This is a genomic window from Nonomuraea sp. ATR24, assembly GCF_041950485.1.
Lineage (GTDB): Bacteria > Actinomycetota > Actinomycetes > Streptosporangiales > Streptosporangiaceae > Nonomuraea > Nonomuraea ceibae.
The window spans coordinates 182,387-237,624 of record NZ_JBGNUU010000011.1; the positions used below are offsets into that span (position 1 = coordinate 182,387).

Annotated in this window: 57 protein-coding genes and 1 pseudogene (1 of these 58 cut by a window edge); 25 read left to right on the forward strand and 33 right to left on the reverse strand. The window is 72.7% G+C overall.

The window, feature by feature from the left end:
• Positions 1–433, forward strand: a 433-nt coding sequence (locus ACBI99_RS26085) for a helix-hairpin-helix domain-containing protein (RefSeq protein WP_375073714.1), incomplete at its 5' end; no start/stop codon positions are given.
• A gap of 298 nt (positions 434–731) precedes the next feature.
• Here the strand turns inward: ACBI99_RS26085 and ACBI99_RS26090 are convergent.
• Positions 732–1,340, reverse strand: a complete 609-nt coding sequence (locus ACBI99_RS26090) for a hypothetical protein (RefSeq protein ID WP_375073763.1) — start codon at positions 1,338–1,340, stop codon at positions 732–734.
• Here ACBI99_RS26090 and ACBI99_RS26095 point away from each other — a divergent pair.
• A pseudogene (locus tag ACBI99_RS26095) lies at positions 1,275–1,634 on the forward strand (ComEC/Rec2 family competence protein); the annotation flags it as partial. The gene ACBI99_RS26090 and the pseudogene ACBI99_RS26095 sit on opposite strands and share 66 nt — an antisense overlap.
• Here ACBI99_RS26095 and ACBI99_RS26100 read toward each other — a convergent pair.
• Positions 1,622–1,822 (reverse strand): hypothetical protein, encoded by a 201-nt coding sequence (locus ACBI99_RS26100; RefSeq protein ID WP_375073764.1) that lies wholly within the window; start codon positions 1,820–1,822, stop codon positions 1,622–1,624. The pseudogene ACBI99_RS26095 and the gene ACBI99_RS26100 overlap by 13 nt on opposite strands.
• A gap of 256 nt (positions 1,823–2,078) precedes the next feature.
• Here ACBI99_RS26100 and ACBI99_RS26105 point away from each other — a divergent pair, with 256 nt between their 5' ends.
• The gene (locus tag ACBI99_RS26105; protein WP_375073759.1) at positions 2,079–3,302 is read left to right on the forward strand and encodes a ComEC/Rec2 family competence protein; all 1,224 of its coding nucleotides are present in this window, start codon (positions 2,079–2,081) and stop codon (positions 3,300–3,302) included.
• 49 nt (positions 3,303–3,351) lie between these two features.
• Here the strand turns inward: ACBI99_RS26105 and ACBI99_RS26110 are convergent, their stop codons facing one another.
• Positions 3,352–3,816 carry a hypothetical protein gene (locus ACBI99_RS26110; RefSeq protein WP_375073715.1) on the reverse strand — a complete coding sequence of 155 codons (465 nt, stop codon included), beginning with the start codon at positions 3,814–3,816 and terminating at the stop codon, positions 3,352–3,354.
• Between the two features lie 171 nt (positions 3,817–3,987).
• Here ACBI99_RS26110 and holA point away from each other — a divergent pair, with 171 nt between their 5' ends.
• Complete coding sequence (gene holA, locus ACBI99_RS26115; RefSeq protein WP_246647146.1) at positions 3,988–4,968, forward strand: DNA polymerase III subunit delta; 981 nt, start codon at positions 3,988–3,990, stop codon at positions 4,966–4,968.
• Positions 4,969–5,162: 194 nt separating this feature from the next.
• On the opposite strand, the gene ACBI99_RS26120 is transcribed toward holA, so the two are convergent.
• Positions 5,163–5,651: a MarR family transcriptional regulator gene (locus ACBI99_RS26120; protein ID WP_357585165.1), complete on the reverse strand. Its 489-nt coding sequence runs from the start codon at positions 5,649–5,651 to the stop codon at positions 5,163–5,165.
• Between the two features lie 68 nt (positions 5,652–5,719).
• On the opposite strand from ACBI99_RS26120, the gene ACBI99_RS26125 reads away from it, so the two are divergent.
• Positions 5,720–7,090 carry an MFS transporter gene (locus tag ACBI99_RS26125; RefSeq protein ID WP_375073716.1) on the forward strand — a complete coding sequence of 457 codons (1,371 nt, stop codon included), beginning with the start codon at positions 5,720–5,722 and terminating at the stop codon, positions 7,088–7,090.
• Here ACBI99_RS26125 and ACBI99_RS26130 read toward each other — a convergent pair.
• From ACBI99_RS26130 to ACBI99_RS26155, 6 genes are all read right to left on the reverse strand, one after another.
• Positions 7,047–7,745, reverse strand: a complete 699-nt coding sequence (locus tag ACBI99_RS26130) for an ABC transporter ATP-binding protein (RefSeq protein WP_375073717.1) — start codon at positions 7,743–7,745, stop codon at positions 7,047–7,049. The genes ACBI99_RS26125 and ACBI99_RS26130 overlap by 44 nt on opposite strands.
• A complete protein-coding gene (locus tag ACBI99_RS26135; protein WP_219507487.1) occupies positions 7,735–8,658 on the reverse strand; it encodes an ABC transporter ATP-binding protein in 924 nt (307 codons plus the stop codon). Before ACBI99_RS26135 ends, ACBI99_RS26130 begins: the two co-directional genes overlap by 11 nt.
• Positions 8,655–11,270, reverse strand: coding sequence for an FtsX-like permease family protein (locus ACBI99_RS26140; protein WP_375073718.1), 2,616 nt, complete (start codon positions 11,268–11,270; stop codon positions 8,655–8,657). The genes ACBI99_RS26135 and ACBI99_RS26140 overlap by 4 nt, the downstream gene beginning before the upstream one ends.
• Positions 11,267–14,356 carry an ABC transporter permease gene (locus ACBI99_RS26145; protein ID WP_357585159.1) on the reverse strand — a complete coding sequence of 1,030 codons (3,090 nt, stop codon included), beginning with the start codon at positions 14,354–14,356 and terminating at the stop codon, positions 11,267–11,269. The genes ACBI99_RS26140 and ACBI99_RS26145 overlap by 4 nt, the downstream gene beginning before the upstream one ends.
• 228 nt (positions 14,357–14,584) lie before the next feature.
• Entirely contained in the window at positions 14,585–14,851 is a 267-nt protein-coding gene (gene rpsT / locus ACBI99_RS26150; RefSeq protein WP_049574879.1) for a 30S ribosomal protein S20, read from the reverse strand.
• 120 nt (positions 14,852–14,971) lie between these two features.
• Positions 14,972–15,961 (reverse strand): hypothetical protein, encoded by a 990-nt coding sequence (locus tag ACBI99_RS26155; protein ID WP_375073719.1) that lies wholly within the window; start codon positions 15,959–15,961, stop codon positions 14,972–14,974.
• Between the two features lie 14 nt (positions 15,962–15,975).
• On the opposite strand from ACBI99_RS26155, the gene lepA reads away from it, so the two are divergent.
• The gene (gene lepA / locus ACBI99_RS26160; protein WP_219507494.1) at positions 15,976–17,847 is read left to right on the forward strand and encodes a translation elongation factor 4; all 1,872 of its coding nucleotides are present in this window, start codon (positions 15,976–15,978) and stop codon (positions 17,845–17,847) included.
• 30 nt (positions 17,848–17,877) lie between these two features.
• On the opposite strand, the gene ACBI99_RS26165 is transcribed toward lepA, so the two are convergent.
• Both ACBI99_RS26165 and ACBI99_RS26170 read right to left on the reverse strand, forming a co-directional pair.
• Complete coding sequence (locus tag ACBI99_RS26165) at positions 17,878–19,434, reverse strand: DUF6297 family protein (RefSeq protein ID WP_375073720.1); 1,557 nt, start codon at positions 19,432–19,434, stop codon at positions 17,878–17,880.
• Entirely contained in the window at positions 19,431–20,141 is a 711-nt protein-coding gene (locus ACBI99_RS26170; protein ID WP_375073721.1) for an ATP-binding cassette domain-containing protein, read from the reverse strand. Before ACBI99_RS26170 ends, ACBI99_RS26165 begins: the two co-directional genes overlap by 4 nt.
• A 148-nt stretch (positions 20,142–20,289) precedes the next feature.
• Here ACBI99_RS26170 and ACBI99_RS26175 point away from each other — a divergent pair, with 148 nt between their 5' ends.
• Both ACBI99_RS26175 and ACBI99_RS26180 read left to right on the forward strand, forming a co-directional pair.
• Entirely contained in the window at positions 20,290–20,583 is a 294-nt protein-coding gene (locus ACBI99_RS26175; protein WP_219507499.1) for a hypothetical protein, read from the forward strand.
• 39 nt (positions 20,584–20,622) lie between these two features.
• Complete coding sequence (locus tag ACBI99_RS26180; RefSeq protein WP_219507500.1) at positions 20,623–21,255, forward strand: MOSC domain-containing protein; 633 nt, start codon at positions 20,623–20,625, stop codon at positions 21,253–21,255.
• A gap of 231 nt (positions 21,256–21,486) precedes the next feature.
• Here ACBI99_RS26180 and ACBI99_RS26185 read toward each other — a convergent pair whose 3' ends face one another.
• Positions 21,487–22,737: a glycoside hydrolase family 18 protein gene (locus ACBI99_RS26185; protein WP_219507501.1), complete on the reverse strand. Its 1,251-nt coding sequence runs from the start codon at positions 22,735–22,737 to the stop codon at positions 21,487–21,489.
• A gap of 108 nt (positions 22,738–22,845) precedes the next feature.
• On the opposite strand from ACBI99_RS26185, the gene hemW reads away from it, so the two are divergent.
• Positions 22,846–24,066, forward strand: a complete 1,221-nt coding sequence (hemW, locus tag ACBI99_RS26190; RefSeq protein ID WP_375073722.1) for a radical SAM family heme chaperone HemW — start codon at positions 22,846–22,848, stop codon at positions 24,064–24,066.
• A 14-nt stretch (positions 24,067–24,080) separates the two neighbouring features.
• Here the strand turns inward: hemW and ACBI99_RS26195 are convergent, their stop codons facing one another.
• Positions 24,081–24,893 carry a DUF3097 domain-containing protein gene (locus ACBI99_RS26195; protein WP_219507503.1) on the reverse strand — a complete coding sequence of 271 codons (813 nt, stop codon included), beginning with the start codon at positions 24,891–24,893 and terminating at the stop codon, positions 24,081–24,083.
• An 18-nt stretch (positions 24,894–24,911) separates the two neighbouring features.
• Positions 24,912–25,619, reverse strand: a complete 708-nt coding sequence (locus ACBI99_RS26200) for a hypothetical protein (protein ID WP_219507504.1) — start codon at positions 25,617–25,619, stop codon at positions 24,912–24,914.
• Between the two features lie 148 nt (positions 25,620–25,767).
• Between ACBI99_RS26200 and hrcA the strand changes: the two genes are divergently transcribed.
• Complete coding sequence (hrcA, locus tag ACBI99_RS26205) at positions 25,768–26,787, forward strand: heat-inducible transcriptional repressor HrcA (protein WP_219507505.1); 1,020 nt, start codon at positions 25,768–25,770, stop codon at positions 26,785–26,787.
• Positions 26,788–26,798: 11 nt separating this feature from the next.
• Positions 26,799–27,938, forward strand: coding sequence for a molecular chaperone DnaJ (dnaJ, locus tag ACBI99_RS26210; RefSeq protein WP_219507506.1), 1,140 nt, complete (start codon positions 26,799–26,801; stop codon positions 27,936–27,938).
• On the opposite strand, the gene ACBI99_RS26215 is transcribed toward dnaJ, so the two are convergent.
• Positions 27,906–29,936, reverse strand: a complete 2,031-nt coding sequence (locus ACBI99_RS26215; RefSeq protein WP_375073723.1) for a nitrate- and nitrite sensing domain-containing protein — start codon at positions 29,934–29,936, stop codon at positions 27,906–27,908. The two genes, dnaJ and ACBI99_RS26215, sit on opposite strands and share 33 nt — an antisense overlap.
• Positions 29,937–30,046: 110 nt before the next feature.
• On the opposite strand from ACBI99_RS26215, the gene ACBI99_RS26220 reads away from it, so the two are divergent.
• Entirely contained in the window at positions 30,047–30,772 is a 726-nt protein-coding gene (locus tag ACBI99_RS26220) for a 16S rRNA (uracil(1498)-N(3))-methyltransferase (protein ID WP_375073760.1), read from the forward strand.
• A 29-nt stretch (positions 30,773–30,801) separates the two neighbouring features.
• Here the strand turns inward: ACBI99_RS26220 and ACBI99_RS26225 are convergent, their stop codons facing one another.
• Together ACBI99_RS26225 and ACBI99_RS26230 are read right to left on the reverse strand one after the other, a co-directional pair.
• On the reverse strand, positions 30,802–31,458 hold the full coding sequence (locus ACBI99_RS26225) for a hypothetical protein (protein WP_219507509.1): 657 nt from the start codon (positions 31,456–31,458) through the stop codon (positions 30,802–30,804).
• A complete protein-coding gene (locus tag ACBI99_RS26230; protein ID WP_049573205.1) occupies positions 31,455–31,967 on the reverse strand; it encodes a SigE family RNA polymerase sigma factor in 513 nt (170 codons plus the stop codon). The genes ACBI99_RS26225 and ACBI99_RS26230 overlap by 4 nt, the downstream gene beginning before the upstream one ends.
• A gap of 261 nt (positions 31,968–32,228) precedes the next feature.
• Between ACBI99_RS26230 and ACBI99_RS26235 the strand changes: the two genes are divergently transcribed.
• The 8 genes from ACBI99_RS26235 to era all read left to right on the forward strand — a co-directional run bounded on the left by ACBI99_RS26235 (position 32,229) and on the right by era (position 38,161).
• Positions 32,229–32,573 carry a histidine triad nucleotide-binding protein gene (locus ACBI99_RS26235; protein ID WP_219507510.1) on the forward strand — a complete coding sequence of 115 codons (345 nt, stop codon included), beginning with the start codon at positions 32,229–32,231 and terminating at the stop codon, positions 32,571–32,573.
• 91 nt (positions 32,574–32,664) lie between these two features.
• Complete coding sequence (locus ACBI99_RS26240) at positions 32,665–33,696, forward strand: PhoH family protein (RefSeq protein WP_219507511.1); 1,032 nt, start codon at positions 32,665–32,667, stop codon at positions 33,694–33,696.
• Positions 33,693–34,169, forward strand: a complete 477-nt coding sequence (ybeY, locus tag ACBI99_RS26245; RefSeq protein WP_219507512.1) for an rRNA maturation RNase YbeY — start codon at positions 33,693–33,695, stop codon at positions 34,167–34,169. Before ACBI99_RS26240 ends, ybeY begins: the two co-directional genes overlap by 4 nt.
• Complete coding sequence (locus ACBI99_RS26250) at positions 34,166–35,461, forward strand: hemolysin family protein (protein ID WP_357585144.1); 1,296 nt, start codon at positions 34,166–34,168, stop codon at positions 35,459–35,461. Before ybeY ends, ACBI99_RS26250 begins: the two co-directional genes overlap by 4 nt.
• Before the next feature lie 313 nt (positions 35,462–35,774).
• A complete protein-coding gene (locus tag ACBI99_RS26255; protein WP_219507514.1) occupies positions 35,775–36,407 on the forward strand; it encodes a hypothetical protein in 633 nt (210 codons plus the stop codon).
• A gap of 10 nt (positions 36,408–36,417) precedes the next feature.
• Entirely contained in the window at positions 36,418–36,756 is a 339-nt protein-coding gene (locus ACBI99_RS26260) for a cytidine deaminase (RefSeq protein WP_219507516.1), read from the forward strand.
• A gap of 1 nt (position 36,757) precedes the next feature.
• Entirely contained in the window at positions 36,758–37,237 is a 480-nt protein-coding gene (locus ACBI99_RS26265; protein ID WP_357585142.1) for an NUDIX domain-containing protein, read from the forward strand.
• Between the two features lie 15 nt (positions 37,238–37,252).
• Positions 37,253–38,161, forward strand: a complete 909-nt coding sequence (gene era, locus ACBI99_RS26270) for a GTPase Era (RefSeq protein ID WP_375073724.1) — start codon at positions 37,253–37,255, stop codon at positions 38,159–38,161.
• On the opposite strand, the gene ACBI99_RS26275 is transcribed toward era, so the two are convergent.
• The 6 genes from ACBI99_RS26275 to ACBI99_RS26300 all read right to left on the reverse strand — a co-directional run bounded on the left by ACBI99_RS26275 (position 38,152) and on the right by ACBI99_RS26300 (position 43,642).
• Entirely contained in the window at positions 38,152–38,628 is a 477-nt protein-coding gene (locus ACBI99_RS26275) for a hypothetical protein (protein WP_219507520.1), read from the reverse strand. The genes era and ACBI99_RS26275 overlap by 10 nt on opposite strands.
• 91 nt (positions 38,629–38,719) lie before the next feature.
• Positions 38,720–39,376 carry an urease accessory protein UreG gene (gene ureG / locus ACBI99_RS26280; RefSeq protein WP_219507522.1) on the reverse strand — a complete coding sequence of 219 codons (657 nt, stop codon included), beginning with the start codon at positions 39,374–39,376 and terminating at the stop codon, positions 38,720–38,722.
• Between the two features lie 269 nt (positions 39,377–39,645).
• The gene (locus ACBI99_RS26285; RefSeq protein WP_219507524.1) at positions 39,646–40,356 is read right to left on the reverse strand and encodes a Mut7-C ubiquitin/RNAse domain-containing protein; all 711 of its coding nucleotides are present in this window, start codon (positions 40,354–40,356) and stop codon (positions 39,646–39,648) included.
• An 18-nt stretch (positions 40,357–40,374) separates the two neighbouring features.
• Positions 40,375–42,366, reverse strand: coding sequence for a glycoside hydrolase family 6 protein (locus tag ACBI99_RS26290; RefSeq protein WP_375073725.1), 1,992 nt, complete (start codon positions 42,364–42,366; stop codon positions 40,375–40,377).
• 10 nt (positions 42,367–42,376) lie between these two features.
• Positions 42,377–43,351, reverse strand: a complete 975-nt coding sequence (locus ACBI99_RS26295) for a GNAT family N-acetyltransferase (protein ID WP_357585138.1) — start codon at positions 43,349–43,351, stop codon at positions 42,377–42,379.
• Positions 43,352–43,396: 45 nt separating this feature from the next.
• Complete coding sequence (locus ACBI99_RS26300) at positions 43,397–43,642, reverse strand: DUF2630 family protein (protein ID WP_375073726.1); 246 nt, start codon at positions 43,640–43,642, stop codon at positions 43,397–43,399.
• A 38-nt stretch (positions 43,643–43,680) separates the two neighbouring features.
• Between ACBI99_RS26300 and ACBI99_RS26305 the strand changes: the two genes are divergently transcribed.
• A complete protein-coding gene (locus tag ACBI99_RS26305; RefSeq protein ID WP_375073727.1) occupies positions 43,681–43,992 on the forward strand; it encodes a hypothetical protein in 312 nt (103 codons plus the stop codon).
• Between the two features lie 182 nt (positions 43,993–44,174).
• Positions 44,175–45,881 (forward strand): 2-isopropylmalate synthase, encoded by a 1,707-nt coding sequence (gene leuA, locus ACBI99_RS26310; RefSeq protein ID WP_375073728.1) that lies wholly within the window; start codon positions 44,175–44,177, stop codon positions 45,879–45,881.
• A gap of 46 nt (positions 45,882–45,927) precedes the next feature.
• On the opposite strand, the gene ACBI99_RS26315 is transcribed toward leuA, so the two are convergent.
• From ACBI99_RS26315 to ACBI99_RS26325, 3 genes are read right to left on the reverse strand one after another with little or no spacing between them, the layout of a single operon-like run.
• A complete protein-coding gene (locus tag ACBI99_RS26315) occupies positions 45,928–46,530 on the reverse strand; it encodes a hypothetical protein (protein ID WP_375073729.1) in 603 nt (200 codons plus the stop codon).
• Positions 46,531–46,565: 35 nt separating this feature from the next.
• The gene (locus ACBI99_RS26320; protein ID WP_375073730.1) at positions 46,566–48,761 is read right to left on the reverse strand and encodes a hypothetical protein; all 2,196 of its coding nucleotides are present in this window, start codon (positions 48,759–48,761) and stop codon (positions 46,566–46,568) included.
• Positions 48,758–49,000, reverse strand: coding sequence for a hypothetical protein (locus tag ACBI99_RS26325; RefSeq protein WP_375073731.1), 243 nt, complete (start codon positions 48,998–49,000; stop codon positions 48,758–48,760). The genes ACBI99_RS26320 and ACBI99_RS26325 overlap by 4 nt, the downstream gene beginning before the upstream one ends.
• A gap of 218 nt (positions 49,001–49,218) precedes the next feature.
• Here ACBI99_RS26325 and ACBI99_RS26330 point away from each other — a divergent pair, with 218 nt between their 5' ends.
• Together ACBI99_RS26330 and ACBI99_RS26335 are read left to right on the forward strand one after the other, a co-directional pair.
• A complete protein-coding gene (locus tag ACBI99_RS26330; protein ID WP_375073732.1) occupies positions 49,219–50,064 on the forward strand; it encodes an SDR family oxidoreductase in 846 nt (281 codons plus the stop codon).
• 137 nt (positions 50,065–50,201) lie between these two features.
• Positions 50,202–50,945, forward strand: a complete 744-nt coding sequence (locus tag ACBI99_RS26335) for a BTAD domain-containing putative transcriptional regulator (RefSeq protein WP_375073733.1) — start codon at positions 50,202–50,204, stop codon at positions 50,943–50,945.
• Positions 50,946–50,995: 50 nt separating this feature from the next.
• Here the strand turns inward: ACBI99_RS26335 and ACBI99_RS26340 are convergent, their stop codons facing one another.
• From ACBI99_RS26340 to ACBI99_RS26365, 6 genes are read right to left on the reverse strand one after another with little or no spacing between them, the layout of a single operon-like run.
• Positions 50,996–51,169 (reverse strand): hypothetical protein, encoded by a 174-nt coding sequence (locus tag ACBI99_RS26340; protein WP_219507538.1) that lies wholly within the window; start codon positions 51,167–51,169, stop codon positions 50,996–50,998.
• Between the two features lie 37 nt (positions 51,170–51,206).
• Positions 51,207–51,350, reverse strand: a complete 144-nt coding sequence (locus ACBI99_RS26345) for a hypothetical protein (RefSeq protein ID WP_219507539.1) — start codon at positions 51,348–51,350, stop codon at positions 51,207–51,209.
• 19 nt (positions 51,351–51,369) lie between these two features.
• A complete protein-coding gene (lepB, locus tag ACBI99_RS26350; RefSeq protein WP_375073734.1) occupies positions 51,370–51,786 on the reverse strand; it encodes a signal peptidase I in 417 nt (138 codons plus the stop codon).
• Positions 51,783–53,597 (reverse strand): ABC transporter ATP-binding protein, encoded by a 1,815-nt coding sequence (locus ACBI99_RS26355; protein WP_375073735.1) that lies wholly within the window; start codon positions 53,595–53,597, stop codon positions 51,783–51,785. Before ACBI99_RS26355 ends, lepB begins: the two co-directional genes overlap by 4 nt.
• Positions 53,594–54,085, reverse strand: coding sequence for a TlpA disulfide reductase family protein (locus ACBI99_RS26360; RefSeq protein ID WP_357585125.1), 492 nt, complete (start codon positions 54,083–54,085; stop codon positions 53,594–53,596). Before ACBI99_RS26360 ends, ACBI99_RS26355 begins: the two co-directional genes overlap by 4 nt.
• Complete coding sequence (locus ACBI99_RS26365; RefSeq protein WP_375073736.1) at positions 54,085–54,600, reverse strand: MauE/DoxX family redox-associated membrane protein; 516 nt, start codon at positions 54,598–54,600, stop codon at positions 54,085–54,087. The genes ACBI99_RS26360 and ACBI99_RS26365 overlap by 1 nt, the downstream gene beginning before the upstream one ends.
• Before the next feature lie 132 nt (positions 54,601–54,732).
• Between ACBI99_RS26365 and ACBI99_RS26370 the strand changes: the two genes are divergently transcribed.
• Positions 54,733–55,238, forward strand: the 5' portion of a protein-coding gene (locus ACBI99_RS26370) for an MFS transporter (protein WP_375073737.1). Its footprint extends 868 nt past the window's final position; only the first 506 of its 1,374 coding nucleotides appear in the window; the start codon lies at positions 54,733–54,735; its stop codon lies beyond the right edge, outside the window.

Genomic DNA, 55,238 nt, shown 5'->3' on the forward strand with positions numbered 1-55,238 from the left:
GGCGACCACCACCCCCACCACCGGCAAGGTCACTGTCCACGTCGCCGGCAAGGTTCGCGACCCCGGCGTCTACACCCTGCCCATCGGAGCCCGGGTGACCGACGCCATCACAGCCGCCGGGGGAGTCCGCCGTGGAGCCCCGCTGGGCCCGGTCAACCTCGCCAGACGCCTCCTGGACGGCGAACAGATCATGGTCGGCGCCCCCACCGCAGCCAGCGCTGCTGCGCCCGCCCCTGAAGCCTCCGTCCTGGACCTCAACTCCGCCACCCAGGACCAACTGGAGCAACTCCCAGGCGTAGGCGAGGTCCTCGCCGCCCGCATAGCCGAATACCGCACCGCCCACGGCGGCTTCACCAGCATCGACCAACTCCGCAACGTGACCGGCATAGGCCCTCGAACGTTCGAGGAAATCAAGCCCAAGGTCCGCGTCTGACATGCCCCACCGCAGCCCCCAACCCGCCGACCGCCCCCAGCCTGGGCACAACCCCCAGCCGCAGCGCCCTCCTCAGCCCAAGCCCGAGCCCCAGCCCGTGGCTCACCCCCACGCTCCAAGCCAGCCCCAACCCGGGACCCCGTCCCCGTCCCAGCCTGATCCCGACTTCGAAGGCGTCGTCCAGCGCGCCTGGCCACTCCTCCTCCCCGCCCTGGCCTCCTGGACGACCGCCCTGACCCTCCTGACCACCTCGACTCCCGCCGCCACAGCCACCGCCGCCCTCGCAACGGCGTCGGCCCTAGCGGCATGCGCCCTCATCCCCACCTCCGCACGCCGCAACGTGGTGATCGCCATCCTCGTCTGCGTCGCCGCCACCGCAGCCTCGATCGCCCTGCGCCTCCACGCCGTCACCACAGGCCCTGTGGCAGCCCTTGCCGGCCAGGACACCAAGGTGACCGCCGAGATCACCCTCACGAACGACCCCAAGATCAGACGCCCCAAGCCTGGCCACTTCGGCCGCGACAGCGTGGTAGCCGAAGCCACCCTCGATTCCGTCCGCACCCCACGCCACCACCTCACCGTCCACACCCCCATCACGGTCTTCGCCGACGGCCCTCAATGGCGCCACCTGCTCCCCAGCCAGCGCGTCGAGGTCACCGGCCGCCTCGTCAAGCCCACCTCCGCGCCCCTGACCGCCGCGACTCTCCTGGTCCGCACCCCGCCCCGCATCCTCACGTCCCCGTCCAACCTCCAGTCGGCAGCGGGAATCTTCCGCAAGGGCCTCCGCGATGCCGCCGACGTCCTCCCGCCGGACCAGCGCGGCCTCCTCCCGGCCCTGGTCGTGGGCGACGTCTCCCGCATCGATTCCCAACTCAACTCCGACCTCCAGGAAGCCGGCCTCAGCCACCTCAACGCTGTCAGCGGAGCAAACCTGGCCATAGTCGCAGGCGCCGCACTGGCCCTCTCCCGCCTCGTCGGCCTCCCCTTGGCCCCCAGAGCCGCCTTCGCCGCACTGGCCATGCTCGCCTTCGCCGTGGTGGCCAGACCGTCCCCGAGCGTCCTGAGGGCCCTCCTGATGGGCCTCGTCGCAGTGCTCGCCCTGGGCACCGGCCGCGCCAAGGACGGTCTGGCAGCGCTCTCGGTGACGGTCCTCCTGTTGATCCTCTTCGCTCCCGCCCTGGCCCACTCCTACGGCTTCGCCCTGTCGGTAACGGCAACGGCCGGCATCCTCCTCCTGGCCCCCCGCTGGCGCGCCCACCTCACCAACACCCCCACAACAGCCCAGAGCCCAACGTCGCCAGGCTCGACGTCGCCGGGCTCGACGTCGCCGGGCTCGACGTCGCCGGGCACAGCCTCCACGGGCTCGACGCCCAAGGGTCCGATATCCACGAGCCCGACGTTCCTGGACCCAACGCCCCCGCGCCCGCCGCACCCGCGCCCGACGCCCCAGGGTCCAAGCTCCCCGCGCCCAACGCCCTCGCACCCACCGCACCCGAATCCGACGCCCCAGGGTCCGAGCTCCCCGTGCCCAACGCCCTCGGACCCGCCACCCCTGCCTCCCACCTGGGAGCCGGCGTCACCCCTCGCCCCGTACCGATCGGACGAGCACCCCGGAGCCCGTACGACGAAGAGGCGGCGGTGGCGGATGCCTCGGTGGGTGGCGGAGGCGATCGCCGTGCCGGCCGCAGCTCAGGCTGCCGTGACCCCGGTGCTGGTGCTCATGTCCGGCCAGATCAGCCTCATCGCGGTCCCCGCCAACCTGCTGGCCGGTCCGGCTGTCGCGCCCGCGACCCTGCTGGGGTTCGCCGCCGCGCTGATCGCCCCGGTGTGGCCCGAGGCCGCGCAGTGGCTCGTGGTCCCGGCGGGCTACGCCGTCGGCTGGATCATCCTGGTCTCCCAATGGGCCGTGAACGTCCCGATGGCCAACATCCCCTGGCCGGGAGGCGCGGCAGGACTGGCTCTGCTTGCCCTGGTAGCAGCCGTGGCGGTGCTGCTGCTGAGACGCCGCGCCTGGCGGACGATCACGCTGGCCGTCGTAGCGGGCACCCTGTTCACGATGATCGCGCTACGGCCCATCATCGCCCCCTGGCCGCCCAAGGGCTGGCTCATGGTGATGTGCGACGTGGGCCAGGGCGACGGTCTGGTGCTGGCGGCCGGTCCGGGCCGTGCGGTGGTCGTCGACACCGGCCCCGACCCCTCCGTGATGGACGCGTGCCTGCGCCGCCTGTCCGTCCGCGACGTCCCGCTCGTAATCCTCACCCACCCGCACGCCGACCACGTGAACGGCCTCCCCGGCGTCTACCGCAACCGTCGCGTCGGCGCCGTCGTCACCACCCCGCATCGCCACCCGACGCCCCAGACCGCCCGCCTCACCGAGGAGCTCGCCCATCACCGCACACCCGAATGGACCCCGCCCCCAGGCACCCGCTGGGACCTGGGCCCGGCCTCCCTGACCGTCCTGGCACCCAGCGCGGACGAAGCCACGGCGGAAGGCCCCGGCGAAGGCAGCGTCCTCAACAACGCCAGCATCGTGATCCACGTACGCTGGCGCTCCGGCACGGCACTCCTCAGCGGCGACATCGAGTCCGAAGCCCAGGAGAGCCTGCTGCGCGCCGCCGTCCCGCAGGCGGACATCCTCAAGGTTCCCCACCACGGCTCGCCCCGGCAGGTCCCCGCGTTCTTCGCCGCCGTACGCCCGCGCGCCGCCCTGGTCAGCGTCGGCGAGGACAACACGTACGGGCATCCGGCCCCGCCGACCCTCGCCCACCTACGCCACCTCGGCGCCCGCATCTACCGCACGGACAAATCCGGCGACCTCGCAGTCATCGCCCACAACGGCACCCTGGCGGTGGTAGCTCGTGGCCGCTGACCGCACCCCGCCGAAACCACGTCGCCGCGGAGGATGCGGCTCGGTGTGGTCAGGCGGGTTCGCCGAGTTGGGCGGCCAGCCGCTCCAGGCCGCCCCTGATGAGCCGCCCGTAGTCGTCGTCGCCCAGCGCGCCGATCTCTGCCCGTGCTCGCCGGAGGTGGTCACGGGCGCGGTCGAGGTCGCCGAGCTTGCGGTAACACTCGCTCACGTTGAGGTGCAACGACGGGTACAGGCCGGCCACCGAGAGCGGCACGCCGGCCTCGGCCACCCGCTCGTCGGTGACGAGGTCGGCGGCGGCGAGCGCCCGCAGGTCCCACATCAGCTCCTGGCCCACGTCGTCCTGGACGTCGGCCATCGAGTGGGCGAGGACGCAGACGTGCAGCGGGTCGCCCTGTTCGCCGCCGATGTCGTCCCAGATCTGCGCGAACAGGTCACGAGCGGCGTCACGACGGCCCTGCTGGTGATTGAGCTCCACCGCCTGGCCGATCCGGGTCATCGTCGGGTCGGTGGTCATGAGCCGCTCCTTCACCGCCGGGGGCGGTCGCGTTCGGACTGCTGGCCTGACGTGCTTCGACGACATGCCTACCAGCGATCACTCGAACGCGCCAAGCGGGCAGGTGAGGGCAGCGCCGGTGGACGGCGCGATCGGCGGGGATCCGGTTTCGGGTTGTCGGTGGGGCATGGCATGCTGCTCGACATGGCGGGAACCGATCCAGCACCTGTGACCTTGGTGGTCGGCGACGAGGAGTTGCTGGCCGAACGGGCCGTCAGCGCCGTGGTGGCCGCGGCGCGCGCCGCGGAGGCGGCCGAGGTGCACGATCTGGTGGGGTCGAAGGTGACCGCCGGTGAGCTGAGGCACCTGACGTCGCCGTCGCTGTTCGGCGACCGGACCGTGGTGGTGATCCGGTCGGCGCAGGACCTGGTCAAGGACGTCATCGCCGAGGTCGTGGCCTATGCGAAGCAGCCGTCGGACGAGGTCGTGCTCGTGCTGTCGCATCCCGGCGGCGTCAAGGGCAAGGCGCTCGTCGACGGGGTGAAGAAGGCCGGGGCGTCGGTGGTCACGGTCAACAAGGTGACCAAGGCGGGGGAGCGGCTCGACTTCATCAAGCAGGAGGTCAAGCGGGCGGGCCGCGGCATCGCCGCCGACGCCGCTCAGGCGCTGCTCGACGCCGTCGGCAACGACCTGCGGGAGCTCGCGGCGGCGTGCAGCCAGCTGGCGTTCGACACGCAGGACAAGACCATCAACCTCAACGCCGTGGCCCGCTATCACAAGGGCCGGGCCGAGGTCACGGGCTTCAACGTGGCCGATTCGGCCGTCGAGGGCCGGCTGGCCGAGGCGCTGGAGCAGTTGCGCTGGGCGCTCGGCACGGGGGTCGCGCCGGTGCTGCTGGTGAGTGCGCTGGCCGGTGGCCTGCGGTCCATCGCCAAGGTGGGCGGCGCACCGCGTAACCTGCGCGGCGGGCAACTGGCCAGCCACCTGGGCATGCCGCCGTGGAAGATCGACCGGGTCAAGCGCCAGCTGAACGGGTGGGGGCCGGAGGGGCTGTCGCGGGCCATGCAGGCGGTGGCCGACGCCGACGAGCAGGTCAAGGGCGGCGGCGCCGACCCGGCCTACGCCTTGGAGCACACGGTCCAGGTCATCGTGGCGAGCCGCACCGGCCGCTGACCCGGCGCAGGCGTTCGGCTTTCCGCGCGGGGGAGCTTCTCGGCGCGTCACGTGTGAGGGCTGGCTACCGACCGGCCGGTGTTCGAGGGTGTCCAATCCCTGGGGCTGGGGCTGGGGCTGGGGCTGGGGCTGGGGCTGAGGCTGAGGCCGGGCAGGCAGGTCGAGGGCCGGGCCTGGGTTAGGGGCGGGTGCGGTTAGGAGGGGCGGGACTCGACGCTGGTCAGGAGGGTCTTGAGGAGGCCGTCCAGGGTCTGGCGTTCGGCGGGGGTGAGGGCGGCGATGAGGGCGGTCTCGACCTCGGCGCGCAGGAGCATCGCCTCCATCCACAGGTCGTGCCCGCGGGTGGTGAGCTCGACGTCGACGCGCCGCCGGTCGGAGGTGCCGCGTACGCGACGGACGAGGCCGGACTTCTCCAGCGTGTCGAGGCGGCCCGTCATGCCCGCGGGTGACAGGAGGAGCTCGGCGGCCAGTTGGGAGGGGGTGGCGGTGCCTCCGGCGGCTACGAGGCGGTGCAGGGTCTCGTACTCGAAGTCCTGCATCCCGACCTGCGCCAGGGCTGTCTCCTTGCTGTGGGCCAGGTGTTTCACCAGGACCTGCATGCGGGTGACGATGCCCTCCACGCGCTCGTCGTAGGGGGCCTTGCCGCGCCAGCGGGCGAGATGACGGTCGACGGAGTCCTCCACGCGACGCACTATACGGCAGCAAGTATTTTGTTGACGAAATATTAGCTGACGAATTAACGTGGTGGCCCATGACGAGACGGTTGCTGATCGGGCGTGCGCTGTCCGCGCTGGCCACGGCGTTGATCCCGACCACGCTCACCCTGGCGGTGCTGCGGGCCACGGGGAGTGCCGAGGACCTGGGTCTGGTCCTGGCGTGCGAGCTGCTGCCGCTGCTGCTGTGCCTGCCGGTGGCGGGGGTGGCCGCCGACCGGCTGCCGCCCGCGCGGGTCGTGCTGGTCGCCGACCTGGTGCGTTGTCTGGCTCAGGCGGGGATCGGGATCGAGCTGCTGGCGGGGGTGGGGCGGATCGCTGACCTAGCGGTGTTGTCCGCCGTGACCGGGGTGGCGATCGCGTTCGGGATGCCGGCGGTGCCCCGGCTGGTGGTCGCCGTCGTTCCGCCGGACGCGCGGCTGCGGGTGAACGCGCGCATCGGCGTGGCCACCAGCCTGTCGAGCGTGCTCGCGCCCGCTCTGGCGGGCGGCGTCGTGCTGGCCGCCGGTCCGGGCTGGTCGGCGCTGCTCACCGCCGCCGTGTTCGCCTGCTCGGCCCTGACCCTCGGCGGCATCCGTACGAGCTCCGACTTGAAGGCGGGTGGCGTCGGGTCGGTCCCCGTGCCGGGTGGCGGAGGATCGGTTCCTGCGCCGGGTGGCATGGTGTCGAGCCCCGCGCCGGATGACGCCCGTACAGGGTCCACCTCGGCGACTGATGGCGTCCGTACGGGGTCGGCTCCGGCGGCGGGTGGCGTTCGTGCGGGGTCCGGTTCCAGGGCGGGAGGGCGGGCAGGCAGGGGGGCGTTCGGGCGGGAGCTGGCCGAGGGGTGGCGGGAGGTGCGGGCGCGGCGCTGGTTCGTGGCGGCGGTGCTGGGGCACGGGGTGTGGCACTTCGTGGCCGGGCTGTTCCTGACGCTGGGCCCGCTCACGGCGGTGAACGCGCGGGGCGGCGAGGCGAGCTGGGTGCTGATCGTGCAGTGCGGCACGGTGGGCCTGGTGCTGGGCGTGCTGGTGGCGCCGAGGCTGCCGGTGCGCAGGCCGCTGGTGGCGGCGCAGGCCGGGGCGGCGCTGTACGTGCTGCCGCTGGTCGCGCTGGCCGTGCCGTTGCCCGCGTGGGGGATCGCGGGGGCGTACCTGGTGGCGATGTTCGGGCTCGGCGTGCTGAGCCCGCTGTGGGAGACGCTGCTGGCGGAGGAGGTCCCGGAGGCGGCGCTGGGCCGGGTGCGGTCGTTCGACGGGCTGATCTCGTTCGCGTCGCGGCCGCTCGGGCTGGCGGTGGCGGCGCCGCTCGCGGGGGTGACGGGGATGCCGGGGCTGCTGGTGGCCGGGGCGGTGCTGGTGGCCGTGGCGAACCTGGCGGCGGTGGTCAGGTTTCCTGCAGCGCGGCCTCTCGCAGCACGCCGTCGCTGATCTCCAGGACCCGGTCGGCGAGCGTGATCAGGCCCGGGTCGTGGGTGGCGACCAGGGCGGTGACGCCTTCGCTGCGGACGAGGGCGCGCAGCAGTTGCATGATCTGCCGGCCGGTCTGGGAGTCGAGCTGACCGGTCGGCTCGTCGGCGACGAGCAGGCGGGGCCGGTTGGCGAGCGATCGGGCGATGGCGACGCGCTGCCGCTGGCCGCCGGACAGCTCGTAGGGGCGCTGGTTGGCGTGCTGTTCGAGGCCGACGAGGGCGAGCAGCATGCGGATGCGCTTCTCGCGCTCCTCGACGGAGGTGCGGGCCAGGCGCATGGGCACGCCGACGTTCTCGGCCGCCGACAGCACGGGGATCAGCCCGAACGACTGGAACACGAACCCGACGACGTCGCGGCGCAGCGCGAGCAGGTTGTCCTCGGACAGCGAGGTGACCTCGTGCCCGGCGACGACCACGCGGCCGGCGTCGGGCCTGTCGAGGCCGCCGATCTGGTTGAGCAGCGTCGTCTTGCCCGATCCGGACCGGCCTCGGATGGCGACGAGCTCGCCGGGGTACGCCTCGAACGACACCTCCCGGAGCGCGACGACCTCCTTGGGCCCGCTGCGGTAGACCTTGCGGACGCCTTCGACGACGACGAGCGGCTCACTGCTCACCGGACGGCTCCTCTCTCGCCGGCCATACACCGATATGGTCGGATTCCAGCTCCAGGCGCACGCGGCGCTCCATCTCCAGCGCGTTCATGAAGTCGCGCGGCAGCTGCAGGCGGCCCACGCGGTCGAGCACCGCGTACTCCTCGGCGATGATCTGGCCCTCGGCGTCCTCACGGCGCAGCGTCTCGCTGCTGGTGCGGCCGTCGCGGATGCCGACCGTGCGGTCCACCTGCTCCGACACCAGCGGGTCGTGCGTCACCACGACCACGGTCACGCCCAGCTCCCTGTTGGCCTTGCGCAGCGCGTCGAACACCTGCTCCGAGGTGTCGCTGTCGAGCTCGCCGGTGGGCTCGTCGGCGAGCACGAGCTGCGGGCCGTTGGCGAGCGCGACCGCGATGGCCACCCGCTGCTGCTCGCCGCCCGACATCTCTGGCGTGGTCCGGTCGGCGCAGTAGCCGACGCCCAGGAGCTCCAGCAGCTCCGTCGCCCGGCCCCGCCTGGCCTTGCCGGCCAGCTTCATCGGCAGCTCGACGTTCTCCCGCGCCGACAGGTACGGCAGCAGGTTGCGCGCCGTCTGCTGCCAGATGAACCCGACCACCTCGCGCCGGTAGCGCAGCCGGTCCTTGGCCGTCATCGACAGCAGGTCCATGCCGCCCACCTTGGCGACGCCCGCGGTGGGCACGTCCAGCCCGGACAGCACGTTGAGCAGCGTCGACTTGCCGGAGCCGGACGCGCCGACGATGGCCAGCAGCTCGCCCTTCTGCACGAGCAGGTCGAGCCCCTGGAGGGCGACCACCTCGACGCCCTCGGTCTTGTAGATGCGCACCAGGTTGTCGCAGACGATGTGCGCGTCGCCGCCGAAGGCGGCCTTTCCCTTGCTGGCCTGCGCCTCCAGCTCGGACAGGGTCGGGTTCAAGACAGATCACCCACTCGGAGTACGGCGCCGAGGCTGCGGCGGCGGCTGATGGCGGTGTGCGCGTAGGCGCCGAGCACGGCCACGAGGGTGAGCCCGGCGGCCAGCGCCGTCGGCGTGACCAGGTCGAGCTCGTAGTCGCCGACGGGCAGCCCGCCGGCGTAGGCGGACAGGTCGACGCCGGGCCCGAGCGCGGCGGGCAGGACGAGCCCGAGGGCCAGGCCCACCAGGGCGGTGACGAGGATCATGGGCATGACCTCCAGCACGGTCAGGCGTTGTGCCTGCCGGTCGGACAGGCCCAGCGTACGCAGGAACGACAGCGCCCTGGCCCGGTCGGCGGCGCCGATCACCAGCGCGATGATCACCGCGACGAGTGCGTACGCGGACAGCGCGATCGTCACCACGAGCAGCGTGGTGCGGACGGTGCCGGTCAGCGGGTCGTCCTGGATGTCGGCGAGCGCGGCGGCCTGCGTCCGCACGATCGTGTCGGGTACGGCGGCGCGCAGCGCCTCGGCGGACGCGGTGCCGCCGACGATCAGCGTGTTGACCACCGGCCGCTGCCCGACGTCGAACGGCACCACGATGAACTTGCCCTCGGTGAAGAAGCCGGGCAGCGTCGGGGCGACGCCGGTCTCGGTGATCTTCAGCCGCGAGTTCCAGCCGATCTCGAACGTGCCGCGCCCCGCCAGCGCGGGCGAGACCACCGCCGGGATGCCGGACGGCGCGGTCCCCGCGGTGGGCAGCGTGATCGGGGAGCCGCCGAGCAGCCCCTGCCAGCTCGGCAGGTCGACCGCGAGCAGCTCGGCCCGTTCCGGCGTGTGGCCGACCTGGACCGAGGCGTACTGCGCGGGCACCACGGCGGTCACGCCGGGCACCTGACGCACGCGCTCGATCGCCTCGGCGGGCAGCTCCATCCTGGAGGTGACGGTGGCGGGCGCGCCCACGCTCTGCCAGGAGGCCAGCCGCTGCGTGTCGCCGACGCCGCCGGAGACCACCGAGGCGAACACCGACACGCCCAGCGCCGGCAGCAGGATCAGCACCGGCAGCATGCTGAACGAGCGCGCCCGGGCCGCCCGCGTCAGCCCGAGGAACGGCACGGCCGGCCGCATCCGGGCCGCGAGCCGTACCAGCAGGCGCAGCGGATAGGGGTAGCAGCGCATGGTGATCAGCCCCGCGGCGAGCGCGAGCGCGAGCGGGACCAGCAGCAGGAACGGGTCCTGCCCCTCGGTCCGCACGTCGGTCGTCAGCCCGCGCGTGCGCAGCAGGTAGGCCCCGGCCAGCGCCAGGCCGACGACCAGCACCTCCAGCGTGATCCGCTTGGCGGACGGCCGGGCGGTGGCCACGTCGTCGCGCCGCTCGTTCAGCGGGGTCCGGTGGGCGACGGCGATCCGCGCCGCCGCGAACGCCACCGCCACGACGACCACGAGCAGCGGGCCCGCGTGCACGAGCGGCAGCACCGGCCCGGGGAAGAGGTACGAGAGCGCGTACCCGGCCAGGGCGGCGGGCACGACGGCCAGCGCGACCAGCCCGGCGCCCGTCCCGGCGAGCTGCCGCAGCGCCCCGCCGCGCGCCCGCATCAGCCCGAGCGCGGTGTCCATCCGGTCGGCCAGGAGCTGCACGGCGAGCAGGATCACGCCGAGCGCGACCAGCAGCAGCCCGCCGAGCACCAGGTACATGACGGTCTGCGCGGTCGCCAGCCGGGCCTGGAACGAGCCGAGCATCTCCGGCAGCCCGGTCCGCAGGATCTGGCGCGGCAGCATCCCGTCGGCGACCTTCATCCGCCGCTCGAACTCTTTGATCGCCGGGAGCAGTTCGGGCACGTCGAGCGCGGTGGCCGCCTGCGTGCGCAGCGGCAGGATCCAGAAGTAGGTGAGGTTGCGGTCGCGCCCGCTGAGCTTGCTCAGGCCCTGGTCGGAGATCAGCGCGGTGGCGTGCACCTCCTCGTCGAGGCTGCCCGCCGGGCGGTTGAGCTGGAGGTTGATGACGTCCTGGTTGTGGCTCCAGTAGCGGTCGGCCGGGTCCTTGGCCTCGAAGGCGCCGACGACCTTGACGGCGGCGTAGTTGTTCTCGCCGATGACCCGCGTGTCGCCGATCTTGATGCCGAGCGCCGACATGGCCTCGCGGGCCATGCCCGCTTCGAAGAGCGTGAGCTCCTGGTTGTTCCAGGTGGTCGTGGCCGGCTCGCCGGGGGCCCGGCCCTCGACCCAGGTGACGCGGCGTTCCTGGTCGGACAGCCAGGCGAGGTTGAGGTACTGCTTGCCGCCCGTGCCGGAGATCGGCGTCCCGTACGTCTTCGCGCCGGAGTGGCCGGTGCCCGTGCCGGCGGGGGCGATCAGCCGGTCGAGCGGCGCGGGCAGCACCGCGCGCATGTCCTGCTCGAGCTCGTCGAAGGACTGGGCCCGGGTCAGGTCCTGGCCGGGGGAGTCGGTCGTCATCATCGTCGTCAGGTCGACCCGCTCGGCGGGCGCCTTCAGCAGCGCCTCGCGCAGCGCGGCGTCGAACGCCGCCTGCGTCACGCGCGGCAGCCCCGCCACGAGCAGGCACGCGCTCAGCGTCAGCGCGAGCAGCACGGCCACCGCGCCCAGGTGTACCCGGGCCAGGTGCAGGAGCTTCACTGGTCCTCCCCGATCCGCAGGACCCGGCCGAGCCCTTGCCTGCGCAGGTTGCGCGCGAGTCCCGCGACGATGGCGAACAGCACCAGCGCCACCAGCGCGAGCATGCCCGCGGTCGCGAGCCACGGAATGTCGAGCAGCACCGACGGCGTGACCGCCGCCGCCTGCCCGGTCAGCACGATGTGCGGCACGACGAGGTTGCCCACGACCACGGCGAGCGCGGTGCCGGCCACCAGCGACAGCCCGACGACGAACGCCTGCTCGACGGCCAGCAGCCCGAACACCTGCCGGAAGCTCACGCCGAGCGCCCGCAGGATCGTGAACTCCGACATCCGCTCGCGCGCCGCGACGGTCGCGTTCACCAGGAAGCCGAGGGCGGCGAACACGAGCGCGGCCAGGAAGCCGAGGATGAGCGCGCCCTGGAGCCCGCTGGCCAGCGGGTCGTCCTGCAGCTCGGCGGCCAGCCGCCGCTGGTCGGTCACGGTGACGTTCCACTGCGGGTTGACGCGCAGCGCCGCCGTCGCCGCGCTCGTCTCGCCGTCCTCGGTGGCCAGCCACCACTCCGTCGCCGGTCGCGGCAGCAGTGCCGCGGACAGGCCGTGCTCCTGGAGCGTCGTCCAGTCGGCCAGCAGCGCCGGCTGGGCGGGGTCCGTCGTGGGCATCCGGTCGACGACGCCGGCGAGCGTGACGTCGATGACGCGGCGGTCCAGGTTGATCCGCCCGGTCTGCCCGGCGGTCAGCTTGCTGGCGGCGGCCAGGTCGGCGGTCATGACGACGGGCAGCGGGCCCGGCTTCGGCAGCGGAGCGAACGTCCGCAGGACGGGCAGGTCGCCGACCACCTCCATGCTGACCTGGGGCGCGCCGAGGTCACGGCCGTCGGCGGCCAGGCCGGACACGGTGACGGTCACGGCCGCCTCCTCGACGGGCGGCGGCGTGGCGACGAACCCGCGGACCGTCAGCGGGTAGGCGATCTTCCCGGTCTTCCCGCCCAGCCACTTGAGGTCCACCCGGCCGGTGTTCTGCTGGTCGACGGTGACGGGCAGGTCGTGCCAGACGCCGAGCGCGTCGGAGATCCGCGCCCGCAGCGGCCAGACGCGGTTCGTGCGCACCTCCGCGGTGAGCGTGGTGGGCTGTCCCGGCAGTTCGAGGCCGGTGGCCTCGGCCCGGCCGGCGACCAGGCCGCGCGACATCGCCCCGACCGACTGCGCCGACAGGTCGGGCCGAAGCTGGAAGAGCCGCTCCAGCTTGCCGCCGTCCAGGGCGAGCAGGGTGACGGTCTGGCCGCTGAGGTCGACCTGGCCGCGGAAGGCGGGCGAGGCCGCGGTGACGCCGGGCAGGGCGGTGAACGCGGTGCCGCGCCCGGACACGCCCAGCTCGGGCGATTCGGGCGGCCCGGACAGCCGCAGGTCGGCGCCCGCCTGGTGGCGGGCCTGGTCGAGCTGGGAGGCCCGCCAGGTGGAGGCCGTGGCCATCGACACGATGCCGATCGCGATCGCCATGGTCAGCAGCAGCGCGGGCCCGGAGTAGCGCAGCGGCCGCCTGCTGACCTGCCACGCGCCGAGCGCGGGGGCCAGGCTGGGCCGCTTGGCCGTGAGCCGTTCGGCCAGCCGGGAGATGCGCGGCACCAGCCGCAGGCCGAGCATGCCGCCGGTGAGCAGCGCCAGCGCCGGGCCGGAGATGATCAGCGGGTCGATGCCCAGGCCGCCGCCGGCGGTCGTGGTGACGGGCGCGCCGTAGTGCTGGAGCTGCCAGATCGCCAGCGCCGCCACCACCAGCAGCGCCAGGTCGGCGCCCGCGCGCTGGATCAGCCCGCGCCCGCCGCCGCGGCCCCGCGACGCCTGCTCCTCGACGTACGTGCGCCGCGCCCCGGCCAGGGCGGGCAGCATGAGCAGCACGGCCGAGGCCAGCGCCACGCCCGCGGAGACGAGGAACGTGCCCAGGTCGGCGACGGGCGCCAGCCGGACGCCGGAGGCGGCGATCCACGGCAGCATGTTGATGAGCGCGAGCAGCGGCGGCGCGAGGAACGGCGCGGCGACCGCGCACGGCACCGCCACCAGCAGCGCCTCACCGCCCGCCAGCCCGGCCAGGCGCAGCGTCCCGGCGCCGCGCGAGCGCAGCAGCGCCACCTCCATCCGCCGGTGGTCGGCCAGCAGGCGGGCGGTCAGCATGAGCGCGTACGCGGCGAGCAGCAGCAGTTGCAGCACCGGGATGAGCATCGTGGAGCGGGCGACCAGCGAGGCGGTGTCGAGCTGGGTCAGCACCTCGGCCAGCCGCGTGGTCGTCTGGCAGGACGGGCAGCCGCCGGACTTGAGCGCCTCGGGCAGCTCGTCCACGGCGGCGGCGAGCGGGCGAAGCTGCTCGGGCGTCAGGTCGCGCACGGCGGGGACGAGCGTCCACGTGGTCGTGACGTGGGTGGCGAACTTGGACAGGAACGTCTCGCGCGGCACCATCAGCGGCCCGTACGTGGTGAACTGCCCGCTCTCCACGCCCCGGCTGAGCAGCTGCTCGCCGGTCCAGCGGTCGCCGAACGGGTCGTCGAGCTGGAAGACGCCGGTGATGCGCACCTTGACGGTCTTGCCGTCGAGCCGGCCCTCGGTGCTGATCTCCTGACCGGCCGTCAGCCCTGACGCCGAGGACGCCGACAGCGGGATCGCCGCCTGCACCACGTCGCCGCCTGGCTCGGGCCAGGTGCCGGAGACCAGCTTGGCGTGCTTGTCGAGCCCGTCGTAGGCGCCGAACCTGAGCAGCTCGGGGACCTTGCGGTCCTGCTGGCCGGGCATCGCGTACGAGTCGGAGCGGAAGCTGGTGGAGATCTCGGCCGGCACGCCCCCGAAGGCCTCGGCGGCGGCGTCGCGTACGGTCTTGTCCTGCCTGCCGAAGTCCTCGGCCGTCACCGGGGCGTTCACGGTGACGGCGATCTGCCGCAGCGGCGCGGTCTCCATCGTCCGGAGCACGCCCGCCTCGGCGATCGAGGAGGCGTACATGGTGAGCGCGACCAGCGTGGTGGTGGCGAGCAGGATCGAGCCGAACGCCGCCAGCAGGAGCAACGGCTCGCTGAACGCACGCTTGACGACTAACGGCCCCCGCATGCGACCCCCATTCACCCGGTTAGGTGAACCTTTGAGCAGTGTCCGCTCCGGCCGCAAGGTCGTCTTTTCAACGGTGACACAGCCGATACGCTGCGGCGATGCGTATGTGATATTGAAACTGTGACACATTCCGCATGGACATACTTCACTCAGCGGAGTATGGGGAGAGTGGGGGCGCAACACAAAACGCCGCACCCCCGTCAGAGGGTGCGGCGTCGCGCTGAAGCGTTACTTGGCCAGGGCCGCGGCCTGCTTGGCGATCGCGGACTTGCGGTTGGCGGCCTGGTTCTTGTGGATGACGCCCTTGCTGACGGCCTTGTCGAGCTGACGGGCGGCGACCCGCTGGAGCGCCGCGGCCTGCTCGACGTCACCCTGCTCGGCAGCCTCGCGGAACTTGCGGACCGCCGTCTTCAGGGAGGACTTGACCGCCTTGTTGCGCAGGCGGGCCTTCTCGTTCTGCCTGTTGCGCTTGATCTGGGACTTGATGTTCGCCACGAAGAAGCCTCGGTGAAAGTCTTAGGTGATGGATGAAGCGCGCGGGCTCGAGAGAGGGCGCGCCACACGCAGTTGCCCAGGCTACCAATAACCCAGCTGGCAGCTCAAATCAACGGCGTTCTACGACAGCCAGCGTGTCCGGTATTCCGCCCAGTCCTCCGCCGTCGCCGCGAAGTCCACGTACAGGGCGAGGCCGAACCGCTCGCGCGGGCCGTGGCCGGACAGCGCCAGCTTGGCGCCCTCGGCCGCGAGCGCGACGCTCTCGGCCGCGTCGCTCCACGGGACGTCGTGGTCATGATAGGCGGGCGCGCCGACGAACACGTGCTTGGTCTCGGGCACCAGCTCCAGCGCCAGCTCCGCCTGCCTGGCCACGTGACCGCCGTAGAGCGACTGCAGGGGCAGGCCCGAGTCGTACGTCATCACGGCGACCTGGTCGACCCGGGCGACGACCTCCTGGAAGAAGCCCCGCGACCAGTACTTGTCGTGGGTGAGGACGGCCCTGGTGGCCAGGCACATGCCCGGGTACGGCTCGATCTGGGGCGTGGAGGTCGACAGCAGGCGCGTGTGCTTGCGCGTCTCCTCCAGCAGGACCAGGAAGTCGGTGTCGCCGTCGCCGATCGGCTCGAAGTTGTAGTGGATGCCGTCGTAGCCGGTCCGCATGACGGCGGCGACGCCGGCCAGGACGTTCCGGCGGGAGGTGGGGTCGTCGAGGTCGAGCGCGTCCTCGACGGACTGGCCGAGCCAGGCGGAGACGCGGACCCCGGGGAGGTACTTCTTCATCCATTGGACGAAATTTTGGGCATTGGGGTATTTGGCAGGATCTAGTCGGCCATCCATCTCGAACGGCCCGGAATGCACGTACACATCCTTGATGCCGGTGGCGCGCAGCCGCACGGCCAGCTCCCGCACGTCCGCCTCCGTGCGGCGGCCGTCCACCCACATGTGGCCCAGCCACATGGCGTCGTTACCGGTGCTCTTCGCCCAGCCCGCGGGCTCGCCGGTAAACTGGAGGCGGAACGCTGCGGCTACGACGCCGGTCAGCACCACCACGACGGCCACGACCAGCGCGACCAGGCGCAGGCCGCGGCGGATGACGGCTCGGGAAGTCACCCGGGCATGTCACCATGAAAGACTGCTTGTCCTCAACCCTGTCGAAACGGACTTCGGTGCGCACTCAGCCTGGCCAGACCGACCCCGCGTTGATCCGCAACTTCTGCATCATCGCGCACATCGACCATGGCAAGTCGACCCTTGCCGACCGGATGCTGCAGATCACCGGTGTGGTCGACGACCGCTCCATGCGCGCCCAATACCTCGACCGGATGGACATCGAACGCGAGCGCGGCATCACCATCAAGTCCCAGGCGGTCCGCCTGCCCTGGGACGGCCACGTGCTCAACATGATCGACACGCCCGGCCACGTCGACTTCACCTACGAGGTGTCGCGCTCGCTCCAGGCGTGCGAGGGCGCGATCCTCCTGGTCGACGCCGCCCAGGGCATCGAGGCGCAGACGCTGGCCAACCTCTACCTGGCCATGAACGCCGACCTGCACATCATCCCGGTGCTCAACAAGATCGACCTGCCGGCGGCCCAGCCGGAGAAGTTCGCCGAGGAGCTGGCCGGCCTCATCGGCTGCGACCCCTCCGACGTGCTGCGCGTCTCCGGCAAGACCGGCGTGGGCGTGCGCGAGCTGCTCGACCACGTCGTCGCCACCGTGCCCGCCCCGGTCGGCGACGCCGACGCGGCCGCGCGGGCGCTGATCTTCGACTCGGTCTACGACACCTACCGGGGCGTCGTCACGTACGTCCGCGTCATCGACGGCCACCTGGGCAAGCGCGAGCGCATCCTCATGATGTCCACCGGCGCCACCCACGAGACGCTGGAGATCGGCGTCATCTCGCCCGAGCCCAAGCCGTCCGAGCCCGGCCTCGGCGTCGGCGAGGTGGGCTACCTGATCACCGGCGTGAAGGACGTACGCCAGTCCCGCGTCGGCGACACCGTCACCACCGCCGTCAAGTCCGCCCGCGAGATGCTCGAAGGCTACGAGCACCCCAAGCCGATGGTGTTCTCCGGCCTCTACCCGATCGACGGCGACGAGTACCCGGAGCTGCGCGAGGCGCTCGACAAGCTCCAGCTCAACGACGCCGCGCTCGTCTACGAGCCGGAGACGTCGGCCGCGCTCGGCTTCGGCTTCCGCGTCGGCTTCCTCGGCCTGCTCCACATGGAGATCGTCCGCGAGCGGCTGGAGCGGGAGTTCGGCCTGTCGCTGATCTCCACCGCGCCCAACGTCGTCTACCGCGTCGTCATGGAGGACGGCACGGAGCTGACCGTCACCAACCCCTCGGAGTTCCCCACCGGCGGCAAGATCGCCCAGGTCTTCGAGCCGGTCACCAAGTCCACCATTCTGGCCCCCGCCGAGTTCATCGGCGCGATCATGGAGATCTGCCAGGGGCGGCGCGGGCAGCTCCAGGGCATGGACTACCTGTCGGAGGACCGCGTCGAGATCCGCTACACGCTGCCGCTCGGCGAGATCATCTTCGACTTCTTCGACCAGCTCAAGTCGCGCACCCGCGGCTACGCCTCGCTCGACTACGAGCCCGCCGGCGAGCAGGAGGCCGAGCTCGTCAAGGTCGACATCCTGCTCCAGGGCGAGGCGGTCGACGCCTTCAGCGCCATCGTGCACAAGGACAAGGCCTACGCCTACGGGGTCGACATGGCCAAGAAGCTGCGCGAGCTCATCCCCAGGCAGCAGTTCGAGGTGCCGATCCAGGCCGCCATCGGCGCCCGCGTCATCGCCCGTGAAAACATCCGCGCCATCCGCAAGGACGTCCTGGCCAAGTGCTACGGCGGCGACATCTCCCGTAAGCGCAAGCTGCTGGAGAAGCAGAAGGAAGGCAAGAAGCGGATGAAGATGGTGGGCCGCGTCGAGGTGCCCCAGGAGGCGTTCGTCGCCGCGCTGTCCACCGACTCCGGCGGCGACAAGACCAAGAAGTGACGCCCGGCTCCCGCTGAGGAGCCGGGCGGTTCAGCGGGCCCGCAGCACGTACGCGGCCAGCACCGCCGCGCCCGTCACCGCCTGCGCCACCAGCGTGGCCGTGAGTGTGGCAGGCGTGAACATCAGCGCGTTCACCAGCGGCAGCGCGCCGATCAGCGCCAGGTCCGGCCCGGTCGCCGCCCAGAACACCGGGCCCAGCGGGATCGCCCCCGACCCCGTGTCGAGGATGGGCAGCGAGTGGTCGACCGGCCGCCTCCTGGCCATGCGCAGCGCCGCCGCCGCCAGCGCGGGCGCCAACAGCGGGCCCATCAGCCACCACGCGCCCACCGGCGGCAGCGCGCCCGCCAGCGCCAGGCCCGCCAGGGCCAGCGCCGCCCACACGCCGCTCGTCAGCGCGGGCAGCAGCGCCCTCGCCAGCAGCGCCGGGCGGCGGCCCACGCCGAGCAGCCGGGCCAGGGCCGGATTGTCGCCGTCCCTGCGCGCCCCCGACACGCCCGCCGCCGCCACCGCGAGCGCCCCGCCGAGCACCGCCGCGCCCGCCACCGCACCGGCCCCCGCCAGCGCCAGCAGCGCCGGGAGCGCCGCCGCCGCGAACGTCGCGGCCAGCCGCCACGGCCGCCTGGCCGTCCGCAGCCAGTCCTGCCACGCCAGCGCGAGCGGCGCCGGCAGCGACGGCCAGCGGACCGAGCGCAGCCGCCTGGCGCGCCAGTGGTTGTCCTCCGCCATCCAGGTCAGCGCCCCGGTGTCGAGGCTCACGGCCGCCGTCGCCAGGTGCCCGGCGCGGGCCGACGAGGTCAGCAGCGCCGCCGCCGGGATCCGGTCCGCCCGCGCCCACGCGCGCCCCACCAGGAGCGCCGAGGCCAGCGCCGCCACGGCCGCCGCCGCGGCGACCGCCCCCAGCGGCGCCCCCGCCACCGCCTCGACCACCCCGCGGAACGGCGCCTCCGCACCGTTCCCAACAGCCGCGGCTGCGCCTGCGGTCGTGCCGGTTACGGCGGCGGTGGTGAGGGAGGCGCGGGCCGTGCCCACGGCGGCGACCGCCGCCGTCACGAGGAGCGCCACCACGACGGCCGTCAGCCAGAGGTGCCACGTGTGAGAGGTCTGAGCCAGTACGGCGAGCGCCATCCCGCCCGCCGTCGCCGAGACCCCGACGACCATCGCCGCCACGAGCCGCCACACCAGGTGGTCCGGCGCGCCCACGAGCGCCAGCAGCGCCAGCCCCAGCACCCCGCCCGTCACCAGCGCCACCACGCCCAGCACCCGCAGGGGACGCCCGAGCACCGCGCGCCGGTCCAGCGGCGACATCACCAGCCAGCCCGCGTCGGACCCGCTCAACGCCACCGGCCCCACCGCCCGGGCCAGCGCCAGCCCGCCGGCCAGCGCCACCAGGGTGACCGCCACGCCCGGCGCCACCCCGGCGAGGTCCGCCGGGCCCCGCAGCCCCGCCACGGCATCGGCGACCGGCCTGCCGAGCACGGCCACGGCGATCGCCGTCATGATCAGGCCCGCGTACCGGTCCAGCGCGCCGACCGGCGCACGGCGGCGGCGCGTGCGCACGAACGCCCGCACCTCACGCACGGCCGTCACCGGGCCACCTCGCCAGCGGGAGAGGCGGTGGGTGAGGCGGTGGACGAGGCGGCGGGAGGGACGGCGGGAGAGGCGGTGGGAGAGACGGTGGACGAGGCGGTGGGCCTGACGGCGCGGCCACGGGCGGCGAGGGCCGCGTCGTGGGTCGCCATCACCACCGTGCCGCCCTCGCCCGCGTACGCCTCCAGGAGCCCGGCCAGCCGCTCGCGGAAGGCCGCGTCCAGGCCGCGCTCGGGCTCGTCCAGCAGGAGCAGGTCGCTGGGCCTGAGCAGCGCGGCGGCCAGGGAGAGGCGCTGGCGCTGCCCGGTGGACAGGTTCAGCGGCGGCGCGTCGGCGCGCACCTCCAGCCCGAACACCGAAAGCGCCTCCGCCACCGTCATGCGCGGCCCGGCGTGCACGGTCAGCATCAGCTCCAGGTGCTCGCGGGCGGTCAGCCCCGGGTACCAGGCGGGCTCGTCGGCCGCCAGCGCCACGCGGCGCCAGAAGGCGGGCTCGTCGGCCGGTGGCGCGCCGAAGACCTCCACGGTCCCTTCGGTGGCGGGTTGCAGCCCCGCCAGGCAGCGCAGCAGCGTGGACTTCCCCGCCCCGTTGGGGCCGACGACGGAGACGGTCTCTTCCCGGCTGACGGTGAGGTCCATGCCCTGGATGACGGGGTTGCCGCCCAGGTCCACGGTCAGATCGCGGACATGAATGATCTTGTTGGACACCGTTCGAGTCTATGGCGCGGCTCCCGCCGCCGCTGTGCCGCCGCTGTGCCGCCGCTGTGCCGCCGCCGTGCCGTGGCCGCCCCAGGCGGAATTGTCGGTGGCGCTGGCTAGCTTGTTCACCCGAACACTTGTGCGACTGGAGGGTGACATGATCGCTGCTGAGCGCTTTGAGCGTGCCGCGGTTCTGGGGGTGGCCGTGGCGGAGGAGACGCGGCGGCTCCTCCGGCTCCACCTGGCGCCCGCCGCCGTGGGGGAGGACGGCAAGGTGGTCGTCGACGTCCCCTATCCGGACGCGGCGGTGGTGACGGCGCTGCTCGACGTGGCGGCCGACTGCTTCGGCGAGCGGGGCGACTCGGTCGAGGAGGTGCGCCAGGCCGCGCTGCGCACCCTCTTACAGCTCGCCGACCTCGACGACACCTCCCGTCTCAACGCCCCCCGTTAGCCGATCGCCGGAGGGGGCCGGTCCGGGTTACCGTCGGGCATGCGCGTTTTGTCAGTAAATGTCGGCACTGCCGTCGACGCGGAGTGGGCGGGCAAGCTCAAGCGCACCGCCATCGACAAGAGGCCGGTCACCCACCGGGTGGAGGTGCGCGCCGGCGGCCTGGCCGGTGACGAGCGCGCCGACCGGGAGCACCACGGCGCCCCGGGCCACGCCGTCTACGCCTATGCCCGCGAGGACTACGACTGGTGGGAGGCCGAGCTGGGCCGCGAGCTGCGTGACGGCCGCTTCGGCGAGAACCTCACCGTGTCCGGCGTCGACGTCAACGGCGCGCTCATCGGCGAGCGGTGGCGGGTCGGCACCGCGCTGCTGGAGGTGACGGGGCCCCGGGTGCCGTGCGTGGTGTTCCGCAACTGGCTCGACGAGCCCGCCTGGGTCAGGCGCTTCACCGAGGCGCGGCGCACGGGCGCGTACCTGAGGGTGGTGGAGCCGGGGGAGCTGGGCGCCGGCGACGCCGTGGACGTGGTGTCCAGGCCCGGCGGGAGTGTCACGGTGGCCGAGTCGTTCCTGGCCTACCACGGTGACGAGGAGCTGCTGCGCCGCATCCTGGCCCTGCCCGGTTACGACCCGCGCTGGGACCGGGTGGCCGTACGGGTGCTGGGGGTCGTGTCCTGAGGGGCCTCGCGCGGAAGGGTTGCGCGGAAGGGGCCTCGCGGAAGAGGCCCGCGCGGATTGGGTTGCGCGGAAGGGCCTCGCGCGGACGTGGGCGCGTTTCACGTCCGCGCGAGGAGCACATCTCCTCCTACGACCCCGCCTTCAGAGCGTGGGTGCGGTTCGGGGCGGGTTCGCGGGTGGGGTGGGGGAGCGCCGGGTCGGGTGGTGGGGCGCTCCCCCGAGGGTGCTGTCTCACTTGAGGACCCTGTAGAGGGCCGTGGTGAGGGAGGCGCGGGAGTCGTCCTGGTCGATGGACCACATCATGGCGCCGCCGAGGCGCTTGAGGCGGATGTAGGCCGCCTTCTGCGTCAGCACCACCGGGTCGTCGTACGACCAGAACTCGTTGCCGTCGTAGAGCCAGACGGCACCGGTGCGCAGGTCGCGGTGACGCTTGCCGGGCTTGTTGACCAGGTCCTTGTAGTCCTCGGCGCCGGCGGCCCACTTGCCGGGGGCGGGGCCGGTGGCCGGCTGGTAGAGGCCGTCGCCGCCGCCGGTGACGCCGGTCCAGCCGAGGCCGTAGGCGGGGACGCCGATGACGAGCTTGCGGGCGGGGGCGCCGCGTGAGAGGTAGTCGCGGACGGTCTGGTCGACGCTGTAGCGGGGGTCGTTGGGGTCGCGGCGGTCGGTGAGGAGGTTGCTCTGGTGGCCGGTGCGGTTCTCCCAGCTCCCGCGCAGGTCGTACCCCTGGACGGTGGCGAAGTCGAGCTGGCGGAACACGCGCCGCACTTCGAAGCCGGCGTCGATCTTGGCGGCGGCGGCGGGGAGGAACGCGGTGAGCTGGGCGTCCCGCGAGAACGCGCGGAGCTGCGAGCGGAGCTCCTCGACGAAGAGGGTGAAGTTCTGCTTGTCCTCGGGCCGGATGATGTTGCCGTCGGCGCCGGAGGAGCCGGGCCACTCCCAGTCGAGGTCGATGCCGTCGAAGACGCCCGCTCCGGCGCCGGGCTCCAGGCCGGGCAGGTTGCCGCGCAGCCACAGGTCGATGCACGACTGGGCGAGCTTGGTGCGCGATTCGGCGGTGAGGACGGCGTCGGAGAAGTACTTGGAGCCGGTCCAGCCGCCGAGCGAGATGAGCGCCTTGAGCCCGGGGTGCTTGGCCTTGAGCTTGCGGAGCTGGTTGAGGTTGCCGTTGAGGGCCTGGCCGGGCTCGTCGGCGACGCCGTCGACGCTCTGCTCGGCCGGCACCGGGCGCTGCCAGTCGGCCCACGGGTCCGCGGAGTAGCAGGCGCCTTCGGCGTTGACGAAGCCGAACGCGTAGTTGACGTGCGTGAGCTTGGCGGCGGCGCCGCTGACGTCCATGTCCTTGACGTGATAGTTGCGCCCGTAGACGCCCCATTGGATGAAGTACGCGACCCGCTTGTAGCGGTCGTTCTCCGCCTGGGCGGGCACGGCGATCGCGGTGAGGGCGACTAAGAGCGACGAGAGAGCGATGAGGATTCTCTTCACGGGGGGCGCCTCCCGGGGCACGCAACTTATAGGAAACTTTCCTATAAGTTGTCCCGGATCGTAGGGCCAGGGGATCGGGCAGTCAATGGCAGCGGGCACACTGGAGACGTGCCATCGACGCTGCCAGACGGAGACCCCGCGCCCGCCTCGGGCGAGCTGCCCGAGAGCGCCCTGCGGGGGCTCGGCGAGCGCCCGTTCGGCTTCTACGTGCACGTTCCGTTCTGCGTGACCCGCTGCGGCTACTGCGACTTCAACACCTACACCGCCGCCGAGCTGGGTCCCGGCGCCTCGCGCGCCGACTACGCGGCCACGGTGGTCGAGGAGATCCGGCTCGCCCGCCGCGTGCTCGGTGACGCCGAGCTGCCGGTCGAGACGGTGTTCTTCGGCGGCGGCACGCCCACGCTGCTGCCCGCCGAGGACCTGTCGAGGATCCTGGCGGCCATCGGCGCGGAGTTCGGCCTGGCGCCCGGGGCCGAGGTGACGACCGAGGCGAACCCCGAGTCCGTCGACCCGAAATACCTGGAGAGACTCCGGGAAGGCGGCTTCAACCGGGTCAGCTTCGGCATGCAGAGCGCCCGCGACCACGTCCTGCGCGTGCTCGACCGCCAGCACACCCCCGGCCGGGCCGGGCAGGCGGTGCTGGAGGCCAGGAAGGCCGGGTTCGACCACGTCAACCTGGACCTGATCTACAGCACGCCGGGGGAGAGCGACGACGACTGGCGCGCCTCGCTGGCCGCCGCCGTCGAGGCCGAGCCCGACCACGTGTCGGCCTACTCGCTGATCGTCGAGGACGGCACCCGCCTGGCCGCCCGCATCCGGCGCGGCGAGCTGCCGATGCCCGACGACGACGTGGCCGCCGACCGCTACGTGATCGCCGACGAGATGCTGGCCGAGGCCGGGTTCCGCTGGTACGAGGTGTCCAACTGGGCGACCTCCGACGAGGCCCGGTGCCGCCACAACCTGCTCTACTGGACCGGCGGCGACTGGTGGGCCGCCGGGCCCGGCGCCCACAGCCACGTCGGCGGCACCCGCTGGTGGAACGTCAAGCACCCCGCCCCCTACGCGCAGCGCCTGGCGGAGGGCCTGTCGCCCGCGCACGCCCGCGAGGAGCTCACCGGCGAGGACCGGGCGACCGAACGCCTCATGCTGGAGCTCCGGCTCGCGTCCGGCTACCCCCTGGCCGACGTGCCGCCCACCGGCCGCACCCACGTCGCCGCCGCGCTGGCCGACGGGCTCCTGGAGCCGGAGGCGTTCAAGGCCGGCCGCATGGTGCTCACCCTGCGGGGCCGCCTGCTCGCCGACGCCCTGGTCCGCGACATCCTGAGCTGATCAGGCCGCCGCGCTCACGAGGCTGCCGCGGTGACGAAGTCGATCAGCTCCTCGACCCGGCCGAGCAGCTCGGGCTCCAGATCCGCGTAGGTCGAGACGGAGCCGAGGATGCGCCGCCAGGCGTCGGCCGGCTCGGCGCGCCAGCCCAGGGCGGCGATCACGCCCTCCTTCCACGGCACCCCGCGCGGCACGTCCGGCCAGGCCGCGATGCCCACGGCCGACGGCTTGACCGCCTGCCAGATGTCCACGTACGGGTGCCCGACCACGAGCACGTGCGGCGAGGTGACCTGGGCGGCGATGCGGCTCTCCTTGGAGCCCGGCACCAGATGGTCGACCAGCACGCCCAGCCGCCGCCCCGGCTCGGGCGCGAACTCCTCGACGATCGCCGGCAGGTCGTCGACGCCCTCCAGGTACTCGACGACCACGCCCTCGACCCGCAGGTCGTGACCCCAGATCTTCTCCACCAGGGCGGCGTCGTGCACGCCCTCGACGTAGATGCGGCTCTCGCGGGCCACCCTGGCCCGCAGCCCCTCCACGGCGATCGAGCCCGAGGCGCTGCGCCGGGGCGCCCGGGGAGCGGCGGCCTGGGGCCGCACGAGCGTCACGACCTTGCCCTCCAGCAGGAACGCGGCGGGCGCGAGCGGGAACAGCCGGCGCCTGCCGAAGCGGTCCTCCAGCGTGACGGCCTCCTTGTCGCAGGCCACCACCGCGCCGCAGAAGCCGCTGTCGGCGTCCTCCACCACCAGGTCCGGCTCGGCCGGCACCTGCGGGATCTTGCCCTTGCCCGGGCGCCGCCAGTTTCCCGCGAGAACATCACCGTCGTACACACCGGGGACCGTAGCAAATCACCCGCCCGCCGCGAGGCGCTTGCGGTGCCCGCTGCGGCGTACCACGACCACGATCGTCACGAAGGCCGCCGCGAGCACGCCGATCGCGGCCACGATCGCGGCCACCGCCGCGCCGCCCACGACCCCGGCCGCCGCGCCGAGCACGCCCGTGCCGATGCCGAACCGGGCGTCCGACTGCTGCTGGGTGGCGCAGGTGACCTGGTACTGGCCCGCCGACGGCGCGTTGACCAGCGCGATCTGCTCCCAGCGGGTGCCGTCGACGGTGAGCGTGGTCGTGCCGGAGGGCGCGATGAGCGTGGCGCCGCCGGAGATCTGGCAGTCGTAGCTGACCGGGCCGTCGGAGGCGAGGTAAAGGGCGGGGCCGTCGGCCGGGTCGAGCGTGGCCGCGACCGTCTCGCCGGCGGCGAACGTGCGGTTCGGCGCCACGTTCGCCACCGTGCTGAACAGGCTGCTCACGAACAGCGCCCCGGCGGCCAGCACGCACACGGCGGCCACGCCCCATGCGAGGCCGATCCACCTCAGCCGGGGCCGGATCGCCTTCGGGTCCACCCGCTGCCCGTACGGAGGCGGGAACTGCTGCCCGTACGGGGGCGGCGGCGGGGCGAAGTAGGGCTGCTGACCAGGGGGAGGGGGCGGATACTGGTGGTGGGTCCCCGGCTGCGGCCCCGGCGGAGGCGGCGGGCCGTACGGCGAATTGTCCGTCATGGCGGCAAGTGTGAGGCTTGGCATTCGGCTTGTCATCGGGCCCCCGGCGTTATCGCACCTTGTGGGTGAGAGCCGTACACTTGGCACTCGGGAACACAGAGTGCTAGACCTGGCGTTTCCCCTAAAGGCAGCGGTAGGAGGTGCGCACGTGCTCGACGATCGTAAACTCGCGGTGCTCCGCGCCATTGTCGAAGACTACGTGTCGACCAACGAACCCGTCGGCTCGAAGGCGCTCGCCGAGCGCCACAACCTCAAGGTCTCCCCGGCGACGGTCCGCAACGACATGGCCGCGCTGGAGGAGGAGGGCTACATCACCCAGCCGCACACCAGCGCGGGCCGAGTGCCGACGGACAAGGGTTATCGCCTGTTCGTCGACAGGCTCTCGCAGGTCAAGCCGCTCTCCGGAGCGGAGCGCCGGGCGATCGAGACCTTCCTGGCGGGCGCGGTCGACCTCGACGACGTGGTGACCCGCACGGTGCGGCTGCTCGCGCAGCTCACCAGGCAGGTCGCCGTCGTGCAGTATCCGACCCTGACCCGTTCCACGGTCCGGCACGTCGAGCTGGTCCCGCTCGCCGAGCGGCGGGTCATGCTCGTCCTGATCACCAACACCGGCCGCGTCGAGCAGCGCGTGATCGAGCTGCCCGAGGTGGTGGAGGACACCCGCATCGCGCACCTGCGCGCGGTGCTCAACGCCTGTCTCGACGGCTGCGGCCTGGCCAGCGTGCCGGAGCTGGTGTCCGACCTGCCCGAGCGGCTGCCGGTCGAGGACCGGCCGGTGGTGGCGACGATCCTGTCGGTCCTGCTCGAAACGCTCGTCGAGCGGCACGACGAGAAGATCGTGTTCGCCGGCGCGGCCAACCTGGCCGGCGCCGACTTCAGCGTCGGCCTGCGCGACGTGCTGGAGGCGCTGGAGGAACAGGTCGTGCTCATGCGGCTGCTCGGCGAGACAACCACAGACACCCCGTCCGCTCTCACCGTGCGCATCGGTTCCGAGAACGCCTATACCGGACTGCGGGGCACGTCCATCGTCGCCACGGGATACGGTCAAGGCGACAACCAACTGGCCCGGCTCGGCGTGCTGGGCCCCACGAGGATGGACTACCCCGTGACGATGGGCGCCGTACGCGCGGTGGCACGCTACGTCAGCCAGATCCTGGCTGCATCTTAAGAGGTCGATAAGTGGCAAACAGCGACTACTACGCCACCCTCGGGGTGCGCCGTGACGCCAGTCAGGACGAGATCAAGAAGGCCTACCGCCGGCTGGCCCGCGAGCTGCACCCTGACGTGAATCCCGATCCCGCCACCCAGGAGCGGTTCAAGGAGATCACGCAGGCCTACGAGGTGCTGTCCGACCCGAGCAAGCGCCAGATGTACGACCTCGGCGGCGACCCGTTCGGCGGCGGCGGCGCGGGTGCGGGCGCCGGCGGGTTCGGCGCCGGGTTCCCGTTCAGCGACATCATGGACGCCTTCTTCGGCACCGCCGGCGGCACGCGCGGGCCCCGCTCGCGTGCCAGGCGCGGCCGCAACGCGACCATCCGGGTCGAGCTCGACCTGCGCGAGACCGCGTTCGGCACCACCCGTGAGCTCGTCGTCGACACGGCCGTCACCTGTGAGGTGTGCCAGGGCGCCGGCACCGCCCAGGGCACCCACCCCGACACCTGTGACATGTGCAACGGGCGCGGCGAGATCTCCCAGGTCACCCGCTCGTTCCTGGGCCAGGTCATGACCTCGCGGCCGTGCCCGCAGTGCGGCGGCTTCGGCAGCATCATCCGCCACCCGTGCCAGGAGTGCTCCGGCGACGGCCGGGTGCGCACCCGCCGCACGATCAAGGTCCGGATCCCGGCCGGCGTCGAGGACGGCACCCACATCCAGCTCGCCGGCGAGGGCGAGGTCGGCCCCGGCGGCGGCCCGCCCGGCGACCTGTTCCTGGAGATCGCCGAGAAGCCGCACGAGATCTTCGAACGGCGCGGCGACGACCTGCACTGCACGGTCCAGATCCCGATGACGGCGGCCGCGCTCGGCACCATCCTGTCCGTCGAGACGCTCGACGGCCCGGAGGAGGTCGACGTGCGGCCCGGCACCCAGTCCGGTCAGGTCATCACCATGTACGGGCGCGGCGTCCAGCGGCTCAACGAGTCGGGCCGCGGCGACCTGCTCATCCACGTCAACGTCGAGACGCCCGGCCGCCTCGACCCGGCCCAGGAGGAGCTGCTGCGCGAGCTGGCCAAGCTGCGCGGCGAGGAGCGCCCGCCCGGCAAGTTCGCGCCGGGCCAGCAGGGGTTCTTCTCACGGCTGCGCGACGCGTTCAACGGCCGCTGAGGCAGCCGTCAGGAGCTCCTCCGGCAGCGCCACCCGGGCGGTCACCCCGGAGCGGGGCGTCTCGTGCAGCCACACCCGCACGCCGAGCCGCTCCGCCAGCCGGCCCACCACGTGGTGGCCGAGGCAGCGGTCGGGCGCGGCCAGGAAGCTCTCCTCGCCCCTGAGCCGGGCGTTGGCCGCGGCCAGCTCGGCGGGCGTCATGCCGACGCCGTGATCGGTGATCGTGATGCGGCACTCGCCCTCGTCGGCGCGTGCCCAGATCTCCACCTCGGCGTCGGGCGGCGAGAACGCCAGCGCGTTCTCCACCAGCTCGGCCAGCAGGTGCGCCACCTCGGCCACGACGGCCCCGCGCACCAGCGGGCCGTCCAGCACCCGCAGCGTCACCCGGTGATGGCCCTCCATCTCCGCCAGCGTCATCCGCACAACGTCGGCCACCGGGACCGGCTCCGACGAGCGGCGTGCCGCCCGCTTGCCCGCCAGCACCAGTAGGCTCTCGGCGTTCCTGCGCAGCCGCCCGGTCAGCCGGTCGAGCTCGCACAGCCGCGCCAGCGCCGCCGGGTCGGACTCGTGCCGCTGCAGCACGCCGACCGCGCCGAGCTGACGGTGCACCAGGTCGCGGTTGCGCCGCCCCAGCTCGGCCAGCGCCTCCGCGGTGCCCTCGCGCAGCGCCGTCCGCTGGGCGGCCAGCCGCGCCGCCGTCGCGTGCATGCCCCCGACGGCCCACGCCACCTCGGTGAACGCGTCGGCCCGCGCCCTGCCGGGGCCCGCCTCCCGTACGCCGGACTCCAGCTCGGCCGCGTGGTCGCGCAGGATGGCCGCCTCCGTGGCCAGGTTGCGCAGCGGACGCAGGACCGAGCGCACGACCAGCGCCCCCAGCGCGAGCAGCATCAGCGTCAGCGCGGCGCCGGAGGCCGCCAGCGTCACCAGGCGGCGCGTCTCGCGTTCCACGGCGGCCACGGCGGCCGCGCGGGCCTGACCGCCCGCCACCCGCTGGGCGGCCCTCAGCGCGTCCGTACGGGCCTCCGTGGCGCTCTCCCATGCCCGGGGCCCCGCCGTCACCTCCGTGCCCGAGGCGCTCGCCACGGCCTCCTGCTCCAGCGCGGCCACCCGGGCCACCGGTCCGGCCCGCAGCGCCCGGTCCAGCGCCGCCGCGCCCGTCCGCCCGGCCATCCGCCCGTAGCGGGCCAGGGCGTCGTCCGCCACGGCCCCGGCCCGCAGGAACGCCGCGTAGTCGGCCGCCGCGAACCCGCCCGCCGCCAGCGCCCCCGTCACCAGCGCGCGCTGCTGCGCGGCGGCCTCCTTGCCCCGCGCCAGCGCCTCCAGCGGCCCCGCCCGGTGCGAGGCCGCCAGCACGGCCGCGATCGTCGTCGTATAGGCGGTGAACACCGTCAGATGCCGGGGCCGCGCCCCCACCTCCCCCGGCACGGCCGCCGCCCCCGGCACGGCGCTCCCGGCCGCTCCAGGGACGGCGGTTCCGCTTTCCCCTGGGACGGCGGTTGCGGTCGCTTCGGGGACGGCGGCCGTGCCGGGGGCGGTGGTTCCGGCGGCGCCAGGCACGGCGGCTCCGGGGACGGCGCCCTCGGCTGTCCCGGCGGCGTTCCCGACGTTCCCGGCGTTCTCCCCGGCCGCGCGGATCTCGGCCAGGGTGCCGGGCCCGGGAAGCGACTCGCGTACGCGCCCGGCCCCGGCGCGGCCGCTGAGCAGCGGGGCGAGGGCGCCGTCGGTGGCGCGGCGGGCGGCGGCGAGGTCGGCGGCGAAGCGCTCCTCACCGGCCGCGCGGCCCGCGGCGAGGGTGCGTTCGCGCTGGAGGGCGTGGACCAGGTCCTCGGCGGCGAGTGCCACGTCCACCTGGCGGACGCCGGACGCGGCCTCGGCACGGGCCGCGGCGAGGTCCGCGACGCCGGCTCCCGTCGCCGCGATGAGCAGCAGCGCCGGCACGGCCGGCAGCAGGAACAGGCGCGCCCTCAGGGGCAGCCCGCGGGCGGGGGACATGGTCATCGCGCTGGGCCCTCGTAAAGTGACGTCAGGAAAGTGCGAGTGCACGTGACACGATATTGCGTCGCGTGTTCGCTTGACTGCGTGACGTGAAGAATCTGGAGTGCGACACGGTGACGGTTCCGGTGTTCCTCGCGGCGGATCTGAGCGGGTCCGAGCTGGTGCTCGACGGCCCCGAGGGGCGGCACGCGGCGTCGGTGCGGCGGCTGCGCGAGGGTGAGCGGGTCGACCTGACCGACGGCGCGGGCGCGGTGGCCGAGTGCGTGGTGCGCGAGGTGCTGAAGGACGCGCTGCGGCTGGACGTGCTGGCCCGCCACGAGGTGCCCGCGCCGCGGCCCCGGCTGGTCGTGGTGCAGGGCCTGCCCAAGGGTGACCGGGGCGAGCTGGCCGTGGAGATGATGACCGAGGCGGGCGTCGACGTGATCGTGCCGTGGGCCGCCTCGCGCAGGATCACGCAGTGGAAGGGCGAGCGGGCCGCCAAGGCGCTGGGCCGGTGGCGGTCCACGGCGCGGGAGGCGGGCAAGCAGGCGCGCCGGTTCCATCTGCCGGAGGTGGCCGAGCCCGCCACGACGGCCCGCGTGGAGGCGCTGCTGGCGGGCGCGGCGCTGGGGCTGGTGCTGCACGAGGAGGCGGCCGAGCCGCTGTCGCGGGTGGCGCTGCCGGCGGGCGGCGACATCGTCGTCGTGGTGGGCCCGGAGGGCGGCGTGTCGGAGGACGAGCTGGCGCGCTTCGAGGCGGCCAAGGCGGTGCCGGTGCTGCTGGGGCCGACGGTGCTGCGCACCTCGACGGCGGGGGTGGCGGCGGCGGCCGTGCTGCTGGCGCGCTCCGGCCGCTGGTAGCGTCCCGGCGGGCCATGCGCCTGGGGGCGTCAGGGGAGCGGGGGCGGGGTGGCGAGCAGCGGGCTGGGCGCGTCCGACGCGGTCGGCGCCGGGTCGCCCGGCGGGCACTCCTCGGCGGGGCAGGGCGCCTCGGGCGCGGCGGTCTCCGAGATCGACGGGTCCGGCGAGGGCGAGGGCGTGATCTCCGGGCAGTCGGCGGGCGGCTCCGCCTGCTCCTCGGCGGCCGTCGGGCACGGCGTCGTGCTGGGCTCGGAGCTGGGGGAGGGGGAGGGCTTGCTGGTCGACCTGGCCGTCTCCGACGGCTGCGGGGAGGGCGGCGGCGTGGACGGGTCGGGGACGACGACCGCCGGCGGGTCCTGCCGTACGGTGGCCTTCGGCTCGGCGGGCCGGCTGGTCGACGACTTGGCCGGCGGGGTGGCGCTGGAGGTGGCCTCGACCTCCTGGACGGGCACCTGCTCGATCACCTGGTTGCGCAGCTCGGGGACCACCATCACGATCGTGGCGGCGACCAGGACGGCGCTGGCCGCGGCGGCGCCCACCCGCCACCAGATGAGGTTGCGCGCCCCGCGCCGCTCGATCCGGGCGCGGATGATCTCCAGCCCGTCCGGCGAGGGCACGACCGCGTCCGCCTCCGCGTGGAGCGCACGGCGCAGGGCGTCGCCGTGCTCGTCGGGGGGCTGGGTCATGACATCTTCTCCAGGACGGATCGCAAGGCGGCCATGCCACGCGCCGTGTGGCTCTTGACCGCGCCCTTGCTGATGCCCATGGCGTGGGCGATCTCAGCCTCGGACAGATCACCGTAGTAACGAAGGACCAGTGCCTCTCTCTGACGGGTGGGCAGGGCTCGCAGCGCCTCGATCACGGCGGAGCGTTCGAGCTCGCCGATCGCGCCGTTCTCGGCGCTCGGCGCGTCGGGCAGGCCCTTCGGCGCGTATTTCTCGACGACCGCGCGGTGGCGCAGCACGGAACGGGACCGGTTGACGACGGACTGACGCAGGTAGGCGAGTGCTTTGTCGGGGTCACGCAGTCTGCGCCAGGCGCCGTGGATGGCGACGAACGCGTCCTGCACGACTTCCTCCGCGGTTGCCATGTCGCGCACCAGCAACACAGCGAGACGTACCAATGACCGAAAGTGCGCGCTGTAGAGCGCGGTCACGGCCATGTCGGCGTCCCACCCGACCGGCACCGCCCCCATGGACCTGTCGGCCAGGAGGGTTTCGGTGGTCACTTCAGTGGGACGCGCGGCCTTGCCTGAGGGTTTACGCTCTTCCGGTTCCTTAGGGGGCATGACCCAGTCGTGTCCTCGCCAGGTGGCCTCGCCCGACCCTGAATCGTCTCTTTTCCTTGAAGTGTCGCACACACACCCTAACCGCGTTGATCTTCGGACGCCACGCGGGAAGCGGTCACCGATTCGCAACGCCGATCAGGCGATGTCCCGTGTCGGTAAGGTGATCGGGTGACCGACTGCCTCTTCTGCAAGATCGTGGCCAGGGAGATCGAGGCCGAGATCGTCCTGGAGACCGAGCGGGCGCTGGCCTTCCGCGACATCAACCCGCAGGCGCCCACCCACGTGCTCGTCGTACCGAAGGCGCACCACGCCGACGCGGCGGCCCTGGCCGAGGCCGACGACGGGCTGGCCGACGACGTGCTCAAGGCCGCGCACGCGGTGGCCGTGCAGGAGGGCGTCGCGCCCGGCGGTTACCGGATCGTGTTCAACACCGGGGCCGGCGCCGGGCAGACCGTCTTCCACGTGCACGCGCACGTGCTGGGCGGGCGTGACCTGACCTGGCCGCCCGGGTGATATTGGCATGAGCGATCGGCCTGGTCCCGGCTACCATGGGGGCACAAGCAAAGCCAAGGAGACCGGGAGGCATCAGGCCGCTGGCCTGCCCATGTCCGAACTACACGAATCCCGACGAACGGCACCTCCCTCGCGCACTCAAGCCAAGGTGCTGATTCCGGACGAATACCCGATGGTCAGCCTCCTGGGCTCACGTGACGAGCTGCTGCGCGTCATCGAGGGCGCCTTCAAGGCCGACATCCACGTGCGCGGGAACGAGATCACCGTCACCGGCAGCCCCGACGAGAGCGGCACCGTGGTGCGGCTGTTCGAGGAGCTGGTCGAGGTGCTGCGCAGCGGCGGCGAGCTCACCCCCGACGCGGTCGAGCGGAGCATCGCCATGCTCCGCATGACCTCCGACCGCCCGGCCGAGGTGCTGTCGCTCGACATCCTCTCCTCGCGCGGGCGGACCATCAGGCCCAAGACGGTCAACCAGAAGCGCTACGTCGACGCGATCGACAAGCACACGATCGTCTTCGGCATCGGCCCCGCCGGCACCGGCAAGACCTACCTCGCGATGGCCAAGGCCGTGCGCGCGCTCCAGGAGAAGCGGGTCAACCGCATCATCCTGACCCGCCCCGCGGTCGAGGCCGGCGAGCGGCTCGGCTTCCTGCCCGGCACCCTCTACGAGAAGATCGACCCCTACCTGCGGCCGCTCTACGACGCGCTGCACGACATGGTCGACCCCGACTCGATCCCCAAGCTGATGGCCGCGGGCACGATCGAGGTCGCGCCGCTGGCCTACATGCGCGGCCGCACGCTCAACGACGCCTTCATCATCCTCGACGAGGCCCAGAACTCCTCGGCCGAGCAGATGAAGATGTTCCTGACCCGTCTCGGCTTCAACTCCAAGATCGTGGTGACGGGTGACGTCACCCAGGTCGACCTGCCCTCGGGCACGGTCAGCGGCCTGCGGGTGGTGCAGGAGATCCTCGAGGGCATCCCCGACATCCACTTCGCCCGGCTGACCAGCTCCGACGTGGTCCGCCACAAGCTGGTGAGCGAGATCGTCGACGCCTACGGGCGCTACGACGCACTCCAGGAGCCGAAGCAGATCCAGCAGCAGCGGGGAAAGCGCCGATGAGCATCGAGATCAACAACGAGTCCGGCGTCGGCGTCGACGAGGAGACCCTCGTCGCGCTGGCCGGCCACGTGCTCGCCGAGATGGGCATCAACCCGCTGGCCGAGCTCTCGATCGTGGTCGTCGACGAGGACGCCATGGCCGAGCTGCACGAGAAGTGGATGGGCGAGCCCGGCCCGACCGACGTGCTCGCCTTCCCGATGGACGAGCTGCGTCCCGGCGGCGGCGCGCGTGGCGACGGCGAGAGCCCCGCCGACCCGGCGCTGCTGGGCGACGTGGTGCTCTGCCCGCAGGTGGCGGCCCGGCAGGCCGAGGAGGCCGGCCACAGCGCCCAGGCCGAGCTCGAGCTGCTGTGCACCCACGGCATCCTCCACCTGATGGGCTACGACCACGCCGAGCCCGAGGAGCACAAGGAGATGTTCGGGCTGCAGGCCCGGCTGCTCGAAGCCTGGCGGGAGGTGCGCGACTCCCGGTGAACGCCTGGTTGCCGTTGGCCATCGTCCTCGTCGTGGTCGGTGGCCTCATCGCCAGCGCGGAAACGGCGTTGACGCGCATCTCCCGGGTGCGCGCCGAGGAGGCCGTGCGAGACCGCAGGCGCGGCGCCGACCGGCTGCACGCGATCGTCTCCGACGCGCCGCGCTACCTCAATCTGCTGCTCCTGCTCCGGCTGAGCTGCGAGCTGGTCGCGACGGTGATCGCGACACTGCTGTTCATCGACCTCATGCACGACCAGGGCTGGGCGTACGTGTCCGCCGCGGCCGTGATGATCGTGGTGAGCTACGTGATCGTCGGCGTCATGCCGCGCACCCTGGGCCGCCAGCACGCCGAGCCGATCGCGCTGGCCAGCGCCCCGATCGTCTACGGGCTGACGAAGATCTTCGGGCCGCTGCCCAAGCTGCTCATCCTGCTGGGCAACGCGCTGACGCCCGGCAAGGGGTTCCGCGACGGGCCGTTCACCTCCGAGGCGGAGCTGCGTGACCTGGTCGACCTGGCCGAGGAGCGCCGGGTCATCGAGCCCGACGAGCGCGAGATGATCCACTCGGTGTTCGAGCTGGGCGACACGCTGGTGCGCGAGGTCATGGTGCCGCGCACCGACATGGTCTACATCGAGCGGGGCAAGACGCTCAGCCAGGCGCTGTCGCTGGCGCTGCGCAGCGGCTTCTCCCGCATCCCGGTGGCCGGCGAGAACGAGGACGACGTCATCGGCATCGCCTACCTCAAGGACATCACCCGGCGGGTGCACGAGTCGGGCGCCGACCGCGGGCACGAGCGCATCGAGTCGATCATGCGCCCGGCCACGTACGTGCCCGAGAGCAAGCCGATCGACGAGCTCCTGCGCGAGATGCAGGCCAAGCAGACCCATCTGGCCATCGTCATCGACGAGTACGGCGGCACGGCCGGCCTGGTCACGATCGAGGACGTGCTGGAGGAGATCGTCGGCGAGATCACCGACGAGTACGACCAGGAGGCGCCCCGGGTCGAGCCGATGCCCGGCGGGGCGCTGCGGGTGACGGCCCGGATGCCGGTCGACGAGCTGGCCGAGCTGTTCGACACCGAGATCGAGGTCGACGACGTCGAGACGGTGGGCGGGCTGCTGGCCCACGCGCTGGGCCGGGTGCCGATCGCCGGCTCCCAGGCCGAGGTGGCGGGCCTCAGGCTGACGGCCGAGAGCCTGGCCGGGCGGCGCAACCGGATCAGCACCGTGGTCGTGCGGCGGGTGCTGCCGCTGGGCGACGACGTGGTCCCCGCCCGCGCCGAGCACGACTGACCGGCGGGTCCAGGTTGCCGCAAGCGTTCTACAAGTCTTCTGCAAGCGCCGTCCGCCAGTCTTTCTCTCGACACCCTGTGCGGTGGGTGTCACGAGGGGGGCTTCCGAGCGCCGGGTGGGGTTCGCGGCGGGAGGAAGGCTTCCGGGGGGACGGCAACGTCTCGATCAGCTAGCCGATCGTGACGTTGTTCGGCGTAAAGGGTGTTCTCGTCCGAACAGGACGGGAGCACCCTTTTTGCGTTTGATCCTTTGTTGGTAGTAGCGGTGGATTGCCGTAATTGCCGACCGGGGAGGCTGCCGGTCGGAGGGAATCATGAAACGCGGACAGCGGATCATCGCCTGCGGGCTCCTTGCCGGTGCCCTGACAGGCTGCGGAGACGGCGGCCTCGTCCAAGGGGTCGACGTACAGGCCCTGGCCCAGATGCGGGAGGTTCTCAAGAAGGAGCCGCGGCTGCCCGAGGGCTTCTCGCCCCGGCCCGAGCAGGCGTGGCGGGCGCCGTTCACCCCGGCCGACCGCAACTGCCGGGCCGTGCTCGACGCGGCGGGCGGGCGGGCGCCCGCGCAGGAGCTGACCGCGCAGGCCGCGGCCAGCTATCAGGGCGACGAGCTCGGCGAGCAGGTCGGCGTCGGCCTGGCCCGCTACACCGGCGCCGCCGCCGAACAGCACCTGGCCGAACTGACCCGAGCCCTGGAGGCGTGCCGCGCGGTGCGCCAGGGCACCGGCACCCACCTGCGCACCACGCTGGTGCCGGTCGGGAAGGTGGCCGACGAGGCGGTGGGCGGCGAACTGCGCGGACGGCTGAACGGCTATCCCTACACGCTCGACGTCGTGCTCGCCCGCTCGGGCGACACGCTGGTCTCGCTGGTGCACACGAGCATGGCCGAGGTGGACCCGCAGCGCACGCGGCAACTCCTCGACGCGGTGATGCGGATGGCCAGCGCCTAATCTGGTCCTCGTGACTCTCGATCCCGAAGACAGCAAGATCATCACCCTGGCCCGGTCGTCCCGGGCGCGCAACGGCTCCGCCCAGGGCGCCGCCGTACGCGACGAGACCGGCCGCACCTACGCGGCCACCGACGTCGCGCTCACCTCGCTCACCCTGTCGGCGGTGCAGGTGGCCGTGGCGACGGCCGTCTCCAGCGGCGCGCGGTCGCTGGAGGCCGTGGCGCTGGTCACCGACGGCGACGGGCCGAGCGCCGCCGACGAGGCCGCCGCCCGCGAGCTGGGTGTCAAGACCATCCTCGTGGCCGGCCCGGACGGCACGCTGCGCGACGGCACGCCCGGCGGGGCCTGACATGCCGATGTCGCCGTTCCTGGCCGATCTGCGCGCCAAGGTCGGCTCCCAGCTCCTCATGCTGCCGTCGGTCAACGGCTGCGTGTTCGACGAGAGCGGCAGGCTGCTGGTGGCACGCCACGGCGACGTCGGCCTCTGGGCCACCCCGGGCGGCGGCGTCGACCCCGACGAGCGGCCCGAGGACGCCGTCGTGCGCGAGCTGCGCGAGGAGCTCGGCCTCGAGGTCCGCGTACGCGCCCTCATCGGCGCCCACGGCGGCCCCGACTTCCGCGTCCTCTACCCCAACGGGCACCAGGTCGCGTACGTGATCATCACGTACGCCTGCGCCATCGTCTCCGGCACGCCCACCCCCGACGGGGACGAGATCACCGACGCGCGCTGGGTCACCGAGCCGGAGCTGGCCGGGCTCAGGATGACCGCGTGGAGCCCCCACGTGCTGCCCCAGGTCTTCGCCTGGTGGCGTGACCAGGCCGGTCGATGAGCCAGAATGCACTATGTGACTTCGCCAGACAACCATCGCGCCGGATTCGCCTGCTTCGTGGGGAGGCCGAACGTCGGCAAGTCCACGCTGATGAACGCCCTGGTCGGCACGAAGGTGGCGATCACCTCGTCCAAGCCGCAGACCACCCGCCGCGCCATTCGCGGCATCGTGCACCGGCCCGAGGCCCAGATCGTCATCGTCGACACGCCCGGCCTGCACCGCCCGCGCACGCTGCTCGGTGAGCGGCTCGACAGCCTCGTGCTGTCCACGCTCACCGAGGTCGACGTGATCGGGTTCTGCGTGCCGGCCAACGAGCCGATCGGCAAGGGCGACCGGTTCATCGCCGACAAGCTCGCCGCCGTCAAGAACACGCCCGTCGTGGCCGTGGTCACCAAGTGCGACCTGGCGAGCCGCGACCAGATCGCCGCGCAGCTCCTCGCGGTGTCGGAGATCGCGGAGTTCGCGGCGGTCGTCCCGGTGTCGGCGCAGTCGGGCGAGCAGATCGACGTGCTCGGCGACGTGCTCATCGAGCACCTGCCCGAGTCGCCGCCGCTGTACGAGGACGGGCAGCTCACCGACGAGCCCGAGCAGGTGCTCGTGGGCGAGCTCATCCGGGAGGCGTCCCTCGAAGGCGTCCGCGACGAGCTGCCCCACTCCATCGCCGTCGTCGTCGACGAGATGCTGCCGCGCGAGGGGCGCGACGACCTGCTCGACATCTACGCCCACCTGTTCGTCGAGCGGCCGTCGCAGAAGGCCATCGTCATCGGACACAAGGGCGAGCGGCTGCGCGAGGTCGGCACCGCGGCTCGCAAGCAGATCGAGGCCCTGCTCGGCACCCGCGTCTATCTGGACCTGCGCATCAGCGTGCTCAAGGACTGGCAGCGCGACCCCAAGCAACTGCGCCGCCTGGGCTTCTACGACTGACGGGTGGCAGCCGGGGACCGGCGGAACAGCGCCAGGACCGCCAGCACCACCACCGCCAGCGACGCGCCCAGCGCGGCGAACCAGCCGTAGCGGATGACCGGCTCGATCGACAGGAAGCCCAGGTCGATCGAGACCCGGTCGGGCAGGCCGGCCGAGCCGGTCACGAACAGCACCAGCACCACCGCCGCGAGCGCGCCCGGCAGCGCGGCCAGCGCCGCGACGCGCGGGCGGCCGATCAGGCCGGCCAGCCCGCAGCCCGCCGCCGCCAGCCCGGCCAGCAGCGTCCACACGCCGGAGGCGTCGTCGATGCCGCGCACGTCGCGTGACAGCCCGGCGCCGACCAGGTCGCTCGTCGCCTGCGTCCCGGCCCAGGGCAGGACGACGCAGAAGATCAGCAGGCCGCCCGCGAGCATGACGGCGAAGGCGTGGAGTCTCCCGGCGGGTGACGGCGTGAGATGGTCGGCCACCCGATCACCATAAGCCGATCGTGCCGCCGCCACCACCGTCCGCGACGCGCCAACCGTGTGTCCGCGGCGTACGGCCGGGCGCGCGGCGAGGTCAGGAGTGGCGCCAGGTCTTGGCCTGGTCCTTCACCCAGGCGGAGACCTCCGCCGCGGTGGGATCCTGCCTGATCGAGGTGAACACCACCGGACCGCCGCCCCGGACCGCCGCCGCGTCGCGGGCCATCGACTCCAGGTCGGCGCCCACCAGCGGGGCCAGGTCCGTCTTGTTGACGACCAGCAGATCGGCCTGGGTGACGCCGGGGCCGCCCTTGCGCGGCACCCGGTCGCCGCCGGCCGCGTCCAGGACGAAGATCTGCCGGTCGGCCAGCTTCCGGCCGAACGTCGCCGCCAGGCTGTCGCCCCCGCTCTCCACCAGCACCAGGTCCAGCGGCCCGAACCGCTCCTCCAGCGTCTCCACCGCGTCGAGGTTGGCGGCGAGGTCGTCGCGGATCGCGGTGTGCGGCAGGCCGCCGGTCTCCACGGCCAGGATGCGCTCGGGGTCGAGGACGTCCGCGCCGCGCAGGAAGTCGGCGTCGTCGGTGGTGCGGACGTCGTTCGTGACGACGGCGAGCTGCAGGGCCGGGCCGAGCGTCCGGCACAGGGCCGCCACCAGGGCCGTCTTGCCGCTCCCCACCGGTCCGCCGATCCCCAGGCGCAGTGCGCGCCCGTGGCCGTCGGGGGTGTGGTGACGATCGCGGAGGTTGGCGCCCATGGGTGGGTTCCTTCCTGTCGGGAGGTGAAGAGCCTGACGTGGGGCCTGTGCGTACCGTTCTGCGAGGAGAGCCGAGGCGTGGGCGCTGCGTCGGAGAGGCGGTGCGCGTCCACCTCGGCATCCGGCTCCTCCCACGAGGGCGGGTGACCGGGGAGGGACAGCCATCCTCCGGGGACGGCCCTGCGGGCGGGACGTCCCTCACGTCTGGAGTTTCCCTCCGAAACGCGGCACCGTCCAGGGGCGGCGCCCCCAAGATCAGCCCGCCGAGATCAGCCCGCCGCCCACGCCCGCGCCGCGCGGACGATCTCCTCCAGGTCGCCGCTGTGCGCGCCGTGCCAGTAGACCTGGCCGCACACCCGGCACCGGCCGTAGGCGTCGTAACTGCGCCGGGTGCCGTCACGCAGCACCGGCTCCACCTCCCGCTTGGCCACCGCCTCCAGCTCCCCGTTGCAGGCCGTGCAGCGCGTCCACGGCCGCAGCGGCGGCGCGAACCGCTCCAGCAGGTCGCGGAGCTGGTCGGGCGCCCGCGTGCCGCGCACGTACGCGCCCAGCCACAGCGCGCGGCGGCGCAGCAGGCCGCGGTCCTGGGTGAGCAGCACCCGCCGCTCCGCGTTCGCCTGCGCCACCAGCGACGGGTCGTCCATGTCGTTGTGGTAGGCCGTGTCGATGCCCAGCAGGCGCAGCCGCCTGGCCAGCGTGCCCAGGTGCACGTCCAGCAGGAAGCGCGGCTCGCCCGGCAGCGGCTGCGGGCGGGGCACCCCGAGCACGTCCACGACGTCGCCGGGGCGCGGCTGGTAGGACGGCGGCACGCCCACACCGCCGACCGTCATCGGGCCCACCTCCGTCAGCGGGATGCCGGCCGACTCCACGTGGTGACCCAGCGTCGACGAGCCGTCGGGGGTGATCGGCTGTGCCTCCCGCCGGCGGCTCGCGGGCAGGAACATCAGCAACTCCGGCGCGATGCGAAGAAGCGCGTCCATGACGTCCATTCTGTACGGTCACCTCAGGGGCGGGACGGCGAGCGCGGCGCGTTCCAGGGCCAGCTCGGGCCACCATGACCCGCCGACAGGGCTCTCCTCGCCGCGCAGCGGGTCCTCCTCGCCGCCGGCGCCCCGACGGCAGCGCCCGCTGGAGGTGCCCGCCCGGTTGATCCACAGGTACGCGTCCACCAGCTCGTCGCCCGTCCGCGTCGTCGGGCGTGCGCCCGCGCCCCGGCCCGGCGGGTTGCACCAGGGCTGCGGGTCGGGCAGCTCGGCCGCCTTCCCCTCCGGCACCCACGGGCCGCGGCCGTTGCGGCTGGTGTCGATGACGAAGTGCGGCAGGTCGGCGGCGTCCACCGGGACGTCCGCCGGGCAGCCCGTGCGGCCCGTCGCCGCCAGGACGGCGACGCACGTGGACAGCTTCCTGCCGTACGAGACCAGGCCGGCCGTCGGCTGGTAGCCCTGCGCGTTGAGGAAGAAGCCGTCGGCGGCCGTCACGCCCGCGCCCACCAGGCTCTGGGCGATCTCCGCCGTGGCGGGCCAGCCGTCGTGGCCGCCGTCCAGGTAGACGGCGGTGCGGCCGCCGCGCTTGAGCTCGCGGACCGCCGTGGCCAGGTCGTGGTAGCGCCGGCTCGGGCTGCCCGGCAGGTCGCAGGCGGCCGTGCCGGGGATCTTGACCAGGCTCGCGGGCTCCAGGATCACCACCGCGTCCGCGCTGCCGAGCTGACCGGCGATCCCCTTGATCCAGCTCTGGTAGGCGGCCATGTTCTCGGCGCCGCCCGGGGCGCAGTCGCCGCCCGGCAGGTGGTCGATCACGAACACCGGCACCCCGCCGGCCCGCTCCGCCTCCTCGACGGCGGTGGCCACCGTGGCCACGGCGTCGTCGCCGGCCAGCCGGATCGCGTGGGGGACGGCGGCCAGGGCGCGCATCAGCGCGGCGTCCTCCGGGCGGTCCGCGGCGGCCAGGAACAGCGCCTCGCGTGCGGCGTCCGGCTCCGGCGGGGCGAACAGCCTCACGTCCTCGGCGGCCCGCAGCGGGTTGACGCCCACCGGGGCGGCCTCGTCGCCGGGCCGCAGGGCGACCACCGCCGTGGTGACCGCGACGGCCGCCGCCAGCGCCGCCACCCCGATCGTCAGCCGTCTTCCCGTCGCCGTCCGCCCTCCGCCCGCCGCCGGGCCGTCGCGTACCGGCTCCTGGGGGTCTTCGCCGGACGCGCCGGAGGAGAGGCGGTCGAGGAGGGCCTGGGCCGTGGGGCGGTCGGCGGGATCCCGGGACAGGGCCGCCGCCACCAGCTCGCGCAGCGGCTCGGGCAGCGGCGGCAGGACCGGAGGTTCGTGGACGATCCGGTACAGGATCGCCGGGACCGACTCGCCCGCGAACGGCGAGGCTCCCGTGGCGGCGAAGGCCATCACGCAGCCCCAGGCGAACACGTCCGACGCCGGCCCGACGGGCCCGCCCCGCACCTGCTCCGGCGACATGTACGCGGGCGTGCCCACGACGGCGCTGCTCAGGTCGGCGCCGCCGAGCTGGGCGATGCCGAAGTCGATGACCTTGGGCCCCACCTGCGAGAGCAGCACGTTCGACGGCTTGAGGTCGCGGTGCACGACGCCCGCGCCGTGGATCGCCCGCAGCGCGGTCGCCGTCGCGGCGGCCAGCCCGTCGAGCGCCGACCCCGTCAGCGGCCCGGAGCGGCGCACCGCCTCGTCCAGGCTGGGGCCCTCCACGTACTCCGTCACGATGTAGGCGGGATCGCCGGTGACGTCCGCGTCGAGGACGGGAGCCGTGCAGAAGCGGGCGACCCGGCGCGCGGCGGCCACCTCCCGGGCGAACCGCCGCCGGAAGCCCGGGTCGGCGTCCAGGCCGGGGTGGATCAGCTTGACCGCCACCCGGCCGCCCGCGGTGTCCGCGCCCAGGTAGACGGCGCCCATGCCGCCCTCACCGAGCCGGCCCAGCAGCGTGTAGGGGCCGACGTGCCGGGGATCCCCGTCTCGCAGCGCAGCCACGCTCATGATCGCCAGGTTAGACGTCGAGCCGCCAGTCGTTCCACTCGTCCAGCAGCTCGAACCCCATGGCCTCGTTGATCGCCAGCATGTGCGTGTTGGACCGGGCGTTCCAGGTGATGACGCGCTCCACGCCAGGCTCGCTCTCGCGCAGCCAGAACAGGTTCGTCAGCTTCATCAGCAGGCCCAGCCGGTGGCCGCGGTGCCCGGCCAGCACGGCGGTGTCGGCCTGGGCGGCCCAGCCACCGGGGACGTCGGGGGAGATGAAGATGCGTGAGAAGCCCGCCGGGGCGCCGTCGGAGATCCGCCGGGCCAGCACGGAGTAGACGGTCTCACCCGCCAGCCCGATGCGCTCCTCGGCGAAGCGCACGCTGTCGAGCGGGAAGCGGGACTCCTCGACGCCCTCGCCGCGCGGAGCGTCGTTCATGCCGCCCAGCAGGGTGGCGAGATCGGGCAGCAGGCCGGGCTCGGCCGGGCCGAGCCAGCGCTCCACCCGGTAACCGGCGGGCTCCGGCAGCATGCGGCGCAGCCCGTCCCAGTCGGCCGCGCGCAGGTCGAGCACCCGGCGCGCCTCGCCCAGCGAGAGCGTGAACCCTCGCGCCGAGGCGAACCGCGCCCCGTCGCTCCCCGCCTGCGTCTCGCTCAGCACGAGACGCCTGCCGCGAGCACGTACCCGCTCCACGGCGTGCGCGAGCAGGGCGGACCCGACGCCGGCCCGCTGCCGCTCCGGCCGCACCACCAGCACCGCCAGCCGGCCCAGGTGGAGGTTCTCGTACACGGGGAAGGCCAGCATGGTGCCGCCGATCACCTCGTCGCCGTCGACCGCGACGTGCGCCTCGACCTCCGCCCCGGGAAAGCCCCTGGTCACGTCCACCTCGAACCGCCTGCGGGACCACAGCGGCCCTGGCTGGCCGGCGTACGCGGCGACGAACGCGTCATGGAGCGCGGGCAGCAGCCTGCCCGGCCGCTCGGGATCGATGCGCTGGATCTGCATGCGTCCCAGCCAAACGCACCGGCGGCGGTGACGCGACCGGTTTTCCTACTGGCGGTAGTTCTCCACCTCGCCGGCCGGCCGCACGGCGGCGTCGTCGGGGTCCTCGCCCGCGCTGCGGCGGGCGCGGCGCTGGCGCAGCAGGTCCCAGCACTGGTCGAGCGCCGTCTCCAGCTCCCTGACCCGGGCGTTCTCCTCGTCGGAGGGCAGCTCGCCCGCGCGCAGCCTCTCACGCAGGCCGCGCTCCTCGTCGACCAGCTCGCTGATCCTGCTGAGAATCTCGTTGTCCCGCATGCTCAAGATCCTACGTATCGCGTGATAGAACACGCCCTATGGCTGGTATCGCGCTGGTAAGAAAGGCGCCCGGACGGCGGCCCGAGGTCGAGTCCGTCGAACGCGCCGTACGCGGCCTCGGCCTGACCACGGTCAGGATCACGCCGCCCGCCACGCTCGACGGCGGCGACGTGCTCCAGACCGGGCCCACCGTGTACGCGGGCCGCTCCGGACGGACGAACGACGCGGGCATCGCCCAGCTCAGCGCGCTGCTGCCCGAGCGCGACGTGGTGACCGTGGACATCTCCGAGTTCGAGAAGCTCGAAGGCTGCGTCACCTGCCTCAGCGTCCTCATCCCGGCACCGCGCTGAACTGCCTGCTCTCACCATGTGAGAACCGGGGCGGTCCACGGCGAGACGTCTGGTAGCGTGAACGGCATGCTGCGCGGGCTCCTTCTTAGCTGCCGCGGCGGGGGCCACTGAGGCCGGCTCCCTCGCCGCGGAGCCAGTCATGCGCGTCGGCCGCTTCGACCCGACCGACAGGAGCACCCGACATGACCGCCCAGCGACCCAGCCCGATGCCGTTCCAGCGCTACCAACCCTTCGAGCCTGTCCGGCTGACCGACCGCACCTGGCCCGACCAGGTCATCACCAAGGCCCCGCGCTGGTGCGCGGTCGACCTGCGTGACGGCAACCAGGCGCTGATCGACCCGATGGACTCCCACCGCAAGCTCCAGATGTTCGAGCTGCTGGTGAAGATGGGCTACAAGGAGATCGAGGTGGGCTTCCCGGCCGCCTCCCAGACCGACTACGACTTCGTCCGCCAGATCATCGACGAGGACCGCATCCCGGACGACGTCGTCATCCAGGTGCTGACGCAGGCCAGGCCCGAGCTCATCGAGCGCACCTTCGAGGCCATCCAGGGCGCCCGGCAGGCCATCGTCCACCTGTACAACTCCACCTCGACGCTGCAGCGCCGCGTCGTGTTCGGCCAGGACAAGGACGGCATCACCGCCATCGCGGTCGAAGGCGCCAAACTGGTCAAGAAGCTGGCCGACGCCACCGACGTCGACGTCTACTTCCAGTACTCGCCCGAGTCGTTCACCGGCACCGAGCTCGAATACGCCGTCGAGGTGTGCGACGCCGTCAACGAGGTGTGGCAGCCCACCCCCGACCGCAAGGTCATCGTCAACCTGCCCGCCACCGTCGAGATGGCCACCCCCAACGTCTACGCCGACCAGATCGAGTGGATGCACCGCCACCTCAAGCACCGCGACTCCATCATCCTGTCGCTGCATCCGCACAACGATCGAGGCAGCGCCGTGGCCGCCGCCGAGCTCGGCTACATGGCCGGCGCCGACCGCATCGAAGGCTGCCTGTTCGGCAACGGCGAGCGCACCGGCAACGTCTGCCTGGTCACCCTCGGCATGAACCTGTTCTCCCAGGGCATCGACCCCGAGATCGACTTCAGTGACATCGACGAGATCCGCCGCGTCACCGAATACTGCAACCAGCTCCCCGTCCACCCGCGCCACCCGTGGGGCGGCGAGCTCGTCTACACCGCCTTCTCCGGCTCCCACCAGGACGCCATCAAGAAGGGCTTCGAACACCTCGAAGCCGACGCCGCCGCGGCCGGCATCCCGGTCGACTCCTACACCTGGGCCGTCCCGTACCTGCCGATCGACCCCAAGGACATCGGCCGCACCTACGAAGCCGTCATCCGGGTCAACAGCCAGTCCGGCAAGGGCGGCGTCGCCTACATCATGAAGGCCGACCACCAGCTCGACCTGCCGCGCCGGCTGCAGATCGAGTTCTCCAAGGTCGTCCAGTCCCGCACCGACGCCGAAGGCGGCGAAATCAGCCCCGCCGCCATGTACGGCATCTTCCAGGACGAATACCTGCCCACGCCGCACAACCGCTGGGGCCGCCTCGGCCTCATGGCCCACCGCCACGAATCCACCGTCGACGACCAGGACCGCATCAGCGCCGACGTCCGCATCGACGGCGAGATCCGCGAGGTCGCCGGCACCGGCAACGGGCCCATCTCCGCGTTCATCGACGCCATCGCCAAGGTCGGCATCCAGGCCCGCGTCCTCGACTACGTCGAACACGCCATGAGCGCCGGCACCGACGCCAAGGCCGCCTCCTACCTGGAGTGCGAGGTCAACGGCCAGGTGCTGTGGGGCGTCGGCATCGACGCCAACACCACCACCGCCTCCCTGAAGGCCATCATCTCAGCCGTCAACCGGGCTTACCGGTGAGCTGCTGAGTAGCGGTGGCCGTGGCTTGAGGGCTGTGCGACTGCGCTCACTGGGTCCCTTGGGTCCCTTGGGTTCCTTGGGTTCCTTGGGTTCCTTGGGTTCCTTGGGGGGTGCAGTCGTACAGCTCGCCGTAGCGGGACTGGGCTATGCGCATGAGGGCGATAAGATCCTGGATCGCATCCCTGCCCTTGGCCACTTTGGCCAGGTAGATGTCAAGCATGCGATCTTTGCCCCCACAGCGAAACTTCGCACTTACCCGGTAGGGCTGCTCCTCCAGCAGGCCATCCGGCAGGTAGGCGGCGACGCCATCGCCAAGGTCGGGGGGGAGTGGGATACCTCCATGCTGCATATAAACGCTGCGCCTGCCACTTAGTAGAAAATCGAGATGCTGCAACGGCATCTCAGGCCCTTCCTGCCTCCACCACACCTCCAGTGGAGGTGTGGGATCTCCTGGGATCCGGCAGTCGCCGTTCTCCTCGGTGCCTTTGGTTTTCCCGGCGGAGAATTTAAGCGTGCCGGTAACGATGTGAAATCCTTGCTCAGGGATGTAGCTGCATATGTAGGGCGCGGAGTTCAAGACCGGCGGCAGTGCTGGCTCCTGCCGAGAGGTGGGCTCCTTCGCCGAGGTGCACGCTGTGATGCAGAGCATAAGCGCAAATGGTGCAACGGAGAGTCGGAAGCATTTCATTTGCCGTCCCCGGTGGATGGAGTCTCCAGGCCAAGATAATCGTCGACCTCGCTAGTGCGACGGAAGGCGGTCCTAAAGCTGTTGAGAAGATCGCTGCTGCCGCCCGTTTCTCGAGTCCATTCGAGAAATTCGCTATATTCTCTTGGTGTCATTTCATTGAACGGCTTTATGGTTTGGAAGTTTTCGGTCCTGAATGACTGATTGCTTGTTTCCAATGCATCGAGAATGCCCTTGTTTAGCAATGCCGTGGCCAGCATCTGATCCGTCAGTCTCTCCACGGCCCGTCGATCATCCGTTAGCGTGCGATAGGTCTCGTCCAAGCCGCTTCTATGTTCCGACATGCGTTGCGCGACCTGCCTGGCGATTTGGTCGTAACCTGCTCCAGCGAGCTCGTTGTACCCATTGCTGAGCATGTCCCCAAACGCTCCAATAGCCAGTTCGCTCACACGGCGTGCTCCTGGGACCGGCAGGAGCCCGATCGCGTTGCCGACCATGGTCTTCAGCGCTTCGTCTGCCTTCTTGTCATCCAACCCCTGGGCGATCAGTATCTGGCGTCGTGTCTCCACTATCTGGTTGAAGGGAGATGCTTCCTCGACTGTGCGGTCTGTCAGGAACTGCATGATGTCGGCCTTGTCGACTCGCCCGTCCTCGTCGAAGTCGAAGTGTTTGACATCGGCTTGCGTAAAGCCGAGTCGTTCGGCGTTGGAGGCGTCGAGGCCGACCGGAGGCACGCTGTCCAACGCTGCCCGCATGTGCTCCACCTGCGCCCCCACCAGCGCCGCGAACCCGGCGTCGTTGGAGGTGGCCAGCAGCAGCGCGTAGGACATGTCCGCGGGAGCGACCTTCTCGAATGAGGCCTGGTTCAGGTACAGCTGAGACAGTTCGTCCACGTTCGCGGCGATGGCCCGGGCCAAGGGGTACGACAGGGGCGTGTAGCGGTCGAACAGTTCTCTGTTGACGAGTTTGAGGTTGCCGTCGTCCGCTTTGCCGAAGGCGCTCCGCACCTCGTCGGACAGGATCTTGGTCAGTTCGGCGGCCAGGTGTCGTGAGGTGGGGTCCTGGCCGGTGGTGGCGGTGATCAGCAGGTCGTTGAAGGGTGCGTGGTCCTTCAGGTAGAGGGAGGCGCGCCAGCGCGTCGTCAGCAGGTAGTCCAGCGTGGACTCCTTCCAGCCGGGCGGGGTGTGGGCCAGGAGGGCGTGGGCGGCTTCGCGGCTGGACTTGGCGGCGTGGAAGAGGTCGTCCACGACCGCGGAGGATCCTCTGGCGCCGGGGACGCCGGCGTGGGTGCCGGGGCGGAGGAGGGTGCCGAGGCCGAGGGCGCCGGCGAGGTCGGGGACGGGGACCTGGGTGCTGCCGAAGAGGCGGCCGAGCGCGTCGCCGGTGGCTGCCCATTGGGCTTTGCGCTGGTCGTGTTCGTAGGCGATGGCGTCGCGGCCGACGACGGTCATGAACTCCCGGGAGAACGGGGTCCGGCCGTCGTGGGCTCGCCAGATGAGGGCCTGGGCCTGGTAGCCGGTGTAGGTGGTGTCGCCGGTCCGGTGGGTGGCGCGGCCCTGCTGGGTGAGGTCCTTGAGGAAGGTGGAGCCCAGGTACGCGGGGTCGCGCGGGTCGGTGGCCTTGGCCAGGGCGGTGGCGAGCAGGCTGAGGACGTGGGGGGCGGTGGTGGTGAGGGGGGTGGTGGCCTGGCGGTCGCGGGCGTCGCGGAGCTGGGCGGCGAGGGAGCCGGGGAGGCGGGTGACGCCTTCGGCGCCCAGGACGCCGAGGAAGGTCTTGACGAACGCGGCGTCGGCGGTGCGGGAGGCGTACGCGCGCAGTTCGGCGAGGGCGCGGGTGTCGCCGTCGGCGGCACGCCGGGCGGCGCGGGCGGCGAGGGTGCCGTCGAGCAGGGCCTGGGCGGCGTCGAGGGTGTCGGGGAGCTCGACGAAGCTGCCGGCGGGGGTGCTGGTGCCGAAGGTGACCTTCTGGCGTTGGAGTTCGTGGACGAGGCGCTGCCGTCGGCGCAGGTCGCCGGCCTGGGTGGCGACACGGGTGGCGAGGTCGCGCAGGCGGGTGGCGGGGGTGGTGTCGAGGCCGGCGGCGTGCAGCTCGCGGTGGAGGGCCTGGGCGAGCTGTTCCAGCCGGCGGGCGGCCTGGGTGTGGGCGCTGGTCATGGCGTCGAACTGGGCCGGTTTGACCCCGGTGAAGCCGCTCATGGGGTGTCCCGCAGCGCGGCGAGCTTGCGGTCGGCGCTGTGGACGGCCTCGGTGAGCATGGCCCACAGCTCGCGCTGGTCGGCGTGGAGCTGGGCGCCGAACAGGTCGCCGGTGGGGCCCACCCAGGCGTCGTCGGCCATCAGGCGGCAGGCGGGGGCGAGCGCCCACCAGTGTTCGTCCGACAGCCGCTGGATCCGCTCCGCCGTCGCGCGCATCGCCTCGCGGTCGAGGTCAGCCACGATGATCCCCTCGTATGGCTCGTGCACAGAACCAGATCAGGAGGCGGCGTTCCTCCACGTCACCCCGACGGTAATCACGATCACGACGACAAGACAAGTTGAACGTCAGCGAAAGTATGAATGCGTTCGATATTCGCCAGGAATTGCGTGGATTTGCGGTACGAAATTCGGGCGGGGGAAATCCGGCCGCCGTGATCTCGTGTGCCACGCTTGACCGCATGGGACATGACGCGAGGATCGCGGTCACCGGGGTGACCGGTTATGTGGGCGGCAGGGTGGCGCGCAGGCTGGCCGAGGAGGGGGTGGCGCTCCGGCTGGTGGCGCGCGACCCGGCCCGGGTGCCGAGGCTGCCGGGAGCGGTGGTGGAGCAGGCGTCCTACGGCGACGCGGAGGCCGTGCACCACGCGGTGGCCGGGGCCGAGGTGGTGCTGATGGTGTCGGCGACGGAGTCGGCCGACCGGCTGGCCGAGCACCGGGCGTTCGTGGACGCGGCGGCGGAGGCGGGGGTGCGGCATCTGGTCTACACGTCCTTCTGCGGGGCCGCGCCGGAGGCGGCGTTCACGCTGGCGCGCGACCACTGGGCGACGGAGGAGCACATCCGGGCGTCCGGGATGGCGTTCACGTTCCTGCGGGACAACCTGTACGCGGACTTCCTGCCCGCGATGGCCGGTGACGACGGGGTGATCCGGGGACCTGCGGGCGACGGGCGGGTGGCGGCGGTGGCGCGTGACGACGTGGCCGACGCCGCGGCGGCGGTGCTGTGCGGGCCGGGGCGGCACGAGGGGGCGACGTACGACCTGACGGGGCCGCAGGCGCTGACCCTGGCCGAGGTCGCGGCCGTGCTGACAGAGGCGGGCGACCGCGAGATCACCTACCACGCCGAGACGGTCGAGGAGGCCTACCGCTCGCGGGCCTCGTACGGGGCGCCGCCGTGGCAGGTGGACGCCTGGGTGTCCACGTACACGGCGATCGCGCGCGGCGAGCTCGACCGGGTCAGCGGCGACGTCGCCCTGCTGACCGGCCACCCGGCCACCGCCCTGGCCGACCTGATCCGCCGCCTGTAGCCCCGCGCAAGCCGGTGTGGCCCGCGCAAGCCCGTGCAGCCCCGCGCAAGCCGGGACGGCGGAGGTCCATAGCGGAATCACAGAGGATGCAAAGCGCCCGTCCGTACGCTGCGGCCCACGGGGAGCGGAGGGCAGGCATGTTCAAGGTGCTCGGTACGTTGGAGCTGGACTTTCCTGGGGAGAGCGTCGAGATCGGCGCGGCGAAGCAGCGGGCCGTCCTGGCCGTGCTGCTGTTGCGGGCGGGGCGCCCGGTCGGCGCGGACCGGCTGATCGCGGAGGTGTGGGGTGACGCGCCGCCGCCCACCGCGCGCACGAGTCTGCGCACGTACGTCTACCGGCTGCGGCGGACGCTGGCGCCGCTGTCGGGGCCGGGGCTGCGGCTGGCCACCCGGGGCCGGAGCTATGTGCTGAGCCTGCCGGAGGACGCGCTCGACGTGAGCGTGTTCCAGCGGTCGGTGGCGGCGGCCGGGGCGGCGATGGAACGCGGGGACGCTCCCGGCGCGGCCGGGACGCTGCGTTCGGCGCTGGAGATGTGGCGCGGGCCGGTGCTGCCGGAGCTGGACCTGGAGCTCGTCCGGCAGGAGCGGCACCGGCTGGAGGAGGCTCGCGGGTACGCCCGCGAGCTGTGGCTGGAGGCCGAGCTCGGCTGCGGCAGGCACCGGCAGGCCGTGCCGGCGCTGGAGAGGTTCGTGGCGGCTCATCCGTTCCGGGAGAACGTGTGGGCGATGCTGGTCCGGGCCCTGTGGATGTCCGGCCGCCGGGCCGACGCGCTGGCCGCGTACCGGAGGGTGCGCGCGCTGCTGGCGGAGGAGCTGGGCGTCGATCCGTCGGGCGAGCTGGAACGGCTCCACCAGGACATCCTCAGCGGGCGCGAGCCCTAGCGGCGGCGGCCCCGGAGCCGCGCGGGCCCCGGGGCGCCGGCCTGAGGCCGCTACTGCGGGATGCAGGTCTTGCGGTGGTAGATGCTGCCGTCGGAGCGGCGGCACTGGTAGACGTAGCAGCACATGCCGTCACGGCAGTAGGAGCTGACGAGCTTGCAGGTGTCGGCGGCCTTCGCCGAGATGGTCGGGACGAGCAGGCCGGCGACGGCGCTGATGAGCTTCATGATCGGGTTCTCCTCAGTCTTTCGAACGCGGCCGGGGCTAGCCGCAGACCTTCTCGTAGCGGGTGCCGCACCTGTAGACGTAGCAGCACATGCCGTCGGGGTAGCAGTTCTTGGAGATCAGGACGCAGTCGGCCGCGGCGCGTGCCTTGAGGGTGGGGATGAGGCGGTCGATGAGCTTCATTTCTCTTCCTTCTTTTCGATCAGGTTCGGGGGCCTTGCGGGAGTGACCTCCTCTCCGGCCGGAGCGGGCGGATCATGACGCCGAGGAGGCTCGATCCCGGGAGCGGTCCCAGGTCCCGGGAGTCGAGGCTGACCTCGGAGTTGTCGCCCAGCACCACCACGTGTCCCGCGGGCACCGCCCCGCCGCACGGCACTCCCGGCGGGGCCGGGTCTCCGGGCAGGGCGGCGACGCGCTTGACGAGGTGGCCGGGTTCGGCGGGGTGGCGCAGGACGGCGATCTGGCCGCGGCGCAGGCGGGTCAGGCGGGTCCGGCGCAGGAGCAGGCGGTCGCCCGGCAGCAGCGCGGGCGCCATGCTGATTCCGTCGACGACCACGATCCGGTACGCGTGCCGTACCCAGGCGAGGGCGACGGCGGCGGCCACGAGCACGATGATCATCGCGGCACCGCCTGGTAGCCCTCGGCCTGGAGGCGGAACAGGCAGGCGTAGGCGCCGTCGGCGGCCATGAGCGCGTCGTGGCCGCCCCGCTCGGTGACCACGCCGTCCTCCAGGACGACGATCAGGTCGGCGTCGCGGACCGTGTTGAGCCGGTGGGAGATGAGCAGGCTGGTGCGGCCCTCGCGGTGCAGGCGCATGCGGGCGTGCACGTCGGCCTCGGCCTCCGGGTCGAGGCCGGAGCTCGGCTCGTCGAGGATCATCAGGTCCCGTCCGTCGCGGAAGAAGGCCCTGGCCAGTGCGGTCCGCTGCCACTGGCCGCCGGACAGGACGACGCCGGTCGCGGAGTCCTCCCGGTCCTCCTCGCTGAGGAACATCCGGGTCAGCAGCGTGTCGTAGCCGCGCGGCAGGCCGGACAGCAGCTCGTCCACCCCGGCCCGGCGGGCGGCGGCGCGGACGCGGTCCAGGTCGCCGAGGGCGGCGGGGTCGCCGATGCCGATGTTGTCGCGGGCGGAGAAGTCGTAGGCCATGTGGTCCTGGAAGACGCCGCTGATGCGTTGCCGCAGCTCCTCCGGCCGTACGTCGCGCAGGTCGGCGCCGTCCCAGAGGATCGCGCCCCGGCTCGGGTCGTAGAACCGGCACAGCAGCTTGACCAGCGTGCTCTTGCCGGCGCCGTTGCGGCCCACGAGTGCCACGGACGCGCCGTACGGGATGAACAGGGAGACGCCGCGCAGGATCCACGGGTGCTCGTCGCTGTAGCGGAACCACACGTCGCGCAGCTCGATGCCGCGCCGCAGGGGCGGCAGGGGGAGCGGCGCGGCCGGAACGGCGAGGTCGGGGCCGGCGTGGACCACGCTCACGTAGTGGCCGAGCAGGCGCAGGCCGTGGTGGGTGCCGGCGATGCCGGACACGAGCGTGCCGAGCGCGTTCTGGACGCCGGCGACGGCGGCGACGAACATGGTCACGTCGCCCGCGCTGAGCCGGCCGGCGAGCGCGGCGTGCCCGGCCCAGAGCAGGCCGCCGCCCGCCGCCAGCGCCGACAGCAGGGCGAGCGCGCCCTCGGCCGAGAGCTCGCGCCGGTCCATCCGCCGCTTGGCCGTGTCGGAGGCGCGCAGCTCGGCCATCATCCGGTCGCGCAGGAGCGGCCCGCTGCCGAACAGCCGGATCTCCTTGGCTGCCTCGATCGTGCTGAGCAGGCTGCCGTAGAAGAACTGCCGCCGTTCGGCGGGGCCGATCTCCCACAGCATGGCCGCGCGCCGCCGCGACAGGCGGAGCTGGGCGACGAGGGCGGGGACGGCGACGGCGGTCACGATCGCGGTCATGGCGGGGCTGATGACGAGCAGCGAGCCGACGAACCCGGCCAGCACGAGCGCGGAGCGGACCAGGCCGAACGCCCCGGTGACGAGGCCGCCGGCCTGGGAGGCGCCGTCCTGGGCCAGGCGGAGCCCGTCGAGGACGCGCGGGTCCTCGAAGCGGCGCAGTCCGGCGAAGCCCGCCGTCGCGGTGAACAGGCGCTCGGTCGTGCCGGCCGCCACCTCGCGGCCGATCTGGTTGCCCAGGTAGCGGGACAGGTGGGGCAGCACGGCGAGGGCGGTCCCGGCGGCGGCCAGGCCGGCGAGGGCGGCCGTCAGCGGGCCGGAGGCCCCGGTGAGGATGTCGATCACCAGCTTGGTGAGCCAGGCCACGGCGACCGGCGTCGCGGCCTCGGCGAGCATGACCAGGACGTACGCGGCGGCCGGGCGGCGGGCGCGGCTCCAGGCGATGCGGGCCGCCTCGCGCGCCGACGCGGTCAGCCGGATCTCGTCGCCCGTCATGCGACCGGGATGGCGTCGAGGTCGCCGGCGAGCACGGTGCCGTCGCCGCCGACGAGGAAGACCGCGGGGAACGCGGCGACCTGGAAGGCGCGCTGGACGGGGCCGCCGGGGCCTTCGACGACGACGCGGGCGGCGCCGGCGAGCCGGGCGGCGTAGCCTTCCGCGTCCTCGGCGCGTACCGCGTGGACGACGGCGAGGCAGTCGTGGGGCAGCGCGCCCGCCCGCGCCACGAACCGGGGCAGCAGGTCCTCGCACGGTTCGCAGCCGGGGGTGAAGAAGCCGACGAGCGTCGGCCCGGTCAGCAGCTCGCGGGCGACGGGCCGGCCCTCGGTGTCCTGGGCGGTGAAGCCGCCGACGGGGTGCCCGACGGGGACGCCGCGGGCGGGGGCGTCGAACTGGCGCAGGCGGCGGATGAGCCCGGCGGTCAGCGCCAGGTTGAGCAGTGACAGCACGCCCAGCAGGACGACGGCGGCGACCAGGTACTGCATCAGACGCTCCTCACGTTTCCGGGAAGGACGATCAGCAACGCGGCGCCCGCCACGCCGGCGAAGGCGGCCACGGCGAGCCCGCCGGCCGTCGCGTCCGGATGCACGGCGGGCACGGCGGATACGGCGGATACGGCGGATACGGCGGCCCAGCCGAGCGCGGCGACGGCGAGCAGCAGGCCGTTGCGCACCAGGTGCGCGGGGCCCAGCGGCCCGGAGGCGGCGCCGAAGCAGCGGCACTCCACGCGCGAGCGGCGGCTCTTGACGATCACCGCGCAGAACCCGAGCAGCAGGGCCGCGGCCAGGGCGAACCCGGCGCGCGGCAGGAACATCAGCGCGGCCACCGACGCCTCGGCCACGGCCACCGCCCCCGCCGCCAGGGACGCGACGCCTCTCGGCACCAGCCGGAGCGCCGCCACGGACGCGGCGAAGGCCGCCGGATCGCGCAGCTTCGTCAGGGCCGCCACGGCGAACACGGCGCCGATCAGCACCTGGCAGGACAGGAGTGCGTAAGCCACGCCACCAAGGTGCGCGCGGCCGGTAGCGCCGCTGTAGCGGGGCTGTAGCACGGCACGTTAGTGAACGTTGCGTTTCTTATGAGTGACGCCTATGCTCAATAGAGAACGGTTCGTTCTCTAAGGGGGATCGGTGTGGCACTCGTGCTGGCGGGCCTGATGCTCGCGATGCTGCTCGGCGCGCTCGACCAGACGATCATGGCCCCCGCCCTGCCCGCCGTCGCCGGGAGCCTCGGCGGGCTGGACGAGATGCCCGCCGTCGTGACCGCCTACCTGGCCGCCGCCACCGTCGTCATGCCCGTATACGGCAAGCTGGGTGACCGGTTCGGACGCAAACCGGCGATGCAGGTGGCGATCGTGGTGTTCGTGACCGGGGCGGTGCTGTGCTCGCTGGCCGCGACGATGCCGCAGTTCATCGTCTTCCGGGCGATCCAGGGCGCCGGGGGCGGCGGGCTGATGATCGGCGCCCAGGCGATCATCGGCGAGATCGTCAGCCCCCGCGAACGAGGCCGCTACCTGGGCCTGATCGGCGCCATGTACGTCGTGGCCGCGGTCGGCGGGCCGCTGGTCGGCGGGCTCTTCATCGACACGGTCGGCTGGCGGTGGATCTTCGCGCTCCACCCGCCGCTGGGCGTGCTGGC

Bases quoted from the DNA above. Each gene is read 5' to 3' on its own strand.
- ACBI99_RS26105 (WP_375073759.1), top strand. From the start codon at position 2,079: ATGCCTCGGTGGGTGGCGGAGGCGATCGCCGTGCCGGCCGCAGCTCAG.
- ACBI99_RS26110 (WP_375073715.1), bottom strand. From the start codon at position 3,816: ATGACCACCGACCCGACGATGACCCGGATCGGCCAGGCGGTGGAGCTC.
- holA (WP_246647146.1), top strand. From the start codon at position 3,988: ATGCTGCTCGACATGGCGGGAACCGATCCAGCACCTGTGACCTTGGTG.
- ACBI99_RS26125 (WP_375073716.1), top strand. From the start codon at position 5,720: ATGACGAGACGGTTGCTGATCGGGCGTGCGCTGTCCGCGCTGGCCACG.
- ACBI99_RS26145 (WP_357585159.1), bottom strand. From the start codon at position 14,356: ATGCGGGGGCCGTTAGTCGTCAAGCGTGCGTTCAGCGAGCCGTTGCTC.
- lepA (WP_219507494.1), top strand. From the start codon at position 15,976: ATGAAAGACTGCTTGTCCTCAACCCTGTCGAAACGGACTTCGGTGCGC.
- ACBI99_RS26175 (WP_219507499.1), top strand. From the start codon at position 20,290: ATGATCGCTGCTGAGCGCTTTGAGCGTGCCGCGGTTCTGGGGGTGGCC.
- ACBI99_RS26180 (WP_219507500.1), top strand. From the start codon at position 20,623: ATGCGCGTTTTGTCAGTAAATGTCGGCACTGCCGTCGACGCGGAGTGG.
- ACBI99_RS26200 (WP_219507504.1), bottom strand. From the start codon at position 25,619: ATGACGGACAATTCGCCGTACGGCCCGCCGCCTCCGCCGGGGCCGCAG.
- ACBI99_RS26215 (WP_375073723.1), bottom strand. From the start codon at position 29,936: ATGACCATGTCCCCCGCCCGCGGGCTGCCCCTGAGGGCGCGCCTGTTC.
- ACBI99_RS26225 (WP_219507509.1), bottom strand. From the start codon at position 31,458: ATGACCCAGCCCCCCGACGAGCACGGCGACGCCCTGCGCCGTGCGCTC.
- ACBI99_RS26230 (WP_049573205.1), bottom strand. From the start codon at position 31,967: ATGGGGGCGGTGCCGGTCGGGTGGGACGCCGACATGGCCGTGACCGCG.
- ACBI99_RS26240 (WP_219507511.1), top strand. From the start codon at position 32,665: ATGTCCGAACTACACGAATCCCGACGAACGGCACCTCCCTCGCGCACT.
- ybeY (WP_219507512.1), top strand. From the start codon at position 33,693: ATGAGCATCGAGATCAACAACGAGTCCGGCGTCGGCGTCGACGAGGAG.
- ACBI99_RS26255 (WP_219507514.1), top strand. From the start codon at position 35,775: ATGAAACGCGGACAGCGGATCATCGCCTGCGGGCTCCTTGCCGGTGCC.
- ACBI99_RS26265 (WP_357585142.1), top strand. From the start codon at position 36,758: ATGCCGATGTCGCCGTTCCTGGCCGATCTGCGCGCCAAGGTCGGCTCC.
- ureG (WP_219507522.1), bottom strand. From the start codon at position 39,376: ATGGGCGCCAACCTCCGCGATCGTCACCACACCCCCGACGGCCACGGG.
- ACBI99_RS26285 (WP_219507524.1), bottom strand. From the start codon at position 40,356: ATGGACGCGCTTCTTCGCATCGCGCCGGAGTTGCTGATGTTCCTGCCC.
- ACBI99_RS26290 (WP_375073725.1), bottom strand. From the start codon at position 42,366: ATGAGCGTGGCTGCGCTGCGAGACGGGGATCCCCGGCACGTCGGCCCC.
- ACBI99_RS26295 (WP_357585138.1), bottom strand. From the start codon at position 43,351: ATGCAGATCCAGCGCATCGATCCCGAGCGGCCGGGCAGGCTGCTGCCC.
- ACBI99_RS26300 (WP_375073726.1), bottom strand. From the start codon at position 43,642: ATGCGGGACAACGAGATTCTCAGCAGGATCAGCGAGCTGGTCGACGAG.
- ACBI99_RS26305 (WP_375073727.1), top strand. From the start codon at position 43,681: ATGGCTGGTATCGCGCTGGTAAGAAAGGCGCCCGGACGGCGGCCCGAG.
- leuA (WP_375073728.1), top strand. From the start codon at position 44,175: ATGACCGCCCAGCGACCCAGCCCGATGCCGTTCCAGCGCTACCAACCC.
- ACBI99_RS26315 (WP_375073729.1), bottom strand. From the start codon at position 46,530: ATGCTCTGCATCACAGCGTGCACCTCGGCGAAGGAGCCCACCTCTCGG.
- ACBI99_RS26320 (WP_375073730.1), bottom strand. From the start codon at position 48,761: ATGAGCGGCTTCACCGGGGTCAAACCGGCCCAGTTCGACGCCATGACC.
- ACBI99_RS26330 (WP_375073732.1), top strand. From the start codon at position 49,219: ATGGGACATGACGCGAGGATCGCGGTCACCGGGGTGACCGGTTATGTG.
- ACBI99_RS26335 (WP_375073733.1), top strand. From the start codon at position 50,202: ATGTTCAAGGTGCTCGGTACGTTGGAGCTGGACTTTCCTGGGGAGAGC.
- ACBI99_RS26340 (WP_219507538.1), bottom strand. From the start codon at position 51,169: ATGAAGCTCATCAGCGCCGTCGCCGGCCTGCTCGTCCCGACCATCTCG.
- ACBI99_RS26345 (WP_219507539.1), bottom strand. From the start codon at position 51,350: ATGAAGCTCATCGACCGCCTCATCCCCACCCTCAAGGCACGCGCCGCG.
- lepB (WP_375073734.1), bottom strand. From the start codon at position 51,786: ATGATCATCGTGCTCGTGGCCGCCGCCGTCGCCCTCGCCTGGGTACGG.
- ACBI99_RS26355 (WP_375073735.1), bottom strand. From the start codon at position 53,597: ATGACGGGCGACGAGATCCGGCTGACCGCGTCGGCGCGCGAGGCGGCC.
- ACBI99_RS26360 (WP_357585125.1), bottom strand. From the start codon at position 54,085: ATGCAGTACCTGGTCGCCGCCGTCGTCCTGCTGGGCGTGCTGTCACTG.